Annotated in this window: 57 protein-coding genes and 1 tRNA gene (2 of these 58 cut by a window edge); 33 read left to right on the plus strand and 25 right to left on the minus strand. The window is 73.8% G+C overall.

The window, feature by feature from the left end:
* From FB380_RS17335 to FB380_RS17350, 4 genes are all read right to left on the minus strand, one after another.
* A protein-coding gene (locus FB380_RS17335; RefSeq protein WP_166756602.1) for an HdeD family acid-resistance protein crosses the window boundary here: on the minus strand, positions 1–52 show its 5' end (the start). 527 nt of this gene lie to the left of the window's left edge; 52 of the gene's 579 nt are visible here — the first part of the coding sequence; its start codon is at positions 50–52; its stop codon lies beyond the left edge, outside the window.
* Positions 53–337: 285 nt separating this feature from the next.
* Positions 338–733 carry a PLDc N-terminal domain-containing protein gene (locus FB380_RS17340; RefSeq protein WP_166756603.1) on the minus strand — a complete coding sequence of 132 codons (396 nt, stop codon included), beginning with the start codon at positions 731–733 and terminating at the stop codon, positions 338–340.
* A gap of 157 nt (positions 734–890) precedes the next feature.
* On the minus strand, positions 891–3,464 hold the full coding sequence (locus FB380_RS17345; RefSeq protein WP_166756604.1) for a winged helix-turn-helix domain-containing protein: 2,574 nt from the start codon (positions 3,462–3,464) through the stop codon (positions 891–893).
* 426 nt (positions 3,465–3,890) lie between these two features.
* Positions 3,891–4,064, minus strand: coding sequence for a hypothetical protein (locus FB380_RS17350; RefSeq protein WP_166756605.1), 174 nt, complete (start codon positions 4,062–4,064; stop codon positions 3,891–3,893).
* Positions 4,065–4,262: 198 nt separating this feature from the next.
* On the opposite strand from FB380_RS17350, the gene FB380_RS17355 reads away from it, so the two are divergent.
* A complete protein-coding gene (locus tag FB380_RS17355; protein ID WP_229682232.1) occupies positions 4,263–6,224 on the plus strand; it encodes an alkyl/aryl-sulfatase in 1,962 nt (653 codons plus the stop codon).
* Between the two features lie 40 nt (positions 6,225–6,264).
* Positions 6,265–6,924: a TM7S3/TM198-like domain-containing protein gene (locus tag FB380_RS17360; RefSeq protein WP_166756606.1), complete on the plus strand. Its 660-nt coding sequence runs from the start codon at positions 6,265–6,267 to the stop codon at positions 6,922–6,924.
* A 76-nt stretch (positions 6,925–7,000) separates the two neighbouring features.
* Here FB380_RS17360 and FB380_RS17365 read toward each other — a convergent pair whose 3' ends face one another.
* Entirely contained in the window at positions 7,001–7,240 is a 240-nt protein-coding gene (locus tag FB380_RS17365; protein WP_166756607.1) for a lipopolysaccharide assembly protein LapA domain-containing protein, read from the minus strand.
* Positions 7,241–7,457: 217 nt separating this feature from the next.
* Between FB380_RS17365 and FB380_RS17370 the strand changes: the two genes are divergently transcribed.
* On the plus strand, positions 7,458–7,895 hold the full coding sequence (locus tag FB380_RS17370; protein ID WP_166756608.1) for a hypothetical protein: 438 nt from the start codon (positions 7,458–7,460) through the stop codon (positions 7,893–7,895).
* Positions 7,896–7,977: 82 nt separating this feature from the next.
* On the opposite strand, the gene FB380_RS17375 is transcribed toward FB380_RS17370, so the two are convergent.
* The 5 genes from FB380_RS17375 to FB380_RS17395 all read right to left on the minus strand — a co-directional run bounded on the left by FB380_RS17375 (position 7,978) and on the right by FB380_RS17395 (position 12,021).
* Complete coding sequence (locus tag FB380_RS17375) at positions 7,978–8,400, minus strand: hypothetical protein (RefSeq protein WP_166756609.1); 423 nt, start codon at positions 8,398–8,400, stop codon at positions 7,978–7,980.
* Positions 8,401–9,098: 698 nt separating this feature from the next.
* Complete coding sequence (locus FB380_RS17380) at positions 9,099–10,454, minus strand: cytochrome P450 (protein WP_166756610.1); 1,356 nt, start codon at positions 10,452–10,454, stop codon at positions 9,099–9,101.
* A 252-nt stretch (positions 10,455–10,706) separates the two neighbouring features.
* Positions 10,707–10,892, minus strand: a complete 186-nt coding sequence (locus FB380_RS17385) for a hypothetical protein (protein ID WP_166756611.1) — start codon at positions 10,890–10,892, stop codon at positions 10,707–10,709.
* Complete coding sequence (locus FB380_RS17390) at positions 10,871–11,356, minus strand: hypothetical protein (RefSeq protein WP_166756612.1); 486 nt, start codon at positions 11,354–11,356, stop codon at positions 10,871–10,873. The genes FB380_RS17385 and FB380_RS17390 overlap by 22 nt, the downstream gene beginning before the upstream one ends.
* 164 nt (positions 11,357–11,520) lie before the next feature.
* A complete protein-coding gene (locus tag FB380_RS17395) occupies positions 11,521–12,021 on the minus strand; it encodes a hypothetical protein (protein ID WP_166756613.1) in 501 nt (166 codons plus the stop codon).
* A 232-nt stretch (positions 12,022–12,253) separates the two neighbouring features.
* On the opposite strand from FB380_RS17395, the gene FB380_RS17400 reads away from it, so the two are divergent.
* Both FB380_RS17400 and FB380_RS17405 read left to right on the plus strand, forming a co-directional pair.
* Positions 12,254–13,006, plus strand: coding sequence for a HEAT repeat domain-containing protein (locus FB380_RS17400; protein WP_166756614.1), 753 nt, complete (start codon positions 12,254–12,256; stop codon positions 13,004–13,006).
* Positions 13,000–14,016 (plus strand): MerR family transcriptional regulator, encoded by a 1,017-nt coding sequence (locus tag FB380_RS17405; RefSeq protein ID WP_166756615.1) that lies wholly within the window; start codon positions 13,000–13,002, stop codon positions 14,014–14,016. The genes FB380_RS17400 and FB380_RS17405 overlap by 7 nt, the downstream gene beginning before the upstream one ends.
* 232 nt (positions 14,017–14,248) lie before the next feature.
* On the opposite strand, the gene FB380_RS26050 is transcribed toward FB380_RS17405, so the two are convergent.
* Positions 14,249–15,202 carry a CapA family protein gene (locus FB380_RS26050; RefSeq protein WP_166756616.1) on the minus strand — a complete coding sequence of 318 codons (954 nt, stop codon included), beginning with the start codon at positions 15,200–15,202 and terminating at the stop codon, positions 14,249–14,251.
* Positions 15,203–15,761: 559 nt separating this feature from the next.
* Between FB380_RS26050 and FB380_RS17415 the strand changes: the two genes are divergently transcribed.
* The 5 genes from FB380_RS17415 (at position 15,762) to FB380_RS17435 (ending at position 21,624) form a co-directional block, all read left to right on the plus strand.
* Positions 15,762–16,268, plus strand: coding sequence for a hypothetical protein (locus tag FB380_RS17415; protein WP_166756617.1), 507 nt, complete (start codon positions 15,762–15,764; stop codon positions 16,266–16,268).
* Positions 16,265–16,519 (plus strand): hypothetical protein, encoded by a 255-nt coding sequence (locus FB380_RS17420; RefSeq protein ID WP_166756618.1) that lies wholly within the window; start codon positions 16,265–16,267, stop codon positions 16,517–16,519. Before FB380_RS17415 ends, FB380_RS17420 begins: the two co-directional genes overlap by 4 nt.
* A gap of 1,510 nt (positions 16,520–18,029) precedes the next feature.
* Positions 18,030–18,896, plus strand: coding sequence for a hypothetical protein (locus FB380_RS17425; protein ID WP_166756619.1), 867 nt, complete (start codon positions 18,030–18,032; stop codon positions 18,894–18,896).
* A gap of 487 nt (positions 18,897–19,383) precedes the next feature.
* Entirely contained in the window at positions 19,384–19,770 is a 387-nt protein-coding gene (locus FB380_RS17430) for a DUF6394 family protein (RefSeq protein ID WP_166756620.1), read from the plus strand.
* A gap of 12 nt (positions 19,771–19,782) precedes the next feature.
* Positions 19,783–21,624, plus strand: coding sequence for a potassium channel family protein (locus FB380_RS17435; protein ID WP_229682231.1), 1,842 nt, complete (start codon positions 19,783–19,785; stop codon positions 21,622–21,624).
* 289 nt (positions 21,625–21,913) lie between these two features.
* Here FB380_RS17435 and FB380_RS17440 read toward each other — a convergent pair whose 3' ends face one another.
* Positions 21,914–22,393 (minus strand): DUF6326 family protein, encoded by a 480-nt coding sequence (locus FB380_RS17440; RefSeq protein WP_166756621.1) that lies wholly within the window; start codon positions 22,391–22,393, stop codon positions 21,914–21,916.
* A 188-nt stretch (positions 22,394–22,581) separates the two neighbouring features.
* On the opposite strand from FB380_RS17440, the gene FB380_RS17445 reads away from it, so the two are divergent.
* From FB380_RS17445 to FB380_RS17465, 5 genes are all read left to right on the plus strand, one after another.
* Entirely contained in the window at positions 22,582–23,715 is a 1,134-nt protein-coding gene (locus FB380_RS17445) for a sensor histidine kinase (protein ID WP_166756622.1), read from the plus strand.
* Complete coding sequence (locus FB380_RS17450) at positions 23,712–24,368, plus strand: response regulator (RefSeq protein ID WP_166756623.1); 657 nt, start codon at positions 23,712–23,714, stop codon at positions 24,366–24,368. Before FB380_RS17445 ends, FB380_RS17450 begins: the two co-directional genes overlap by 4 nt.
* Positions 24,369–24,910: 542 nt before the next feature.
* The gene (locus FB380_RS17455; RefSeq protein ID WP_249522250.1) at positions 24,911–25,993 is read left to right on the plus strand and encodes a zinc-binding dehydrogenase; all 1,083 of its coding nucleotides are present in this window, start codon (positions 24,911–24,913) and stop codon (positions 25,991–25,993) included.
* 74 nt (positions 25,994–26,067) lie between these two features.
* Positions 26,068–26,277 (plus strand): hypothetical protein, encoded by a 210-nt coding sequence (locus tag FB380_RS17460; RefSeq protein WP_208383670.1) that lies wholly within the window; start codon positions 26,068–26,070, stop codon positions 26,275–26,277.
* Between the two features lie 341 nt (positions 26,278–26,618).
* Positions 26,619–27,686, plus strand: coding sequence for an NAD(P)-dependent alcohol dehydrogenase (locus FB380_RS17465; RefSeq protein ID WP_166756624.1), 1,068 nt, complete (start codon positions 26,619–26,621; stop codon positions 27,684–27,686).
* 872 nt (positions 27,687–28,558) lie between these two features.
* Here the strand turns inward: FB380_RS17465 and FB380_RS17470 are convergent.
* Together FB380_RS17470 and FB380_RS17475 are read right to left on the minus strand one after the other, a co-directional pair.
* The gene (locus FB380_RS17470) at positions 28,559–29,161 is read right to left on the minus strand and encodes a response regulator transcription factor (RefSeq protein WP_166756625.1); all 603 of its coding nucleotides are present in this window, start codon (positions 29,159–29,161) and stop codon (positions 28,559–28,561) included.
* On the minus strand, positions 29,158–30,351 hold the full coding sequence (locus tag FB380_RS17475; RefSeq protein WP_229682229.1) for a sensor histidine kinase: 1,194 nt from the start codon (positions 30,349–30,351) through the stop codon (positions 29,158–29,160). Before FB380_RS17475 ends, FB380_RS17470 begins: the two co-directional genes overlap by 4 nt.
* 160 nt (positions 30,352–30,511) lie before the next feature.
* On the opposite strand from FB380_RS17475, the gene FB380_RS17480 reads away from it, so the two are divergent.
* From FB380_RS17480 to FB380_RS17510, 7 genes are all read left to right on the plus strand, one after another.
* A complete protein-coding gene (locus FB380_RS17480; protein ID WP_166756626.1) occupies positions 30,512–31,408 on the plus strand; it encodes an ABC transporter ATP-binding protein in 897 nt (298 codons plus the stop codon).
* A gap of 20 nt (positions 31,409–31,428) precedes the next feature.
* Positions 31,429–32,148: an ABC transporter permease gene (locus tag FB380_RS17485; protein ID WP_166756627.1), complete on the plus strand. Its 720-nt coding sequence runs from the start codon at positions 31,429–31,431 to the stop codon at positions 32,146–32,148.
* A gap of 367 nt (positions 32,149–32,515) precedes the next feature.
* Positions 32,516–32,704: a hypothetical protein gene (locus tag FB380_RS17490; protein WP_166756628.1), complete on the plus strand. Its 189-nt coding sequence runs from the start codon at positions 32,516–32,518 to the stop codon at positions 32,702–32,704.
* 86 nt (positions 32,705–32,790) lie between these two features.
* Positions 32,791–33,636, plus strand: a complete 846-nt coding sequence (locus FB380_RS17495) for an alpha/beta fold hydrolase (protein WP_166756629.1) — start codon at positions 32,791–32,793, stop codon at positions 33,634–33,636.
* Between the two features lie 22 nt (positions 33,637–33,658).
* Positions 33,659–34,108: an SRPBCC domain-containing protein gene (locus FB380_RS17500; RefSeq protein WP_166756630.1), complete on the plus strand. Its 450-nt coding sequence runs from the start codon at positions 33,659–33,661 to the stop codon at positions 34,106–34,108.
* 61 nt (positions 34,109–34,169) lie between these two features.
* Complete coding sequence (locus FB380_RS17505; RefSeq protein WP_166756631.1) at positions 34,170–34,820, plus strand: NAD(P)H-binding protein; 651 nt, start codon at positions 34,170–34,172, stop codon at positions 34,818–34,820.
* A 50-nt stretch (positions 34,821–34,870) separates the two neighbouring features.
* Positions 34,871–35,875, plus strand: a complete 1,005-nt coding sequence (locus tag FB380_RS17510; RefSeq protein ID WP_166756632.1) for an extracellular catalytic domain type 1 short-chain-length polyhydroxyalkanoate depolymerase — start codon at positions 34,871–34,873, stop codon at positions 35,873–35,875.
* On the opposite strand, the gene FB380_RS17515 is transcribed toward FB380_RS17510, so the two are convergent.
* Positions 35,853–38,600: an ATP-binding protein gene (locus FB380_RS17515; protein ID WP_229682228.1), complete on the minus strand. Its 2,748-nt coding sequence runs from the start codon at positions 38,598–38,600 to the stop codon at positions 35,853–35,855. The two genes, FB380_RS17510 and FB380_RS17515, sit on opposite strands and share 23 nt — an antisense overlap.
* Before the next feature lie 274 nt (positions 38,601–38,874).
* Between FB380_RS17515 and FB380_RS17520 the strand changes: the two genes are divergently transcribed.
* Positions 38,875–39,423, plus strand: coding sequence for a hypothetical protein (locus tag FB380_RS17520; protein ID WP_166756634.1), 549 nt, complete (start codon positions 38,875–38,877; stop codon positions 39,421–39,423).
* 48 nt (positions 39,424–39,471) lie between these two features.
* Here FB380_RS17520 and FB380_RS17525 read toward each other — a convergent pair whose 3' ends face one another.
* From FB380_RS17525 to FB380_RS17535, 3 genes are read right to left on the minus strand one after another with little or no spacing between them, the layout of a single operon-like run.
* Entirely contained in the window at positions 39,472–40,419 is a 948-nt protein-coding gene (locus FB380_RS17525; protein ID WP_166756635.1) for a DUF5996 family protein, read from the minus strand.
* Positions 40,416–41,174, minus strand: a complete 759-nt coding sequence (locus FB380_RS17530; RefSeq protein WP_208383671.1) for a flavodoxin family protein — start codon at positions 41,172–41,174, stop codon at positions 40,416–40,418. Before FB380_RS17530 ends, FB380_RS17525 begins: the two co-directional genes overlap by 4 nt.
* Before the next feature lie 17 nt (positions 41,175–41,191).
* On the minus strand, positions 41,192–41,512 hold the full coding sequence (locus tag FB380_RS17535) for a GNAT family N-acetyltransferase (RefSeq protein WP_188959654.1): 321 nt from the start codon (positions 41,510–41,512) through the stop codon (positions 41,192–41,194).
* A gap of 416 nt (positions 41,513–41,928) precedes the next feature.
* Between FB380_RS17535 and FB380_RS17540 the strand changes: the two genes are divergently transcribed.
* Entirely contained in the window at positions 41,929–43,185 is a 1,257-nt protein-coding gene (locus tag FB380_RS17540; protein WP_166756636.1) for an MFS transporter, read from the plus strand.
* Positions 43,186–43,336: 151 nt separating this feature from the next.
* Here the strand turns inward: FB380_RS17540 and FB380_RS17545 are convergent.
* Positions 43,337–43,421 (minus strand) — tRNA-Leu (locus tag FB380_RS17545).
* 86 nt (positions 43,422–43,507) lie between these two features.
* Between FB380_RS17545 and FB380_RS17550 the strand changes: the two genes are divergently transcribed.
* Both FB380_RS17550 and FB380_RS17555 read left to right on the plus strand, forming a co-directional pair.
* Positions 43,508–44,830, plus strand: a complete 1,323-nt coding sequence (locus tag FB380_RS17550) for a M20/M25/M40 family metallo-hydrolase (protein ID WP_166756637.1) — start codon at positions 43,508–43,510, stop codon at positions 44,828–44,830.
* 4 nt (positions 44,831–44,834) lie between these two features.
* Positions 44,835–45,659, plus strand: coding sequence for an SDR family oxidoreductase (locus FB380_RS17555; RefSeq protein ID WP_166756638.1), 825 nt, complete (start codon positions 44,835–44,837; stop codon positions 45,657–45,659).
* Between the two features lie 8 nt (positions 45,660–45,667).
* On the opposite strand, the gene FB380_RS17560 is transcribed toward FB380_RS17555, so the two are convergent.
* Positions 45,668–46,405, minus strand: a complete 738-nt coding sequence (locus FB380_RS17560) for a GAF and ANTAR domain-containing protein (RefSeq protein ID WP_166756639.1) — start codon at positions 46,403–46,405, stop codon at positions 45,668–45,670.
* Positions 46,406–46,545: 140 nt separating this feature from the next.
* On the opposite strand from FB380_RS17560, the gene FB380_RS17565 reads away from it, so the two are divergent.
* Entirely contained in the window at positions 46,546–47,502 is a 957-nt protein-coding gene (locus tag FB380_RS17565; RefSeq protein ID WP_166756640.1) for an NADPH:quinone oxidoreductase family protein, read from the plus strand.
* A gap of 57 nt (positions 47,503–47,559) precedes the next feature.
* Here FB380_RS17565 and FB380_RS17570 read toward each other — a convergent pair whose 3' ends face one another.
* The gene (locus FB380_RS17570; RefSeq protein WP_036332716.1) at positions 47,560–47,763 is read right to left on the minus strand and encodes a DUF5703 family protein; all 204 of its coding nucleotides are present in this window, start codon (positions 47,761–47,763) and stop codon (positions 47,560–47,562) included.
* Positions 47,764–47,912: 149 nt separating this feature from the next.
* On the opposite strand from FB380_RS17570, the gene FB380_RS17575 reads away from it, so the two are divergent.
* Positions 47,913–48,167, plus strand: coding sequence for a hypothetical protein (locus FB380_RS17575; protein WP_166756642.1), 255 nt, complete (start codon positions 47,913–47,915; stop codon positions 48,165–48,167).
* A gap of 67 nt (positions 48,168–48,234) precedes the next feature.
* Here FB380_RS17575 and rpsD read toward each other — a convergent pair whose 3' ends face one another.
* The gene (gene rpsD, locus FB380_RS17580) at positions 48,235–48,840 is read right to left on the minus strand and encodes a 30S ribosomal protein S4 (RefSeq protein WP_166756643.1); all 606 of its coding nucleotides are present in this window, start codon (positions 48,838–48,840) and stop codon (positions 48,235–48,237) included.
* 67 nt (positions 48,841–48,907) lie between these two features.
* On the opposite strand from rpsD, the gene FB380_RS17585 reads away from it, so the two are divergent.
* Complete coding sequence (locus FB380_RS17585) at positions 48,908–49,702, plus strand: DUF2470 domain-containing protein (RefSeq protein ID WP_166756644.1); 795 nt, start codon at positions 48,908–48,910, stop codon at positions 49,700–49,702.
* Between the two features lie 50 nt (positions 49,703–49,752).
* Here the strand turns inward: FB380_RS17585 and FB380_RS17590 are convergent, their stop codons facing one another.
* The 3 genes from FB380_RS17590 to FB380_RS17600 are packed head-to-tail and all read right to left on the minus strand — an operon-like array spanning position 49,753 to position 53,006.
* Positions 49,753–50,019, minus strand: a complete 267-nt coding sequence (locus tag FB380_RS17590; RefSeq protein ID WP_208383672.1) for a GlsB/YeaQ/YmgE family stress response membrane protein — start codon at positions 50,017–50,019, stop codon at positions 49,753–49,755.
* 57 nt (positions 50,020–50,076) lie between these two features.
* On the minus strand, positions 50,077–52,023 hold the full coding sequence (locus tag FB380_RS17595) for an AAA family ATPase (RefSeq protein ID WP_166756645.1): 1,947 nt from the start codon (positions 52,021–52,023) through the stop codon (positions 50,077–50,079).
* A gap of 2 nt (positions 52,024–52,025) precedes the next feature.
* Positions 52,026–53,006: an aldo/keto reductase gene (locus tag FB380_RS17600; protein WP_166756646.1), complete on the minus strand. Its 981-nt coding sequence runs from the start codon at positions 53,004–53,006 to the stop codon at positions 52,026–52,028.
* A 158-nt stretch (positions 53,007–53,164) separates the two neighbouring features.
* Between FB380_RS17600 and FB380_RS17605 the strand changes: the two genes are divergently transcribed.
* The 4 genes from FB380_RS17605 to FB380_RS17620 all read left to right on the plus strand — a co-directional run.
* A complete protein-coding gene (locus FB380_RS17605) occupies positions 53,165–53,998 on the plus strand; it encodes an undecaprenyl-diphosphate phosphatase (RefSeq protein WP_166756647.1) in 834 nt (277 codons plus the stop codon).
* Positions 53,999–54,140: 142 nt separating this feature from the next.
* Positions 54,141–54,842: a histidine phosphatase family protein gene (locus FB380_RS17610; protein WP_166756648.1), complete on the plus strand. Its 702-nt coding sequence runs from the start codon at positions 54,141–54,143 to the stop codon at positions 54,840–54,842.
* Positions 54,843–54,852: 10 nt separating this feature from the next.
* Positions 54,853–55,404 (plus strand): DUF3090 family protein, encoded by a 552-nt coding sequence (locus tag FB380_RS17615; RefSeq protein ID WP_166756649.1) that lies wholly within the window; start codon positions 54,853–54,855, stop codon positions 55,402–55,404.
* Between the two features lie 12 nt (positions 55,405–55,416).
* Positions 55,417–56,189 carry the 5' portion of an SCO1664 family protein gene (locus FB380_RS17620; RefSeq protein WP_208383673.1) on the plus strand. 100 nt of this gene lie beyond the right edge of the window, so 773 of the gene's 873 nt are visible here — the first part of the coding sequence; it begins with the start codon at positions 55,417–55,419; its stop codon lies off the right edge, out of view.

Consider the following 56,189-nt stretch of genomic DNA (forward strand, 5'->3'; position numbering starts at 1 on the left):
CGCCCACGGCGATGTCGAGAGCCGTGCGCCGCCGTTCCATGGTCGTGGTCATGGTCCATCCCTCTCTGGTGTTGCGGACGTGCCGAGCCTGGCGGGCCAGGTGGCCGACCGGCTCACCCGAGGAGGGTGAGCCGTCGGCCGGGGCGTCCTCCCGGCCCGGCGCTCGGGCCCGCGGAGGGGAGCCGGTGGGCTGGCCGTCCCCGCTCTGCACCCGCTGGTCGCGGAGGGCCGCACGATGGAACGGGTGGCAGCTGCCGGACCGCCCGGCTCACCGTCGGCGGCGACGTGGACCGCCGGTGCCGCGTCCGCGGTGGAGCGACCCACGCGCCCGCAGCGGTCAGGCCGGGACGCTGGTGCGCGGCGAGGGGGCGGGGGAGCCGCCGGTGACGCGGGCCTTCTCGGTCGCGAACTCGGGGTCGGTCAGGTAGCCCCTCGTGTGCAGGTCGGCCAGGACCCGCAGCTGCTCGGCCCGGTTGTCCGGGGAGTAGCGGGCCACGAACTCGCGACCGGCCTCGTCCATGGCTGCCCGCTCCTGCTTCGTCGCGCCCACCGGCCGGACGATCAGGTAGACGAGCGTGCCGACGAGCGGCAGCAGGATGACCGCGACGACCCACAGCGCTCTGGCCCACCCGGAGATGTCGTCCCGCCGGAAGATGTCGGAGATCGCGAAGCCCCAGACCAGCAGCAGTGGGATGTAGATCAGGAACAGCCAGAACAGGTCGGAGAACTCCACGACGCCTCCCGCGCTCGTGGGACCACTGGACGCGGGCCCGTCCACGCAGGGTGCGCGGTGCCCGGCACCGGCGGCTCACCCGCGCCGGGTGAGGCCCGACCGCGGGAGGAGGCGCCCGGGCGGCAGGTCGAGCACCAGCCCCGGGACGGGCCGTCGTTCAGACGAGGCCCAGACTCCTGGCCTTCCGCACGGCGTCGTTGCGCCGGGAGACGGCGAGCTTCCGGTAGATGCCGCGCTGATGGGTCTTGACGGTGTTGATCGACAGGAACAGGTCGTGGGCGATGTCCTCGGCTGACATGGCCTGGGCCATGCGGACGAGCACGGTCGTCTCACGGTTGGTCAGGGGTTCGGCGGGCATCTCGACCGGGCCGGCGACCGCGGCTCCCCTCGGTCCGGGAGTGCCGGACCCCACCGGAGGGGTCAGCCCGAGCCAGCCGTTCGCGCCGACCAGGTCGGGGAACGCGGACAGCAGGCCCCTGCCCGGGCCACCGGGGCGCAGGAAGACCCGACGACGGCGTTCGGGCTCGGCGAGCGACAGTGCGCGGCGCAGGGCCTCTCGTGCCAGCGGCCGGGCCCGGTTCGCCAGGTGCACCCGGGCGGCGAGCAGCCAGGCCTCGACCTGGCTGCCGGTGTCGTCGATCAGCTCGCCGGCCAGGACAGGGGACAGCAGCTCGGCTGCCCGGCCTCGATCACCGCCGGCGAGGGCCAGCGTGGCCCGGGCGACGACCTGCTGGGCACTCGGCGGCGTCACCGCGTCGAGCGCGGCCTCCGCAGCCGCAGCGTCCCGTCGCTCGGTGTGGACCAGGGCCGAGGTCAGCGCGAGCCGGTCGGCGAGCCACGGTGGCAGGGACCGGCCACCTGCGGCGGCGGGGACAGCGGCCAAGGACGAGAGCGCCCGCCTGGCGTCACGGTGATCGGCGTGCACGAGGGCCCGGAGCATCGGTACCCAGGCGGCGACCAGGGGGTCCTGACGGGCTCCCACGCTCGCGGCCGCGGCGTCCAGGTGCCGGCGGGCCGCCGTCTGGTCGCCCTGGTCCACGGCGACCAGCGCGAGCGCCAGGTGCCCCGCCCCCGTGCGGCGGGCGACCGGCAGGCCGGACTCGTCGGCGAGGGCGACCTCCGCACGCCCCAGCTCCGCGGCGCGGCCCAGCTCGCCGCGTGCGTACTCCAGGACGGCGAGCCGGCCGAGGACGTTCAGCCGGGGGTACTGGCAGCCGGGGCCGGCGGACACGGCCAGTCCCCGTCGGAGGACCTGCTCGGCCTCGTCGAACCGTCCGGCCCACAGCTGGACCGTGCCGACGCTCGACAGCAGCAGGGCGTGCATCTCCGGGTGCGCCCCGGCCTCCGGTGTCCGGGACAACTGCGACTCGCCCGCGGCGAGGGCCGACTCGGCGGCCGGCAGGTCCCCGTCGATCCGCGCCACGATGGCCCGGATGACGGCGGTCGACGCGAGCAGGGGCGGCCGGTCCGCCTCCGCCTCGTCCTCCGCGCGCTCCTCGGCTGCGGCGACCTGCTCGCGGCAGGCCTCCAGGTCGAAGACCGTCAGGGCACGCGCGGCGCGGATCACGGCCGGCATCGACCCGCCCACGGTCGCCGGGAGGTCGAGCAGCGCAGCGTCCAGCTGGTTCGTCTCCCGGCCCACGAGGATGCGCCCGATGCCCAGGCGCCGGACCACGACGGCCGTCGCAGCCTGCCAGTCCGACGCCGCAGCCGCGTGCCGGACGGCTTCCAGGAGGAGGCCCTCGCGCTCGAACCAGGCCGACGCGCGCCGGTGGAGTTCGTCGACCGACCCCGGCCGCGCACGCCCGAGCTCAGCTCGCAGGACGTGGAGGAGCAACGGGTGGTAGCGGTACCAGCCGGGAGCCTGCTCCACCTCGGTGGTGAGGACGTTGGCCGTCTGGAGGCGCCGCAGCACGACCTCGCCGTCCGCCCGGCCGGTCAGCGCGTCGGCCAGCGCGGGGCACAGCCGGTCCACCACACACGTGCGTGCCAGGAAGTCGCGGACGTCGGGAGGCTGGCCCTCGAGCACCTCGTCGACCAGGTACCCGGTCACGGTCGGGTCGGTGCCGGGAAGGGGCGCCTCGAACGGGGCGGGCCCGCCGCGTCGCTGCATGCTGAGGGCGCAGAGGCGGAGACCCGCCGCCCAGCCCGACGTCTGCTCCGTGAGCGCCGACAGGGCCGCCGGCGGCAACTGCAGGCCGTGCTGCTGGAGCAGGCAGGCGGCCTCCTCCTCGGTGAACGCCAGATCCGCGTTCCGGATCCTGACCAGGTCCCCGCGCAGCTCGTAGCGGTGCAGCCAGCGCGACCCGTCGTCCCGGGTGAGGAGGACCAGCCGCAGCATCCCGGCGGTGTGGCGGAGGAGGACGTCCAGCTCCTGGTGCACCTGCCGGCTCGTCACCGCCTCGAACTGGTCGAGCACGAGCACGACGGGAGTGGCGCCGGTCGCGAGGCTGTCGGCCACCCGGGCCAGGAGGTGGTGCGCGACGCTGCTGTCCAGGAACGGCTCACCCACGTCGTCCGGGAGCCGGGCCCCGGCACGCCGCAGAGCGGCGATGACGTACGCCCAGAAGGCACCGGGCGCGTCGTCCTCCGGCTCGAGCGTGAGCCAGGCGACGGGGCCGGGCGACGTGGCCGTGGCGCACCAGGAGGCCACCAGGAGGGTCTTCCCGGAGCCGGCTGCACCACTGACCACCGTCAGCGGACCGTCCACGCCGCGGGAGACGAGCTCCACCAGGCGTGGCCGGTCGACGACCGGTGTGCGGATCCGGGGCGACACGAGCTTCGCGACGAGAAGGGGGTCGTCGGGCCGGCTCCGGGCTCGCTCCGCGCCAGCAGCGGTACTCATCATCAGGCCTCGCTCGCTTCGCACGAGATGGACGACCACGGCGATCACCGTCGTCCCCCCGTGATCCGATGATCGTCGGCCGGCGCCGCCCTGCCACGGGTCACCAGGCCCCGCCGCAGCGGGACCATGGGCCCGCATCCGTCGGGCCGGGCGCACCGGCCGTGGTCACCCGAGGGGGGTGGAGCCACACGCTGTCCCGTCGGCCGCGGTCCGGGTCGCCGGGCTGCCCGAGGGGTCCGGTGACGGCGGCGCGCCCCTGCGAGCGGCCCCGCGGCGCAGACGTCACCGGGTCCCGGGGTCCGCGCCCGGCCGTCAGCGAGCGGCTCCCCGCAGGCGCCGCCCAGCTGCCCTGACCGCGTCGGCCGCGGCCTCGACGGCGTAGGGGAGGCAGGCCGCTGCGACGTCGACGACGGCGATCCCGGCGCGGACCGTGAGCCGGAACCTGCCCTCCTCGCCGGCCACCCGAGAACTGCCGGTCCGCCGCATGCGGTCTCCTCCCTGCGCTGCGGACCAGGCTCGGGCCCGAGGGCCACCGGCACCTCATCCGGAGCGGGTGATGCGTCGCGTGGCCGGGCGGACGAGCCTCGCGTCCACGAGCGGGCCGGTCGTCCGGTCGACGGGGGTGCGACCGCCGCTGACCGACGGCCGCCCCGCACCGGAGCTCACGACCCAGGGCAGGCAGACGTGACCCAGACGCGCTCGACCGACGTCCGCACCGACGCCGTCCCGGCGTCCCCTCGGGCCGCCGGCGGGGAGCCGGCGGCAGCGGCGAAGCCGGCGACCGAGGCGGTGGCCGCGCAGCACCGGCAGCTGCTGGCCTCGTTGCCGTTCGCCGACGGGGAGGACTTCGAGGACGCACGGCGCGGCTTCGTCGCCGCGCTGGAACCCGGGATCGTGCACGCGGACGGCCGCGTCGTGTGGGACAACGACGCCTACGCGTTCCTGGTCGGCGACGCCCCCGAGACGGTGAACCCGAGCCTGTGGCGCCAGTCCTCGCTCAACGCCGTCCAGGGGCTGTTCGAGGTGACGCCGGGCATCTACCAGGTGCGTGGGCTGGACCTGTCGAACGTGACCTTCATCGAGGGTGACCGCGGCGTCCTGGTCCTCGACCCGCTCATCTCGGCCGAGACCGCCGCGGCGGCGCTGAGCCTCTACCGGCGGCACCGTGGGGAGCGGCCGGTGACCGGGGTGCTCTACACGCACAGCCACGCCGACCACTTCGGCGGCGTCCGCGGGGTGGTGGCGCAGGCGGACGTCGACGCCGGACGGGTGCCGGTCCTGGCCCCGGAGGGGTTCGCCGAGCACGCGATCAGCGAGAACGTGTACGCGGGGACGGCGATGGCCCGGCGGGCGGGCTACATGTACGGGGCGGCGCTGGACCGCGGGCCGCGGGGTCAGGTGGGGGCCGGGCTGGGGCAGACGACGTCGACCGGCAGCTTCGGCATGATCCCGCCGACCCTGGACGTCACGACCACCGGCCAGGAGGAGACGGTCGACGGCGTCCGCATGGTCTTCCAGATGGCACCGGGCAGCGAGGCCCCCGCCGAGATGCACGTGTACTTCCCGCAGCGTCGCGCCCTGTGCACGGCGGAGAACGCCACGCACGTCCTGCACAACGTCCTCACCATCCGCGGCGCGCAGGTACGCGACGCGCACGCGTGGGCCGGCTACCTCACCGAGGCGATCGACCTGTTCGGCGGTGAGCTGGAGCTGGTCTTCGCCTCCCACCACTGGCCCACCTGGGGCCGCGAGCGGTCGGTGGGCTACCTGGCCCTGCAACGGGACCTCTACGCCTACCTGCACGACCAGACCGTGCGCATGCTCAACCAGGGCCTGACCGGCGCGGAGATCGCCGAGACCCTGGCGCTGCCGCCGGCACTGGAGAACGCCTGGCACGCCCGCGGCTACTACGGCTCGGTCAGCCACAACGTCAAGGCCGTCTACCAGCGGTACATGGGCTGGTACGACGGCAACCCCTCCCACCTGTGGCCGCACCCGCCGGAGGCGGCCGCCCGCCGGTACGTGGCGTTCATGGGCGGTGCGGACGCCGTCGTCGACCGGGCCCGGGAGTCCTTCGACGCCGGGGACCTCCGGTGGGTCGCCGAGGTGCTCAACCACGTCGTGTTCGCCCAGCCCGACCACGACGCGGCCCGCCAGCTGCTCGCCGACACCTACGAACAGCTCGGCTACGGCGCGGAGAACGGCACCTGGCGCTGCGCCTACCTCTCCGGTGCCCACGAGCTCCGGCACGGCGGCTTCGGCACACCCGTCACCCCGGTGTCCCCGGACGTGCTCGCCCAGCTGACCCCCGAGCAGCTGTTCGACGCCCTCGCCGTCCGGGTGGACGGACCGCGCTGCTGGCACGAGCACGTGACGCTGGACGTCGACCTGACCGACGTCGGCGTGCGGTACCGGCTGACCCTGCGCAACGGCGTGCTCAGCCACACCACGGCCGCGCAGACCACGGACGCCGACGCCGTCGTCTCCCTGCCGGCCGCGGCGCTGCCGGCGGTGGCCACCGGCGCCGCGGACCCGGCGGGCTCCGCGGCAGCGGGCATCAGCATCGCCGGGGACCCGGCTGCCCTGGGGCGGCTCATGGCTGCCCTGGACGACCCGGACCCCGACTTCGCGATCGTCACCCCGTGACCCGCCACGGGTCCGGGCGCGGCTGAAGGGGGTGGGCGACGTGCGCGACGTGCTGCTGGGCCTGCTGGCGATCGCCGTCGGGGGTCTCTTCTGCTTCCGGGGCTACCTGACGATGCGGCTGGTGATCCCCGTCTGGGGCGCCTTCGCGGGCTTCCTGCTGGGCGCCGGCCTGGTCGGACGGTGGAGCGGGGACGGGTTCCTCAGCGGCGCCCTGGCCTGGTCGGTGGGCCTCGCCGTCGCCGCCGTGTTCGGGCTGCTGGCCTACGCCTACTACGAGGTGTCCGTGGTGCTGGCGATGGCGGCGGTCGGCTTCGTGCTCGGGGCGAGCCTGATGGTCGGCCTGGACGTCCGCTGGTCCTGGGCCGTCGTCCTGGGAGGGGTGCTGGCCGGGCTCGCCCTGGCCGTGCTGGCGGTGGTGGGCCGGCTGCCGATGCTGCTGCTCACCGTCCTGACCGCGCTCGCCGGCTCGGCCACGATCGTCGCCGGCGTCATGCTGCTCACCGGGGCGCTCACCGCGGACGACCTGGACTCCACGGCCGTGGTGTCGCGGATCGAGGACTCCGCCGGCTGGTGGGTGCTGTACGTGGTCGGCGTCGTGGTGCAGGTCCGGTTCCTGGACGACGTGCGGCGGAGCGTGCGCGCGCAGTGGGCGCGGGACGGCGGACGTCAGCTGTACGTCCGGCACCGCGCGGCACGCTGACCGCCGGTCGTGCCGGTCCACGACCGGCGGCCGGTCACCGGTCCCGGCCGGACGCCGGGACCGGCGGTCGGCCCGCTCAGCGCCGGGTGCGCACCAGCGCGCCCACGGCCGCGCCGACCAGCACGGTGATCGTCAGCAGCAGCCACAGCGGCGCCGAGACGGTCGCGGTGAACAGGTGGATGGACACCCGGTCGCGGTTCTGGGCGATGAACACCACCGTCAGGAGGGCGAGGACGGCTGCGAGGACCCACGCCGGCCGCACGGGTCCCCTGGACGTGCTGCCGTCCGCCGTCCGGCGGGTGGACGAACCGGTCATCGCGGGCCCCTTCCGGTGTTCGCGCGGTCCCGGTGTCCGCGCCCCCTGCTGGTCATGGTGCTGGCCGGCTGCCGCCGCCACCTCATCCCGGGCGGGGGAGGTGCGGCGGTGCCCGACGGCTGGACGATGCGCACGGCCCGCGCCGGACCCGCACTCCCGCGCCCACTGACCGGACGACCCGGACCGGCGTGCACGGGCAGGGGAGGAGGGGCGAGGCGTGCGATGGGATCGCCTGACGGGCGCCGTCGTGGACGTCTTCGTCTACGTCGTCGTCCTGAACCTGTTCGTCCAGTACCTGCCCAGCGTCCTCAGCGAGAGCTTCACGGTCTCGCTGCTCACCGCCGTCCTGCTGAAGGTGGTCCTCGAGGGCGTCGTCGCCGTGAAGAAGAGGGCCGTGGGCCTGTTCGTGCGGGCGCCGACGCCTGCCCGGAGGATCGGGGCGGCCGTGCTGCTGTGGTCGGTCCTCATCGGCAGCAAGATCGCCGTCCTCGAGGTCGTCGACGTGGTCTTCGGCTCCCGGGTCAGCCTGGGCGGCTTCCTACCCGTGACGGCGCTGGTGGTGACGCTGCTGGCCTCCCGTGCCGCCGTCCGCCGCGTGCTCCGGGACCCTCGCCCGGGCGTCCCGAGGCCGGCGGGTCGTGCGCCGGCACGGTGAGGAGGCCGTCGCCGTGACGGGCGAGCCGGGGGCATGCGCGCTCCCGGGAGCAGGGCCTCCCCGTCGGTGCCGCCGGGTCGGCTCAGAAGGCGACCAGTTGGGCGGTGCCCGAGAGCTGGTGGACCCGGTGGGTCTGGAGGACGCCGGCCGGACCTGGCGGAGGGAGGAACGCCCCCGACGCGTCGGTGGTCTCGACACCGAGAGCGGAGAACTCGACCGCGTCGCCCATCTGCAGCCGGACGACGGGGACCACCAGGGTGAAGGTCCGGGTGAACGCGTCGACGACGTCCTGCAGGACGACCGTCACCAGTTCGCCGATGGGGGTCTGCACGCGGCTGATCTCCTCGCCGGAGAAGTGCAGATCGAGCTCGGTGTCGCGGTAGGACAGCAGCGGCAACCCGGTGATGCTCGAGCGGGAGTAGTGCACCCCGATCGAAGCGGAGACGTCGAACAGGTTGGCCTCGGCCAGCTGGGCGACCGCGGTGGTCGTGTGCTCTGCGGACATGCCGTCCTCCTCGTCGACCTGCTCCCCGGGTGGAATCAGGGCGGAACGGCCATCCCGCCCTGCGGGCGTCGCGGACCCGGGTGAGTCCGTTCCACCAGGGTGTCGGCTGCGGTGTCACGACGTCGTCACCCCGTCGTCACCGCGGATCCTGTGCCCGGGCTGCCGACCGCGATCGGCCCGCGACCGCCCTGTCCGGCCACGACCCTGCCTCCCCGACCCGCGCAGGCGCGCGGGGGAGTATCAGCGGCCTCAGGCCGCCCTCGTCAGTACATGGACCCAGGACGAGAACAGCAGGTGCCCGTACCAACGGTGCAGGACCACCACCCGGGGCCGGCGGCAGCCGAGTGGACGAGAGGGCCGCAGCCGTCGGCCTGCCGGCGTGCTCTGGAGGCGGCGTGCGCGCTCGGCCGTGCGGACGGGCAGTTCGCGGTCGCTGTGGACCCGGCCGACGAGCCGGCCGCGACGGGCTCGTGGTGCCATGGCCTCGACCCCGAGGGCCTCGCGCGGTACGTCTGGGACGCAGCCGGATCTCCGCCCGCCGCGGTGCTGCTCAACGCCCCGCTGTGGTACCTCCACGGCTACCGCGACGTGCTGGCGAGCGCCCGTGCCGGGTGAGGGACCGGGGCGCCGACGCCCCGCCGGCCGTGACCGTGCGGAGCCGACCGGCCGGACCCCCGGCAGCTGCTGGCCGGAGCCCGTCAGCCGGCGCCTTGGTCCCCGTGCCGCGGGGCCGTGGACCCCACGAACGCGGGAAGTGACTCGTAGCCACGCAGGACGATCGTGCGGCGGCGGCGCCCGGGGCCGGCAGGGGTCAGGCCGGGGAAGCGCTCGAACAGTGCTCGCAGCGCGACCTCGCCCTCCATCCGGGCGAGTGCGGCGCCGAGGCAGAAGTGGATGCCGCTGGCGAAGGCCAGGTGCTCGCGGGCGTTGGCGCGCGTGACGTCGAAGACGTGCGGATCGGGGAAGACGCGCGGATCCCGGTTGGCGGCGGCCAGCAGGAGGACCAGCCACTCGCCCTCGGCGACGGGGACCCCGTGGACGGCGGTGGGCGTCCTGGCGCGACGGCCGGTCCGCTGCACCGGGGGATCGACGCGGAGCACCTCGTCGACCGCGTTCGGCCACAGCGACGGGTCCTCGACGAGCCGCCGGCGCTGCTCGGGATGGGCGAAGAGGAGGGCGGCCCCGTTGCCGATGAGGTTGACGGTGGTTTCGAAGCCGGCGCCGACGACGAGAGCGGCGGTGGCCCGCAGCTCCGTCTCGGTGAGGCCGCCACCGTCGTCGTCGACCATGGTGACCAGGCTGGACAGCATGTCGGTGCCCGGGTTCCTGCGCAGCGACTGCAGGTGCTCCCGCCACCACGCGTCGAGCTCGACGATGCTGCGCTCGACCTCGCGGTGGGTCGACCAGTCCACGCCCATGTCCAGGACCGGTGCGGCGCGGTCGCCCCAGGCGAGGAACTGCTCGCGCATCGGCACCGGGACGCCGAGCATCTCGGAGATGACGGTGACCGGGAGGAGGCTGGCGTAGCGGGTGATGAGGTCCACCTGCCCGCCGTGCGCTGCGGCCTCGTCCTCGAGCCCGTCGAGCAGCTCCTCGGCGATCTCGTGGGTGCGCTCGCGCAACCCCGCGACGGCCCGGGCGCTGAACGCCCGGCTGACGAGGCGCCGGTAGCGGCTGTGCTCGGGTGGGTCGACGGCGACCATCGACGGCGGGTCGATCGGGCTCACCCCCGGCCGGGCGCCGGCCAGGCGGAGGAGCAGCCGCAACACCGCCGGCAGCCTCTCGGTCCGGAACCCGCCGATCTGGCCGAAGTCCTCGCTGCGCAGCACGTCGGTGCACACGTCGTGGTGGACGCTGACGCGGGCCAGGGCGCCGTCGGCGAAGGGGGCCGCCGTCCGCAGCCGTTCGTAGTGCGGGTACGGGTCCGCGCGGAGGGCGGGGGCGACCAGCACCTGGGCGTCCGCGTTGCCCCCGCGGGCCCGTGCGCGGATCGCCATCCGCATCGCCCCGTGGGTGGCGGTCCAGCGCACCCCGCTGCGTACCCGTTCCTCCATGGTCGCCCGCCCCTTCCGCCACCGGTTCCCGTCCGTGGCCGGCGTGCCCTCATCCTCGCGGAGAGAACCCACCCCTTCCAGGGTCGCCGGCGCCGATCGGGCGGCGAGTGCCGACCACGGTGGTCCGCGCCCGCGCGGCCGTGGGGGACGACGGCGTTCCAGCAGCCGGTCGGGGAGCAGTTGCCTGAGCACGGGCCGCGCTCGCCCGGGTGCGCGAGGGCCTGTCCGCCGGGGGGTGCTGCCCGGTCCGGGTCAGGCCGGCACGCGGCGGACCCGCACGAACAGGTGGTGCAGGCCGGCGATGCCGCCGAACAGGGCGCCGGTGTCGACCACGTCGACCCGGTCCATCGCGTCCGGGAACGGCGGCTCGAACGGCGGCAGGTTGGCCACCGCGTCGGCGAACGCCTCGTCGAAGCTCATCCCGGCCGAGGAGCCCACGGCCTCGACCTCGGCCGAGGCGGGGTGGCCGCCGGACGCGCCGTCGGCACCACGGCCGCGAAGCCGGCGAGGTCCTCCTCGGCCTCCTCGACGTCCACGGAGTCCGACCCGTCGGCGTGGTGGACGACGACGACCGGTGCCTCGACGGGGAACAGGACCACCTCGGCATGCCGGTAAGGGACGAGGACGGCCGGGAAGAACCCCGGTCGCCGTCGCTGGACCAGGTCGTACTGCTGGGGGAAGACCCGCAGCGGGCTGCGCTGCACGTCGACCTCGAAGCCAGGGTCCGGCACTCGTCCCTCGGCGAGGAGGAGCACGTGGCGGCCGGCGCGGAACGCCCGGATCCACGTCCGCTGCGCGAACTGCCAGCCGGTCGTGGCGTCCACCCGCCCGAGGCTGCCGGCGTCGCTGTCCTCAGCGGGCGTCGCTCCGCTGCCGAGGTCGGTGGCGCGCTCCGTGGTCATGCCGTCCCTCCCGGGGTCACGTACCGGCAGCCTCCCGGCCGGCCGTCATCGGCCCGTCATCGCGGCGTCACCCGCTCCGCGGACCGGCCGGCGGGGAGGGGCGGCTCGCCGTCGACCGGTTCCCCGCGTCGACCGTGGCGGATGCTCAGGACGGCGCAGCGGGGTCAGCTGTACCAGGCGACGACGAGGTCCCCGAAGAAGCCGAAGGCGACGCCCCAGACGACGATCGCGATGCCCATCCAGGCGTAGACGGCACCTCTGCGCGCGCCGAGGGCGATCAGGGTCGGCGCGGTGATCTGGGTGGGCAGGATCGTCGCACCGAGCAGGGAGACGCCCGGGACCCCCAGGCGCTCGAAGTACGTGGCGACCTTCCGCCTGCCCTTGGACGGCGCCGCCCGGCCCTCCCGACCGCGGGTGGCGGCACCCCGGACGCCGCTGGCGAGGGCGATCGTCAGGAAGGTGGCCAGGACGTTGCCGAGGACGGCGGCGGGCACCGCCAGGAACGGGTCGACGCCGACGATCGTGCCGATGAAGCTGCCGAGGTAGGACTCGACGAACGGGATCATGCCGAAGAGGAGCAGTGCGCCGACCTGCTGCCACTGCTCCAGCCCGGCGGCGAACTCGGTGAGGTGGGTGAGGAGGTCCTCGACGGGATCGAAGGTCATGCCCCCATGACAGCGGCGCGCGGGCGGCCGGGGCAGTGCGTCATCTCAGGACTTCCCCGTGACGATGTCACCGGCGCCCCGTGGGCGCTGCGACCTCGTCCGCTCGCTGCCCGCCGACCTGGCCGCCCGTGCGGTGCTGCAGCGCGGTGGGGGTCGCGAGGCGCACCGGCACGGAGGGCGAGCACCGGGCTTGACCATGACACGGTGAGAAGGTGTCCGCTGGGCGCAGGAGGTGGTCCCGATCGACACCGCAGACGGAACCCCGCGGAACGTCCTTGCCGACGCCCTGGCCGCCGACGACGCGTCGGTCCGGCTCCGGGCCGCGCTCGCGGCCGGCACGAGACCCGACCCCGGCCTCCTGGAGAGGCTCGTCGAGCGGTGCGCACGCGAACCGGACCCCTTCGTCCGGGACATGCTGTCCTGGGCCCTCACGCGACTCCCGTCGGAGATCACGTTGCCGCGGCTCCGCCGGGAACTCGACTCCGAGCTCCCGCGGGCCCGCAGTCAGGCGTTGCACTCGCTGTCCAAGATCGGCGACGGGCGAGCGTGGGCGTGGCTCACGCGGGACCTGCTGCGCGACCCCGACGACGAGGTCGCGCGAACCGCGTGGCGCGTCGCCGTCGGACTCGTGCCCGACGGTGCGGAGCAGGGGCTGGTCGAGGAGCTCGTCGCGCAGCTCGGGCGCGGGGACCGCGACGTGCAGCTCAGCCTGAGCCGGGCCTTCGTCGAGCTGGGCGAGGTGATCGAGCCCGCCCTGGAGGGGTGCGCCGCAGATGCCGACCCCGCGGTGGCCGCGCACGCCCGGGCGACTGCGCTGCTCCTCCGGGATCCGGGGATCGCCTTCGACACGGCCGTCGAGGAGGCCAGGCGGGTCGCCGCACTCGGCCCCGAACGAGCCGCTGTGATCGCCTCCGGAGTCACCGGGACCTCGGAGCCCGTCCCGACCACGGAGGCGGTCCAGTCGACGGGGGCTGCGTCGTGCTGATCGGCGAGGTGGCCCGCCGCTCCGGGGTGAGCACCCGGATGCTCCGGCACTACGACGCCCTCGGGCTGGTGCGGCCGAGCGGTCGCACCGTCGGCGGCTACCGCGAGTACAGCGACGAGGACATCCGCCGGATCTTCCACGTGGAGAGCCTGCGGTCCCTCGGGCTCTCCCTCAAGCAGGTCGGGGACGCGCTGGAGGACCCGGCGGTGACGCCGTCCGGCCTGGTCGGTGACCTGATCCGGTGGACCGAGGACCGCGTGAAGCGGGACCAGGAGCTGCTCGACCGGCTCCGTGCGATCGATGCGTCGGCGCCGGGCGACTGGCAGGGCGTCCTCCGCATCATCGGGCTCCTCCAGGAACTCACCTCGACGAGCGCCTCGCGCAGGCAGCAGACCGTCCTGGCCCGGCCGGAGGGCGTGCCGATCCCCGCGGAGCTGCTGGCCGGGGCGGTCCTGGCCGAGGCCGACCCCGTCGTCGCGGGCGCCCTCCGCTGGGCGCTCGCCCGATCAGATGGCGAGGGGATGGGGACGCTGGCGGCCGGCCTGCGCGCGGAGGACGTCGGCATCCGGCGGCGCGCGGTGCTGGCGCTCGCCGAGACGTCCGAGGCGCAGGGCGGTACCGGGCTGCTCGAGGGAGCACTGGCGGATCCGGACGGGACGGTGCGCCGACAGGCAGCTCTTGCGCTGGGCAGGCGTGGCCGGACCGCGGTCGTGCCGACGCTCGTCGGCATGGTGGTCGAGGGCTGCAACGACGTCGAGGCGGCGGAGGTGCTGGGCGCACTGTGCGAGGACGCCGGATGTGCGCACCAGGTCGTGACGGCGGTGGTCGACGAGCTCGCCGCGGCCGCCGCGGACCCGGCGGTGCGGATCCGCCTGACCCAGGCGCTGGTCGAACTGCCGGGGACCACGGGCCAGGAGGTCCTGCGCCACCTGGCCCACGACGACGACCGCGTCGTCGCCCTCGTCGCCTCGGCCTTCCTCGGGATCCTCGACGAGCGGTCCTCCGGATGACCGGCACTCGCCTCGTCAGCGCGGCGATCGCTCGCCGGTGCGAGCCCCGCGCGAGCGGTGCACAGGCGCGGGCACCCGGTCGGCAGGCCGTCGGGGTCCAGCAGCGTCGCGATCCCGTCCCAGCGCGCCGTCGCGGGGGCGGTCCCGGCGTCCGCGGCGCTCCGCCGGCTCCGGGCACCCGCACCTCGCTCGCTGGCTGGCCGAGGAGCCGGGCCGGCCTGGCCGTGGGTCGTCAGCAGGTCGGGGGTGTCAGCGCCCCGTCGTCGGACACGTCGACGCCGCAGCCGCCGAAGTCCTCGTGCGACAAGGTGGCCACCTGTTCGACGGCCTCCCGTTCGGGGTCGAGTTCGGGGAGTCCGGGGTCGGCCATCCGGATGGGGACGAGTTCGCCGCCGAGCCAGCTGCCGTCCGCGGTCAGCTCCACGGTGACGAGGGCGCCGACGCCCTTGGGGCCGTCGTTGGAGAGCGCCCGGTAGCCCGTGAAGTTGCCCAGGCTGTAGGCGATCAGCCGTCCCTGGTACCACTCCATGCCGCGCAGGACGTGCGGGCCGGCACCGAGCACGAGGTCGGCCCCGGCGTCGATCACGGCGTGCGAGAAGGCGATGGGGTCGCCGCGGTTCTCGCCGAGGAAGGTCTCCACGCCTGGGCGGGTGTGCTGGAAGTCCGAGCCCTCACCCCCGGCGTGGATGGTGACGAGGACGACGTCGGCGTGCGCCGCGGCCTCGCGCACGAGGTCCTCGGCAGCCGGGATGTCCAGGAGGCTCTGCGTCCACCCGTACGGCGAGAAGCCGATGGTCGCCACCCGCAGGTCGTCGACCCGTTGGTACGTGATCTGCCCGGGCATCCCGGTGTGGTCCACGCCGGCGGCGGTGAGCGCCTCCCGCGTGTCCTGCAGCCCGGCGACCCCGAAGTCGCGGGTGTGGTTGTTGGCCAGGTTGACGACGGTGAACCCGGCCTCGGCCAGGCGCTCGGCGTAGGACGGCGGTGCGCGGAAGGCGTAGCAGCCGCTGCTGTCCGGTCCGCACTTCGTGGACGTCGTCACGTCGGTGAGCGCCTGGTCGAGGTTGGCCAGCACCACGTCTCCGGAGAGGCGGTCGCCCACCCCGGTGAACAGGTCGCGACCCCCGTCCGGGGGCAGCTGCGGTGCCGCACCCATGACCACGTCGCCGACACCGGTGATGCGCACCCGCCCACCCCTGTGCCGGGACGTCCGCGCTGCCTCGGAGGCGGAGGGGGTCGGGGAGGTCTTCGCCTGCGGCGTCGTCGGGCCCGAGCCGGTCGTGGGCCCGGCTGTCGGACCGGCGGCGGACGGCCCCTGAGCGGCGCTGACCGTCCCGCAGGCGGTGGCCGCCAGCGTCAGGAGCACGGCCGCGGACGTCCGGAACAGCCGGGTGGCACCTCTCCGCCACCGACCGCGGTGCAGCCGCACATCGTCCCCCTCGCGCCGACGACACCGTCGTCCTCGCAGCACCGTAGGCGGGAGCGACGGGAAATGGTGCAGATCCGGTACCGGAACTTCCGACGACCCGACGCCGGTCACGGCCGCCCGCCCCCGCACCGGGAGGCGCTCGTGATGGCCGTGGCGAGGCCAGACGTGCACGCGGCGCCGGCGGACTCCCTGAGCAGGGGGTGTATCAGCGGGTGCGCCGGCGGCCTCCGTGAGTCGCAGCCGGACGGGAGACCGGCCGGGCGCGGACGAGGGCGAGCCGCCCGACGACGGGTGGTGCCGGGACAGGAGGACCGTCATGCAGTTCGACCCGCAGACCATGAGTGCGACTGCGCCGCCGCCCCAGGACGCGGCCCCGCGCGGAGGGGCACTCGGCTTCCTCGGCACCGTCCCGGGGATCCTCACCGCGCTGGCCGGGGTGATCACCGCGATGGCGACGTTCTACACGGTCCACGTGACGTCGGGCTCCTCCGGGTCCACCCTCGACCAGCCGGCGGATCCGCCTCCCGAGGTCACCGCTCCGGTCGACCCCGGCGTCCTCGTCGACCGGCTGGACAGTGCGCCGGTCCCGGACACGACCCTGGATGCGCAGGTGACCGGGCTGGTGACGGACTGCACCAACGGGGCGATCGACGCGTGCACCGGCCTGCTCGACCTGCTGGCGTGGACCTGCAGCGACGGCGACCCGTCCGGCTGCGACCTCCTCTACTGGGTCAGCCCCGTGGGATCGGACTACGAGGCCTACGGCGCGACGTGCGGTGTCCGGGCCGGGTGGGAGTACGCGGGGAGGTGCAGCGAGCTGTGACCGGGGACAGGGGACCCGCCGGGGGTCGGGGTGGGACGACGGCCGGTCCCCGCCGGCCCCGGGGTCGGGCCGTCGACGGGCCCGCCTTCTGGTGGGGCGCCGCCGTGGTGTTCCTGGTCAACGCGGCGCTGACCGCCGGTGACGGCCGGTGGCCGATCGCGGTGCTCCAGCTCCTGACCGCCCTGTGGGCCTTCGTGGCGGGCGTGACCGCCGGTGAGCGACGACGGTCCGGCGGGGACCGCCGGGAGTGAGCCGGCCCGGGCGGGCCCGCAGCCGCCGCCTGTCCCGGAGGAGGGACGGGCTGCGCACCCGGCCGGGCACCTGCGCGTCTCCGCCCAGGGGCGGCCGCCTCTGGTCGACGTGCGGCCGACGGCGCCCCGCTCGGAACGCACAGCCACCTGATCGGCGCGTGACGCAACGCCGCGCCGCACGCCGGCCGGCGGGGAGAGCCGAGTGACCCGTCTGGTGTCCGCGCCGGCCCCGGCGAAGCCTCTGACGAGCGGGGACCAGCTGAGTCGTGGCCCAGTCGTACCGGCGGCGGGCACGACTGGGGCGGGGCCGGTGAGGGGGAGACCGTGACGAGAGACCTGCTCGGGCGACGGAGGAACCGGCTGCGCTGCGTGGCACTCGTCGGGACGGCCACCCTGCTCATCACCGGCTGCGGCGGCGACCAGGGCTGGCTCGGGGCGGACGAGGCGGTGCAGCAGTCCGACGCGGAGCTCGAGACCGGGGACCCCGCGTCCTCGGCGGGCCCGGGCGACGAGTCGGGCGGCAGTCCCGCGGACGAGGACTCCGGCGGCGGCTCGGGCGGAGGGTCTGGCGGCGGCTCCGGCGGGAGTCCCGGCGGAGGGTCTGGTGGAGGTCCCGGCGGCGGTTCTGGTGGGGGCTCTGGCGGCGGTTCCGGCGGGGGAGGCGGTGGTGCCGACGAGTACGAGTGGTCTCTGTCCTCGGGCGACAACTCCGTGGGGACCGAGGGCGAGATCCAGGGTTTCGACGCGCTGCTGGTCTGCGACGGCGCCGAGGCGGTCATCAACGACACGTGGCGAGGCTTCACCAGCCCTCGCAACGTCCTGGTCTATCTGGCCGGCGCAGCCGCCTGCCGCGGCGACCTGGCCGGTGCCCGGCGCTGGCACGACCTGATGCAGTCGGAGTACGGGACCGGCGGCATGGGGAACTGGGGGAACGTGTGTGCCGTGCACCGGGCGGTCTCCAGCGTGCTGTTCCAGCAGCCACCGGCCTCCTTCGGCTGCCCCGAGGGCACGTATCCGCTCTGGAAGGCAGACCAGGGGACGTCCCTCGTCGACGATCCGCGGACCCCTGACTGCGACGAGTCGGTGGCGCCCCCCGTCGGCAGCGGCGGTGACTGCGACGGTGGCGCCGAGGGCGGTGGCGCCGAGGGCGGTGGCGCCGAGGGCGGTGGGTCCGAGGGCGGTGGCGCCGAGGGCGGTGGGTCCGAGGGCGGTGGGTCCGAGGGCGGTGGCGCCGAGGGCGGTGGGTCCGAGGCGGTGGGTCCGAGGGCGGTGGGTCCGAGGGCGGTGGGTCCGAGGGCGGTGGGTCCGAGGGCGGTGGGTCCGAGGGCGGTGGGTCCGAGGGCGGTGGGTCCGAGGGCGGTGGGTCCGAGGGGGACGGCTCCGAGGGCGGTGGGTCCGAGGGGGACGGGTCCGAGGGCGGTGCCACGGGAGGTGTCGATGACACCGAGGGTGAGGTCGGCGAGGACACCGGGACGGACCTGCCGCCCGATGCCGAGAGCTCACCCTGACCGTGGCCGAGGTCACCGACCGCAACGCACTGCTGCGCGCGCTGGCGGGTGCCCTGGCGAACGTCGCCGTCCTCACCGCGCTCCTGGTCTACTTCGGGTGGGTGCGCATCGCCGAGCAGTCCCGGCACCTCGGTGTGGACGAGAGCCTCTTCCGGGTCTCGACCCGGGAGTACCTCCTCCGCAGCGTCCGCCCGGTGCTCATCCTCCTCATCTCGATCGCGGTCGCCGCACTCGTGTGGGTGGCACTGGACCAGTGGCTCGCCCGGCGCATCGCGGCCCGGGGGAGTGGTGACCCGGTCGTGCGCTGGTCCGTGCGGGGCTTGGGTGCGTTCGCCGTCCTGCTGCCGCTGCTCACCTGGCTGCTCCGGCGAGTCTGGCCCGCGACGACCTACGTCGCCTTCCCGCTGACCGTCGCGGCCGGCCTGCTGCTGGTGCTGTACCTCCTGCGGCTGCGACAGTCCATGGCCGGGGACGCCGCCCTGCCTGCGACCCGGGACGTGGTCGTGCGCGCGTGCGCCGCGCTGCTCACGGCCATCTGCCTGTTCAGCGCGGCCGCGAACTACGCGACCGTGGAGGGACGGCGGCTGGCTCAGGGGTTCGTGGCGGACCTGGCCTCCCAGCCGCAGGTGGTGGTCTACAGCGCGGCGCACCTGCACATCGACGCCCCCGGGGCGACGGAGGAGGAGCTGCCGCCCGAACAGAGCGCCTACCTGTACCGGTACGTCGGGCTGCGGCTGCTGGAGTACACCAACGACACGTTCTTCCTGGTGTCCGAGGAGTGGACCCCGCAGTACGGCGTCGTGGTGGTCCTCCCCGACGACGAGACGAGGCGGGTGGAGCTCGTCCGGGACCGGCGGGAGACCCGGTGATCCGCCAGCCCCCGCGGCCGCGGGCATCGATGCGTGGGGGAGCCGTGCCCCAGCCGGGTCGCGCGCCCTCGGCTGTGTCGCGGAGGAACACCACCAGCACGGCGCCTGCGTGAGGGCGCCGACGCCACCGATCCCCGTGAACTGCCGGGCCGCGGGTCCTCTCGGCTCGATCGGGTGCGGGGGCAGCTGCCCCTGGTGCTGTCGGTCACCACCCGGACGGGAGCCCCAGTTCGCGGGCGGCTGCTGGCGTCGGGATGCACCGGCGGCCGCCCGGGGGAGGTGGACTGCGTGGGCTCCCAGGCCGATCGTCCGAGCTCCCACGAAGGCCGGCGGGGGACGGTCCGCCGGGCGCGGATGGGGCGGGGATGGGGCGCGCGCGGCCACCGGCAGGGCGATTGCTGCTGCGCCGGACCCGCCGGGGGTGCACGATGCCGCCGGGACCCGCTGTGCGGCGCGCGACGGGCCCGGTCGGCGATGGGGGGGCGGGGTGAACCTCGAGAAGGTCGTGTTCGGGTTCTTCGTCGTGCTCGCCGCCACCCTGAACTTCGGGTTCTTCCTCGGCGACATCGACGACCCGACGGTGCACAACCGGTACGAGTTGTTCGCCGCGGTCGTCGTCAACCTCATCGCCACCGTGCTCAAGTTCGGCGACCGCACGCAACTCGGCGCGGTCCACCTGGCCACGAGCCTGGTCGCCGACCTCCAGCTCATCGCCGCCGCCCTCCTGCTCGGCTACGCCGCCTACATCTCCACCGCCGGGCTCACCGCCTCCACGACGGCGAGCATCGTGTCGCTGTCCGGTGGCGCACTGCTGGCGAACCTGGTCTCGGTCGTGCTGCTGGTCGTGGAGACGGCGTCGTTCCACCGCGGGTGATCGGAGGACGTCGTGGGCAACCCCCTGCTCCTGGTGTGGTGGCGTCTGCTCGCGTGGGACGACGACGGCCGGCGGACCAGCAGACCCCCGCCGCCCGAGGTCGCCGTACCGCACGCCGAGGCGTCGGCTCCGGTGTTCCTCGTGCTGCGGCGGATGCGCGCCCCCCTGATCGTGCTCATCGTCGTGTTCGCGGTGAGCGTGCTGGGGCTGACACTGGTCCCCGGCGAGGACGCGGCCGGCCGGCCGTGGCGGATGGGGTTCTTCGACGCCTTCTACTTCATGAGCTACACCGCGACGACGATCGGCTTCGGCGAGATCCCGTACCCGTTCACCCCCGCCCAGCGGATGTGGGCGATGGCGTCGATCTACCTGAGCGTCATCGGCTGGGCCTACGCCATCGGGTCGCTGCTGGCCCTGCTGCAGGACCGCGCCTTCCGTGCCGCCCTGGCCCTCCAGCACGTCACCCGCAAGGTCAGCCGGTTGGGGGAACCGTTCCTGCTGGTGGCGGGCTACGGGCGCGCCGGGGAGCTGCTCGGGCACGCGCTCGACCGGCTCGGCCGCCGATTCGTGGTGCTCGACCACGCGAACGAGCGGATCGACGACCTGGAACTGGACTCCTTCCACGCAGACATCCCCGCCCTGGCCGGTGACGCGCGGGACCCCGGGCACCTCGCCGTCATGGGTCTGGGCTCGCCGTCGTGCGAGGCGGTCGTGGCCCTCACCGACGATGACGAGGCCAACCTCGCCGTGGTCATGGCCGCGGCCCTGCTCCGCCCGGAGCTGCCGGTCATCGCCCGTGCCACGTCCGCGGCGATGGCCGAGCGGATGCGGGCCTTCGGCTCGCCCACCGTGGTCGATCCCTTCGACAGCTACGGCGACCACCTGTGCCTGGCCTCCCGCGCACCGGCCACCTACCGGTTGCTGACCTGGCTCGAGGGCGGGCCGGGCGCGGAGCTGCCCGCCCTCGGCCACCCACCGCGTGAGGGTCGATGGGTGGTCTGCGGGTACGGCAGGCTCGGTCGGTCGCTGGCTGCGGACCTCCGCGCGGAGGGCCTCGCGGTGACCGTCGTCGACCCGGGACCGGGCAGGGCCGATGAGGACGCCGACGACGACCTCGTGGTGGGGGACGGCGTCGACCCGGACGTGCTGGCCCGCGCCGGCGTGAGGACCGCGGTGGGGTTCGTCGCGGGTACGGACAACGACACCACCAACCTGTCCCTCGTGGCCGCCGCCCGCCGGGCCAACCCCGGCCTGTTCGTCAGCGCCCGGCAGAACCGGCCGGCCAGCGCCCCGCTGTTCGCGGCGATGGCGGTCGACACCCTGCTCGTCCCCACCGAAGTGGTCGCCCGGGAGGTCTACGCCCAGCTGGCGACGCCGCTGCTGTGGCGCTTCCTCCGGGAGATGCCGCGGCAGGGCGACGCCTGGGCGGCGGAGCTGGTGGAGCGCCTCACCGCGCTGTGCGGCCGGCACCTGGAGGGGCTGTGGACGCTCCCGCTGACCCCGCGGGCGGCGCCGGCGCTCGGGAGCTGGCTCGCCGGTGGCGACGCGCGCCTGGGCGACCTGCTGCGCAACCCCGACGACCGCGACCGGCAGCTGCACGCACTGGTGCTGTTGGTCGTGCGCGACGGGCAGGCGACCCTGACCCCCGGTGCGGACTTCCTGCTGGCCCCGGGGGACGAGCTGCTGCTGACCGGGTGGGCCGCCGCCCGCCGCGCGCTCACCACCACGCTCACGGTGGATTCCGTCCGGGAGTACGTGGTCTCCGGGAACCGGGTGCCGGCCGGCTGGTTGTGGCGCCGGCTGAGCCGGGACACCCGCGCGCCGGAGCCGGCCGCCGGGCGCCGGCGGGGCTGAACCGGTCGTTGGCCCCCAGGACTGGCGGATGACGACGCTGCGGCGGGCGCTGCCCGCTACTGGAGTCGAGGAGCACCGCTGTCGCCCGACGACGTCCGTGCTCTGGTCGCATTCGAGCCGTCGTGGACGCCGGTCGGGTGCGCGGCGCGCTGCTGCTCCCGGCAGTTCGCTGCCGCTGCCGAGGTGCGCAGCGCGTCGGCCGATCCGGGGGCGAGGGCATGGTGTCGCTGTCCCCGCCGGCTGCCGTGCAGCTGAACCGGCGCGGCTGCACAGCGGACTCGGCTCGGGTTCACGCGTGGGCTCCGACGCGGGGGTGCTCCACGATCGCTCGGGCGGTCCGGGGCCAGGTCCAGGACCAGCGCAGGACGAGGACCAGGAGCAGCACCTCGAGTCCGATGGAGAGGCCGTAGAACCAGGAGTAGCTCCAGGACTCCTCGCCAGCCACGTTGTACACCGAGACGGGGATGTAGAGCGTTGCCACGACGAGGTTGGTGGCGCGGCCGACACGCGCGGGCAGTGTCGCGGAGAGCAGGATCATGAGGATCGGGACGGCCATGAGCGTGAGTGCGAGGGAGACGAAGGCCGGGCCGGTGTCGAACTCATGGACGACGCCGCCCCGGATCTCGTCGATGAAGCCGGGCTTGTACAGGGCGAGGTAGTCGACGTAGATGTAGAGGAACATGAAGCTGCTCCAGGCCGCTGCGAGCTTCGCTCGAACCGGGAGCTGCGCTTCCTGGAATGCGTCGGCGGTCGTGCTGCTGCTGGTCATCACTTCTCCTGTGCGCTGGTGAGCTGGCCAGGTCGGCTCAGTCGATGTCCTCACCATGACGAGCGTCGACGGGCCACACATCCGCCTGCGGGCTCCAGTCGTCCTGGCCGCGGGGACGGGACATCCGCCGTACTTCCGGCTGATCCGCCCGGGCGCCGGCCCCCCTAGGTTGGCCGGGAGGGGGACGCATGCTTGCTGGGATCTGGGCCGAGCCTCGCCCGCCGGGCGCACCGCTGCGGGTGTGGCGGGACTGGGCGCTCTTCTGGGGTCTCGTCGCGATCTCGCTCGTCGAGGTGCTGCTGCGCGAGGACAGGGCATGGGCGCCGCTGGTGGTCGGTGTCAGCGTCGTCGTCGCGGCGAGCCTGCTGTGGCGGCGCACCCGGCCACTGGCCGCAGTCGCCGTTGCCTTCGGGACCCTCCTCGCCTTCGACATCGCGAGGATCGTGGCCGTCGATGTCACCGGCCTGGACAGCATCGCCGGGGTGCTCGTCCTGCCCTACGCCCTGCTGCGCTGGGGAGCAGGGCGTGAGGCTGCGCTCGGACTCGGCATCGTCCTCATCTGGCTGCCCGTCACCCTCGCCGCGGTCCCGGCCTCACCCGCGGAGGTGGTCGCCGGCTACGGCTTCTTCCTGTTCTCGGCCGCGCTCGGTGCCGCAGTGCGCTACCGCACCGGGAGCCGTGACCGCGAGATCGAGCAGGTGCGGTTGCGCCAGCGCAACGCACTGGCCCGCGAGCTGCACGACACGGTCGGCCACCGCGTCTCGGCCATCGCCGTCCAGGCACAGGCAGGTCGCGCGCTGTCGGCCGCAGATCCGGAGCGTGCGCTGGCCACCCTGGTCACCATCGAGGAGGAGGCGTCCCAGACGCTCAAGGAGATGCGCGCCCTGGTGGGGGTGCTCCGTGATGGCACGGACGCCGATCTCGCCCCCCGCCGGGGCGTGGCGGACATCGAGCGGCTGGCTCGTCCCGGCGGCGAGGTGCTGGGCGTCCGCGTGCAGGTCTCCGGTGACGTCGAGGCCGTCGACCCCGCAGTCGGCACCGCCCTCTACCTGATCGCCGCCGAGGCGGTCACCAATGCGACCCGGCACGCCTCCGGCGCCACCCACGTCAGCGTGGACGTCACCACCGGCCGCAGCCAGGTCGACCTGCGGGTGCACGACGACGGCGAGGCGAGCACGACCAGCCCTCCGCACGGTGGGTACGGGCTGCGCGGCATGGCCGAGCGGGCGAGCCTGCTCGGGGGCACCCTGCGCGCCGGACCCGACCCAGGTGGCGGCTGGAGTGTCCACGCCTCGCTCCCTCGGACGGTGCGTGCGTCATGACGATCCGGGTGCTCGTAGCCGACGACCAGGACATCGTCAGGGCAGGGCTCTGCATGATCCTCGACGCCCAACCGGGCATCGCCGTCGTCGGCGAGGCCGCCGACGGCCGGCAGGCGATCGCCCTGGCCCGTTCACTGCGCCCCGACGTGTGCCTGCTGGACATCCGCATGCCCGAGGTCGACGGGATCGAGGCGACCCGGCAACTCGCCGGAGCCGACGTCGCCGATCCGCTGGCCGTCGTCGTCATCACCACCTTCGACCTCGACGACCACGTCTACGGCGCGCTGGAGGCCGGCGCCCGCGGCTTCCTGCTCAAGGACGCCGGTACGGAGATGCTCACCCAGGCCGTCCATGCCGCTGCCCGTGGCGACGCCCTGATCGCACCGAGCGTCACGGCTCGGCTGCTGTCCTCCTTCGCCGACCGGCGCGCGCGGTCGAGGCCACCCGAGCCCGTCGAGGCGCTCACCGCACGAGAGGAACAGGTCCTGCTCGCTGCCGCTCGCGGGCGGACCAACGGCGAGATCGGCGACGAGCTGTCCATCAGCCTCAGCACCGTCAAGACGCACATCGCCGCTCTCATGCGCAAGCTCGGTGCCCGCAACCGTGTGGAGATCGTCATGTGGGCCTACGAGACGGGCCGCGTCGACACCTGACTCCACCGGACGCGGGGCACCCCAGTGCCTCCTGGAGACCCAGGTCGGGACATGCCTGGCTCACTGAACCCCGTGGGCGGCCGCTCTGCAGGCCATCCGGCCGCCCGTGGTGGCGGGGGAGTGCCTACGGCCCGCCGTGCGGTCCTCGAACGAGGGCTGTGTCACCCGTCTGCACGGGTGCGGGCTGACACCGGGGGAGAACGCACCCGTGGAGCTGCTCCTCCGCCCACGGATCATCGGCCGGCGCGCCGAGCGGGACCACCTGGTCCGTGCCGTCGACGAGGCCGCCCGCGGCGCCGGGCGGGCACGGTGCTGCTCGGTGAGGCCGGCGTCGGCACGTCGCGGCTGATCCGGTGGACGAGGCATCGGCGAGTACGTCGAGGCAACCCGTGCGGATGTGCGCATCGAGCGGTAGGAATGGCGCAGCTGATGACCGCCGTGCTGGCCAGCTCGCGACCGGACGACGCCCGTGCACCACGACGCCGGCGTCGAGATCCGAGTGGGGACTCGGGCATCGGCTCTCGGAGAGGAGCGCTGGGCAGGTGCGCGAACAGCCCACCATGACGGCCGCCGTCCTCACCGGATTCGGCGGCCCGGAGGTCCTCGTCGTCCGGCGCGACATCCCGATCCCGCTCCCGGGACGAGGGCAGGTCCGGGTGCGGGTGAGCGCCGCGGGGCTGAACAACACCGACGTGTGGACCCGCGAGGGGGCCTACGGGACCGCCGAGGACCCGGATGCGCGGGCGGGGTGGCTCGGTCCGATCGCATTCCCCCGGATCCAGGGTGGGGACGTCGTCGGGGTGATCGATGCCGTCGGCCCGGAGGTGGCACCACAGTTCGTCGGACGCCGCGTGCTGGTCGACCCCGCCCGCTACGCCCACGAGGGGCCTGACGCACCGATCGTGGCCGTGCTCGGCAGCGAGTTCGACGGGGGATTCGCCGACTACACCGTCGTGGACGCGGTCCGCGTCCACGACGTCACCGAGTCGCCCCTCACCGACGAGCAGCTCGCCTGCCTCCCCATCGCGGCCGGGACCGCCATGGGGATGCTGGAGCGAGCCCGGATCATGCCCGGGGAGACCGTCGTGGTGACGGGGGCGTCCGGTGGGGTGGGGCTGGCCGCGGTGGGCCTCGCCGCTGCCCGCGGGGCTCTGGTCACGGCGGTCACCGGGCGGACGAAGGCGGCCCTGGTCGAGCAGGCGGGTGCGACCCGGACCATCGACCGTTCGGGGTCGGTCCAGGACGTCGTCGCCGTGGTGCGCGCGGTCCATCCCGGCGGCGTCGACGCCGTGGTGGACGTCGTCGGCGGCGATCAGCTCGGGCAGCTGATCGACGTCCTCGTGCCCGGTGGGCGGGCCGTGGTGGCCGGAGCGGTGGCCGGGCCGGTCGCCGCGATCGACCTCCGCCGGCTCTACCTGCACAACCGGCGGCTCATCGGGTCGACGATGCACACTGCGGAGCACTTCACGAAGCTGGTGGAGCACGCCCGGGCCGGCGAGATCATCCCTCGGGTGGCCGCGCGTCATGAGCTCTCCGCCATCCACGACGCCCAGGCGCAGTTCCTGCGCCGCGATCACGTGGGCAAGATCGTGGTGCTCCCGGACGGTGCCAGCCAGGTGTGTTGACCAGGACAGCTGGAACTCCGCCTCAGGGGAGTTGCCGACGTGCCGACAGGAGAACCGAGGAACTCCCGCCGGCCGTGCTGGACACGGTCCGTTGCCCGGCGACGGACTTCGCCGCGATCGCGCGCGGCCACGGGTTCGAAGCCGTCACGGTCCGGGACGTCGAGGACCTCGCCCCGGTGGCGTCCTGGGTCGCCGGCCGGCGGAGCGCGCCCCTGCTCGTCGACGCCGAGGTGGCGCGCGGCCGCCCGTCGTGGTGGCTCGAGGAGGCCTTCCGGGGTCACTGAGCCTGCCGGGCGCGGCGAGGCTGCTTCGGGCGGTGCCCGGTCACTCCGGCCATGGTGCAGATTCTGCGTGGGGCGTGCAGAGGACGACGTAGCTCAGACGATCCAGGTGTGCGTCACGCCCGGGCCCTGGAGGACGTGCCGGAGGACCGCATGTTCGGCGCGACCGCATGGGCTGCCGACGCCAGGCGACCCTGGTCCCGGATTCCCACGTGCCGCACGCGGATGGCTTGTGCGTGCCGACGCGGTTGCGCGACCCTGCACGTCATCGACCCCGTCGGGGAGTCGTGGGCCGGCTCGACCTCCGTGGGCTCAGGTCCGACGCTGGAGGCAAGGGGTGCCCCGTGGCCGACACGATGCGTGCTTTCGTCATGACCGAGGTCGGGAAGACGGCAGTGGTGGACAAGTCCATCCCGACTCCAGGACCGGAGGAAGCCGTCGTCCGGACCACGGCGTCCCTGATCTGCACATCCGACGTGCACACCGTCAGGGGTGCCCTCCCTGTCGAGAACGGCCGGACGCTCGGTCACGAATCCGTCGGGGTGGTCCATGCCCTGGGCTCGGCGGTGTCGGGGTTCACCGAGGGACAACGGGTTGCGGTCAACGCCGTCACCCCCTGCTTCCGCTGCGACTACTGCCAGCGCGGGTTCACCAGCCAGTGCGGGGGTGCGCTGGGGGGTTACCGGTACACCGCCCAGATGGACGGCAACATGGCGGAGTACTTCATCGTGCCCGCGGCCACCGCCAATCTGACGCCGATACCGGACGACGTGACCGACGAGCAGGCCGTCTACACCTGCGACATGCTGTCCACCGGGTTCATGGGTGCCGAGCATGCCCGCATCCAGTTCGGTGAGACCGTCGCGGTCTTCGCGCAGGGGCCGGTGGGGCTCTGCGCCACGATCGGAGCCAACCTGCTGGGGGCCGGGCGGGTGATCGCCGTGGAGTCCCGGCCCGAACGACAGGCGCTCGCCAGGAAGTTCGGTGCCGACGACGTCGTCGACTTCACCGCGGGCGACCCCGTCGAGCAGATCATGGAACTGACTGGTGGCGAGGGTGTGGACGCTGCCATCGAGGCGTTCGGTTTCCCGGCGACCTTCGAGGGCTGTGTGCGGGCGACCAAGGCCGGAGGTCGCATCTCCAACATCGGCTACCACGGGGAGAACCCCGCACCGCTGCAGCTGCCGCTGGATGCGATCGGCCTCGGCATGAACGACAAGGCGATCCACACCGGGCTGTGCCCCGGGGGCAGCGAGCGAATGGGACGCCTGATCCGGCTGCTCCAGACGGGTCGGATCGACCCCACCCCGATGACGACCCACCGCTTCGCGTTCGATGACGTCGAGCGGGCGTTCCAGATGATGGCGGACAAGGAAGACGGGATCATCAAGCCCCTCATCAGCTTCACCTGACGGGTCCTGCTGCGGACCGCTCGGGCTCCGTCCGACCGACTTCCGGTGCTGCCCATGGTGGCTTCGCCGTGCCAGGAATGAGCTCCGCCTCTCAGGAGTCCCGGACCCCGGCGGGAGTCCGCCTGTGTGCGAGGGGCGACACGGTACATGCGCACGCGGCTGACGTGTTGCGGTGAATGGCGCCGGGACGACGGGCCCCGGACGGACGGGACGGTGCGGTCGAGAGAAGCGGCGTGGCAACGCTGCCGGGTGCACTTCATGCGCAACGTGCTCGCCCTGCTCAACCGGCCGGCTCCCGCGACCGAGGTGGCGCAGCCGGCACTGATCGTCATGGCCACTCCACGGCTGACCGACACGGTGAGGGCTACATCCTCCACTCAGCGGGACGTCACGGTCATTCGCCGGCCTCGGCGAGCAGGATCTGATCGCTGTGACGGCGCGAGTCTCCGACGGGCAGGCCCCGCCATGCTCGACGGGGGAGGCCGGCGTTCGGGTACTGCTACCGATGGCCGGACCCGCTCAGCGTGTCCGGGGCGATGTGGCTCATCGCCCAACGGGTCGGTCAGCGACCCAGGCGACGCCGGGCCGGCCCGAGGTGTCCGTCGGGCATCGCGTCGAAGTGCCGACGCCGGGAAGAGCAGACCCACCGCCGGCCGGAGGACCGTGGGATTCGTCTTGGTGTCCGAGGGGCGACACGCCACATGCGCACACGCCTGCAGTCGTAGTCGACGTGAGGTCCGAGGCCCGCGGTGACGGGCACCGCCTGGTGGAGGAGGGGCGCCCGCCGACCTCCTGGTGCTTCACCGGTGCTGACCGACCCGCAGTCCGTCGGCTCATCCCGCCGCCAGGACCTGCCGGCCCGCCGGGCATGGTCACAGCCAGTCGTGCTCATGCGCGTAACGCGCCGCTTGGTGCCGGGTACGGGTCTGGGTCTTCTGCATGGCGCTGGACAGGTAGTTGCGCACCGTGCCGGGCGCGAGGTGCAGCCGGCCGGCGATCTCGGCGACGGAGTACCCGTCGCGGGTCACCCTGAGCACCTCGAGCTCCCGGTCGGTCAGCGGGCAGTCGTCGACGATGGCCGCCGCCGAGACGTCCTGGTCGATCCACCTCCGGCCGCCGTGCAGTGCGGCGATGACGGTGGCGATGTGCGCGGGTTCGGCGGCCTTGCTCGCGAAGCCCTGGACGCCGAGCTTCAGGGCACTGCGCAGCACGCCGGGCCGCGCGTGCCGGGTGAGCATGAGGACCACCTGATCGGGCAGTACGCGGCGGATGTCGGCGACGGCCTCCAGCCCATCGAGGCCGGGCATCTCGAGGTCGACGACCAGCACGTCGGGCCGATGGGCGAGCGTGGCCGTCACGGCCGATGCGCCGTCGGCTGCCTCGGCCAGCACCGTGATGTCCCCTTCCAGGGGGAGGAGGGACGCGAGGGCGCTCCGGAGCAGCACCTCGTCATCGGCCAGCACGACCGTGGTCATCGGCCCGCCTCGCCGGCCGTGGCCGCCCGCTCGCCAGGGCTGGGCGTCGCGGGGAAGACCACCGTCGTCCGGAACCACCCGTCCGCTCGCTCGACGGTGAGTTCACCGCCGTCGTCCGACACCCGGCGGGCCAGGTCGGCGAGTCCGCGCAGCTCGGGTGAGCCCTCCTCCCGGACGCCGTCGTTCACGACGCTGAGGCCGTTCTCGGACAATGCGACGCGGACGAGCGTCGCCCGCGAGTGGCGCAGGATGTTGGTCGTCGTCTCCCGGAGCACCTGCGCCAGGAGATCGTCGGCACGGGCCTCGGTGCGGCAGTCGACGTGGACGTGGATGCCGGCTGCCTCCAGGAGGTTCTTCGCGTTCTCGAGCTCCGCGGCGATGTTGAGCCTGCGCCGGCCGTAGGCCAGCTCCCTGGTCTGCCCGATCGTGTCGCCGACCAGGTCGTACACCTCGCGCAGCTCCTGCTCCACGCGTGCCGGATCGGTGTGCAGCAGCTTGCGGGCCAGCGCGATCTTCAGCTTCACCACGTGCAGGGTGTGGCCCTGGATGTCGTGCAGGTCGCTGGCGAAGCGCATCCGCTCGCGGACGACGGCGAGTTCCGCCTCCCGTTCCCGCGACTCCTCCAGCTCCGCGACGACGTCGTAGAAGCGCTTGTTGGGGAACATCAGCCCGAGCAGGATCGCGGTGAAGCCGGTCGGCAGGATCACGTCGGCGAGCAGCCCGTCGACGCCGGGCGCTGCCGAGGTCACCACGCCCAGCGCCCCCACTGCGGCCACGTAGGCGGTCACCCCGGCAGCTGCGGCGGCCCGGGCACGGGGCAGCGCGGGGATCGTCAGGCCGCTCACGATGGCGAGCGGGTAGTAGGCGGCCTGGATGTCTCCGTCCGTCGCCAGCACGCCGTACGGCCAGACCGTCGCCGCGATCGCCAGGCACGGGACGGCGACCCGGGAGGTGTCGCCGGCGGTCCACCGCTCGAAGGCGACCAGCGCTGCTGTCACGCCCAGCCCCAGGACGACCACCTGCGACCACGTCTGCGCCTGCCGGATGACGAGCAGCACGCCGACGACCGCGAGCAGGGGCAGGAACAGGGTGAGGTTCAGCGACCGGAACCGTCGCCGCGAGGTCATCGCCGCCGCTGGACCGGCGAGCGGCGGGAGCGCCTGCTGCCGGGGGGTGGTCCGGGTCTCCATGGGCTGCTTCCTGGACGAGGGGCAGAGAACGTCCCATCGTCGGACGAGGTCGCACCCCGGCACCAGTGACGCCGTGTCATGAGCACGACAGGCGGGCGTCACACCGGGAACTGACGCTACGGCACTGGGCACCCCCAGCGGGAGCCGGTCGGATGGACGCATGGCAACGACCCCCGTCATCGACGTCGACGAGCTGACCGTCACCTACGGCGACTTCACCGCGGTCACCGACCTGTCCTTCCAGGTCGAACCGGGGGAGCTCTACGCGCTGCTCGGCACCAACGGAGCGGGCAAGACCTCGGCCCTGGAGGTGGTCGAGGGCCACCGGCGGGCGTCATCGGGTGCCGTACGCGTCTTCGGGGCGAGCCCGACCGACCGCCGGGCAGTGCGCCCGCGGACCGGGATCATGCTGCAGGAGAGCGGGTTCTCACCCGACCTCACCGTCGCGGAGACCGTGCGTCTGATCGGTCGGCTCACCGGGCGCACCGACAACGTGGACCGGGTGCTCGGCCTCGCCGACCTCGTCTCGAAGGCCGGCACCCAGGTCGGCCAGCTGTCCGGCGGCGAGAAGCGCCGGGTCGACTTCGCGACCGCCGTGTACGGGCGTCCCGAGCTGGTCTTCCTCGACGAACCCACCACGGGGCTGGACATCGCGTCCCGCGACGCGCTGTGGGCCGCCGTCCAGGAGCTGCGCGAGCACGGCTCCACGATCGTGCTCACCACCCACTACCTCGAGGAGGCCCAGCAGCGGGCCGACCGGATCGGGCTCATGCACCAGGGCCGGTTCGTCGCCCAGGGCACGGTCGCCGAGCTGACCAAGGCCTTCCCGGCGTCCATCCGCTTCTCGCTGCCGGTCGGTGCGCCGGCCCCGCCGATGCACTCCGCCCCCGTGAACGGGAGCGGCTACGTCATCGAGACCTTCGACCTGCAGTCCGACCTCAAGCAGCTGCTCGACTGGGCCGACGACCGGGCGGTCGAACTGCCCGGGCTGGCCGCGGCGCCCACCGGCCTGGACGACGTGTTCCGGGCCATCGGCACCGCCGCAGGGCGTTCCTGACCGACCCCGAGAGGACCTCCATGTTCACCATCGCGCAGAGCGAGCTCGTCCAGATCTTCCGCAACCGGGCCGTGCTGATCACCAACCTGTTCATGCCCGCGGCGGCCGCGGCCTTCTTCATCTGGTCCCGCGACACCTTCGAACGGATCGGCAGCCTCGGCTACGTCGCCGCTGTGCTCGTCTTCACCGTCGCCGCGTTCGGCCTGTACGCCACGACGGTGACCACGCTGGCCGCTCGCCGGCAGACGTTGTTCCTCAAGCGGCTGCGCTCGACGGCGGCCAGCGACCCGGCCATCCTGTCCGGCCTCGTGCTCCCGGTCGCCGTGACCGCGGTGCTCCAGGTGGCGGTCATCCTCGTGGTGTTCGCCGGGGTCAGCGTGGCGCCGGCACAGGTGGCACTGCTCGTCGCGGCGATCGCCGCGGCGCTGGTCATGATGCTCGCGCTGGGCATCGCCACGGCCGGGGTCACCCGGTCGCCCGAACACGCCCAGATCACCACCCTGCCGCTCAGCCTCGGCGTCATCGCCGTGGCCAGCTGGGTCGGCATCAGCGGCACCGAGGAGCTCGGCTGGCTGAAGCGGCTGCTGCCCGGCGGTTCCGCGACCGAGTTGGTCGTGGATGCCTGGAACGGCGGTGTCCCGCTCGCCGACTCACTGCCGCTGCTGGCGCCCACCTTCGCCTGGGTGGTCGTCGCCATCGCGGTCGCCCGGCGGATGTTCCGCTGGGAGCCGCGCCGGTGACCGCGCCCGCCGGCGGGGACCCCGTGTCCCTCGACGCTCCGTCACGGCCGCCCTCCGACGCCGAACCTGCTTCGGTCACGGCCTCCCGGCAGCTCGCCGAGGAGTCCCGGGCCGGCCGCCGCTCGGTCCGGCGACGCACGCCGGAGATCCCACCGGGGGAGGGGCGCACACGGCGGCCCTCGGCGACTGCAGCGCCGCCGTCGGCCATCCGTCCGCTCGGGCGTCCTCTGCCGGACCACCTCGATCCCTTCGGCTCGGCCGACGACCCAGCAGGAGCCGGCTGGCGGCTCGGCGGAGGCGCAGGTCGGCAGGATCTACGGGGTTCCTACCGACGCGAAGGTGCCGCCCGGCGGGCGAGTCTTCCGACATGGCGACGACCAGCCGGGCCGAGGGACCGCTGAGGTGGAGCGCCGCTCCGCTCTCGATCCGGCCGGCTGCCCGCCGGGTCGCCGTGATCCGGACGTCGCTGGCGTCGGCCTGGCTGGTGCTGGCCTGCTACGGCAGCTTCGCGCTCGTCCCGCTCGGGATCGTCGTCGCCACCTGGTTCACCGAGTGACCACCCCGGGTCCCGGCCGGGTCCGCGGCAGCCGTTCCGCCACCCCGACCAGCAACAGGTTCGACCGACAGAGGGAGAGACAGATCATGGGACACATCAGCGTCGGCCAGGAGAACAGCACCCCGGTCGAGCTCTACTACGAGGACCAGGGCGCGGGCCGGCCCGTCGTCCTCATCCACGGCTACCCGTTGAACGGGCACAGCTGGGAGCGCCAGACGCGCGAGCTGCTCGCCGCCGGGTACCGGGTCATCACCTACGACCGGCGCGGCTTCGGCCGGTCGTCGAAGGTCGGCTCCGGCTACGACTACGACACGTTCGCCGACGACCTGGCCACGCTGCTGGAGACCCTGGACCTCCATGAGGTGACGCTCGTGGGCTTCTCGATGGGCACCGGTGAGCTGGCCCGCTACGTCTCGCGGCACGGGTCCGACCGGATCGCCGAGCTCGCCTTCCTGGCTTCGCTGGAGCCGTACCTCGTCGCCCGCGACGACAACCCCGACGGTGTGCCGCAGAAGGTCTTCGACGGCATCGAGGCCGCCGCACGGGGCGACCGCTACGCCTGGTACAGCCAGTTCTTCGCCGACTTCTACGACCTCGACGAGAACCTCGGCAGCCGGATCAGCCAGGAGGCGGTCACCGCCAGTTGGGGTGTCGCCGTCTCCAGTGCGCCGGTGGCGGCCTACGCCGTCGTCCCCGCCTGGATCGAGGACTTCCGCGCCGACGTCGAATCGGTGCGCACCAGCGGCAAGCCGGCGCTGATCCTGCACGGCACCGCCGACAACATCCTGCCGATCGACGCGACTGCCCGCCGCTTCCGCCAGCTCCTCCCCGAGGCGCAGTACGTCGAGGTCGAGGGCGCCCCGCACGGGCTGCTCTGGACCCACGCCGACGAGGTCAACGCGGCGTTGCTGGCCTTCCTCGGCTCGTCCTGAGCGCGGGACCGGGACGAGAGCCATGAGGACCATCGAGCACGCCATCGACATCCCGGCGTCACCCGCGACGGTCTGGCACGTCCTCGCCGACACCGACCGGTACGCCGAGTGGAATCCGTTCATGACCCAGCTGTCCGGGCGGCCGGCGGTCGGCGAACCCCTGTCCGTGACGATCCGACCCGGACGGCGGTCGATGACCTTCCGGCCGACCGTGCTCGCCGTCGAGGACGGCGCGCTCCTGCGCTGGCGAGGCCGGCTCCTCCTGCCGGGGATCTTCGACGGCGAGCACGAGCTGCGCCTGGAGCCCCTGCCGGGGGGCGGGACCCGCTTCGCCCAGCGCGAGGTGTTCAGCGGCCTGCTCGTCCCGTTCGTGCGGCGCGTCCTCGATGACACCGAGGCCGGCTTCGCCGCGATGAACGCCGCGCTGCGGGACCGGGCGGCGGCCCGGTCGGGCGGCCCGGTCCGGCCGTGACCGGCGGCACGGGTCGTCGGCCCCCGGCGCCGGGACGGACGCTCGAGGGAGGGCACACGTCGTGAACGTCTTCGTCGTCGGGATCAGCGGAGCCGTCGGCGGACTGCTCGAGAGGGAACTGACCAGCCGAGGCGACGTCGTCTCGGGGTTGGTGCGGCTGGACGACCAGCGGGCGCACTTCGCCGCGCGGGGCGTGGCCGTGCGCGTCGGCGACATCGGGGTCCTGTCCGCCGATGCCCTGGCGGCCATGCTCCGCGGCGTCGACGTGCTGGTGTACACCGCGGGATCCAACGGCGGGAGCAGGCGGGTCACGAATGCGGTCGACGGCGACGGTGTGGTGACCGCCCTCGAGGCCGCCCGCCTGGCCGGTGGGTCGCGCTTCGCGCTGGTCTCGGTGCTGCCCGAGGCCTGGCGCCAGCGCGCCCTCGACGACGACGCGGAGCACTACTTCGCGGTGAAGAAGCTGACCGATGTCGCGGTCACCCTGAGCGATCTCGACTGGCTGATCCTCCGGCCCTCGATGCTCGTCGACCGCCCCGGAACCGGAAGGATCGCCCTCGGCCCAGCCCAGCCCCACGACGAGATACCGCGGGAGGACGTCGCGGCCACCTTGGCCGAGCTCCTGCACGAACCGCGGATCCGGCGCCAGATCCTCGAGCTCACCCAGGGCGAGACCCCGATCGCGACCGCCGTGCGGGCGGTCATCCGGTGAGAGCGCACCGGTCCCGTGGCGGGTGGCGCCTGGTCGCTCCGGTGGTCTCCGTGCTGCTCGTCCCTGCGGTCGTCGCTGTCCTCAGCGTGCTCCACTTCGGGTGGCCGTGGGCGGGCGGGCCGGGGGACCGCGACCACGTCCATCACGCCACGGACGGCACCCGGCAGAACTACCGGGTCCACCTGCCCCCGCAGTACGCCGGGGGCACCGAGCTGCCGGTGATGATGGCGATCCACGGGTGCGGGATGTCCGGCTTCGGCTGGAACTCGATGCAGCGCACCACGCAGTTCGACGTGCTCGCCGACCGCCAGGGCTTCATCGTGGTCTACCCGACGCAGCAGCCCTTCGAGAGCCTGCTCAACTGCTGGAACTCGGCGGATCCGCGGAACCAGCAACGCGGCGCCGGCGAACCGGCACTGCTGGCCGGGGTCGCGCGCGAGGTGGTCGACACCTACGGCGCCGATCCGGCCCGGGTGCACGTCGCCGGGGCGTCGTCGGGAGCGGGGGCGGCCGTCGTCCTCGCCGCCACGTACCCCGACGTGTTCGCGACGGCGACCTCCGTCGCCGGTGGTGAGTTCGGCCTGGACCAGGTCGATGCCGATGATCCGGACGGCACGCCGGTGAGCGCGACGGCACGGCAGGCACGGGCGCAGATGGCCGACCGGGAGCGGCACGTCCCCCTGCTGGTCGTCCAGGGCGGTCAGGACGACGTGGTCCCGACGATCGTCGGCGAGCGGCTCGTGGAGCAGTGGACCCACGTCAACGACCTCGTCGACGACGGCCTGCTCAACGACAGCCTCGCGCTCACCGCCACCACGACGTCCGTCCCCGCCACCCGGGGCCGCCACGCGTACGAGCACACCGTCCACGTCACCGCTGAGGGGCGCACGCTCGTCGAGTACCTCCTCGTGCCCGAGATGGAGCACGCGTGGCCGGGGCCTGACGGCGAAGGCCTCTTCACCGACCGGGCCGGACCGGACGTCGCCGAGTTCGCCTGGCGTTTCGCGCAACGCCACGACCTCGGCCCTCCGGTCAGGGGAGCCGCAGGTCCCTGAGCTGCCGGCGGGAGGTGATGCCCAGCTTGCGGAAGATGTTGCGCAGATGGGCCTCGATCGTGCGCGGGCTGAGGAACAGCTGCTCGCCCACCTCCCGGGAGGTCGCCCCGGTAGCCACCAGCCGGGCGATGTGCAGCTCCTGGGCGGTGAGCGCATCGGTGGACTGCTCGGTCCGGCTACGCGGGTGCTCGCCGGTGGCGCGCAACTCGCGGGCGGCCCGGGCGGCGAACGCCTCCGCGCCCATGCCCGTGAGCATCTCGTGGGCGGTGCGCAGTTGGTCCCGCGCGTCCTGGCGGCGCCCCCCCCGGCGCAGCCACTCCCCGTAGACGAGATGGGTGCGGGCGAGGTGAGTGGCCATCTGGCAGTTCCGGAGAGACTCGATGGCCTCGCGATAGTCCTGCTCGGCTGCCGCCCCGGTGCTGGTCAGCGCGCGCGACCGAGCCGCCATCCCGACCGCCCACGGGGTGCCGCTGGCGCGGGCACGCGCACTCAGCTGCTCCAGGGCGGGGGCCGCACGATCCGGCCGGCCGGAGCGGGCGGCGGCTTCGACGAGTTCCGGGAGGGCCAGGTTGCTGTGGGTCAGCTCGTGGGCCTCGCACGCCCGTGCGGCGGCGTCCAGTGCGACCGGGTGATCGCCCAGCCCGTTGGAGAGCACCGACATCGCGTAGTGGGCGAGGGCCACTTCCGTGCCGTGCTCACGCCCGGCCGCCTCCTCGATGCTGGCCGCACACAGCTCCTCGGTCCGGGCTCGATCGCCGCGCCAGGCGAGGAGGACCAGCTGTGCGTACCGGAGCGGAACTGCCCCGGTGGCGCGGGTCAGCTCTTCGCCCTCGGCGGTGAGCTCGACGGCCTGCGACGTCTCGCCGGTGAGCACCAGCGAAGCGGCGAGGAAGACGAGCGCTCCCGGGAGTGCCGCCAAGGCCCCCGCTTCGCGTGCGTGCGCGACGTTGCGGCGGGCCAGCAGGAGGGCCATCTCGTCGTCGAAGAGCCCCGCGGCGGTGCGGCTGGCCAGCCAGAGCCAGCGGTGGCTGTCGTCGTGAGCCCTCGCCTCGGCGGTCGATTCCTGCGCACGGAACGCCTGCACCGCCCGGCGCAGGCCGGGCACGCCCGCTCCGTAGCCGTTCGTGAACGCCGTCACGAGGCCGTCCAGCAGCAGATCGGCCGGCTTCGGTGGCCCGGGCGGTGGGGGAGCGCCCCGGGCGGCTTCGGCCACCTCCAGCAGGCCGCGCCTCGGTCCACCGAGGATGGTCGCCGCATCGAGCGCGTGCAGGTAGGTCTCGCGGGACAGTGCGGGGTCCAGCGGCGCGAGCGTCGCGGCGGCATCCAGGAGCTTCCCGGGCACAACGCTGCCGTGGGTCAGGTGGAAGGCCACCTGGGCCTCCAGCAGCTGGAGGCGGGCGTGTTGCAGGGCGTCCAGCGGTCCGGCTGCGGCGACCGACAGCAGCTCCAGCGCGACGGCGGACGCGCCCGCCTCGTGCTTGGCGTAGGCGGCTTCGAGCGCCCGTCTCGCACGGGTGGGCGGCTCGGGGGTCAGCTCGGCCGCGTGCTGCAGGTACGCGCCCGCGGCCGCCACCCCGCCACGGGCCTGTGCTCGGCCGGCCGAGCGCTCCAGCGCCGCGGCGGCTTCTTCGTCGACTCCGGACACGGCCTGCGCGCGGTGCCAGGCACGGCGATCGGGGTCGACCTGCCGATCGGTCGCCTCGGCCAGGGCACCGTGGGCGCGGCGACGGTCCGGTGCGTTGGCCGCCTGGTAGACCGCCGAGCGCACCAACGGATGGCGGAACCGCACCCGGGTGCCGATCTCCACCAACCCGGCCGCTTCCGCGGGCACGGCGGCGTCGCGGTGGAGCCCGAGCTGCCCGGCGGCACGCCACAACAGCGCCGCATCGCCGGTCGGCTCGGACGCGGCGACCAGCAGCAGCAGCTGCGTCTGGGCCGGCAAGTTGCCCGAACGGTGCTGGAAGCTGTGCTCGACGCGGCGAGGGACGTCCGGCCCATCGGGCAGCTCGAACCCCCCAGCCAGGTGCGCCGGTTGCGCGTTGCGGGGCAGCTCCAGCAGCGCCAGGGGGTTGCCACGTGCCTCGGCCACGATGCGGGCGCGTACGACCTCGTCCAGCGGGACGCGGGAGGTGGCGGTCAGCAGTGCCTCCGCGTCGGCCTCACCGAGCCGGGCCAGACGTAGCTCGGGTAGCCCGGAGAACGGGAGAGTCTCGCCCTCGTCCGGGTCGCGCACCGCGAACACGAGCACCAAGCGTTCGGCCCCCACCCGCCGAGCCACGAACTCCAACACCTGCGCGGACGCCTGGTCCAGCCACTGCGCATCGTCGACCAGGCACAGCAGCGGGTCCTCCTCGGCGGCCTCGGCCAGCAGGTTGAGCACGGCCAGCCCGACCAGGAACCGGTCGGCCGCCGTCCCGGCGCGCAGCCCGAACGCAACGCCGAGAGCAGCCCGCTGCGGGTCGGGCAGCGCACCGGCGCGGTCCAGCAGCGGTGCACACAGCTGGTGCAACCCCGAGAATGCGAACTGCGTCTCCGACTCGGCCCCCATCGCGTGCTCCACCCGGAAACCGGACGAGACCGCCGCGTCGCGGACGCGCTCCAGCAGCGCGGTCTTCCCGATCCCGGCTTCCCCGCGCACGACGAGGGCGGCGCTGCGCCCGGCACGCGCCCCGGCGAGCAGCTGCCCGACCGCCTCGTGCTCGGCGTGCCGGCCCACGAGCCCCACCAGCGCTCCTCGTCCGTAGCCGGCTGTTCTCGTCGGCAGCCTAGGTGTCTTCCACCGACGCGAGGGAGCCGCGAGTGCTGCGAGATTTGCGCCACGGCAACGGAGGACGACGAGCGGCCCCGGGACGACCGGTTCGCACCCGAGCAGCTCGAGGCCACCGGAGGGCGGGCTCACCTGCAAGGTCGGCCGCTGCCCGGCGCCGATGACCGGACCGGGTTCCCGGCGGTCGTGACCATGCGCCCGCCCGCGGAAGGGGGTCGAGCACGTGCGAGATGTGTCGGACCCATTCCTGCTCGGCATGGCCGGGATCTCCGCGACCCTGCTCGGCACGTTCACCCTCGGGGTGTTCTTCTACCTCAACTCCTCGCTGCACTCCGAGCGCGGGCCGGGCGCGGCCGCGGACCGGTACATGCGGTCCGGCGCCCGGTGGGTGTTCGTGGCCTACAGCCTCCCGCTGCTCGTGCCGGTCGTCCTCGTGGGGATGGGACCCGGGTGGGCGGCGGCGTCCTTCGCGCTGCTGGGCGCAGCGCTCGTCGCGGCGACCGTCGACACCTCCCGCCGGATCATGGCGAGGGGGTCGACGCGCTTGTCGGCGTCCGTCGCCGTGAACGAGATCGCCACGACCGTCCTGGTCCTGCTGCTGGTGGTCCTACCGTGGGCCGCCGGCGGGTGGCTGCCTCCTCCGTCGGCATTCGTCCCGTCGCTGCTGCTCGCGCTCGTCGCCGCCTTCACCAGTACGGCGACCGTGGTCATGTACACCTTCGACCGCGCCGAGGACGAGGCCGAGCACATGGAGGAGCGGCGGACCTCCGAGGCCGGGTGAGGGGAGCCGGCCCCTGGACCTCCGGTCGACGGGAGTGCGCGGACCGCCTCAGCGGTCGGCGGGCGCTGGGGCCCGGTGCCACCGGCGAGGATCGTCCTCCAGCGCTGCGCGGTCCCAGCGAGCGAGGTCCGCGGGCGCCTCGTACGTGGTGCGGAGGAACTCGGCGACCGCGCGGTCCGGGTCGGGCGCGGCCCGGGCGACCTCGTAGGGCAACAGGAACTGCTGGAACTCGGTGCTGAAGTAGGCCCCGTCGGGACCGATCGGCTGCTCGGCCAAGCCATCGGGTGCCGGGTAGGCGTAGGAGTAGAAGGCGCCCTCCTCGCCGCCACCGGGCCAGAACCCGCAGCTCGACAGCTCCCGGGAGTAGCCCTCGACCATGACCCAGTCGCCGCAGTTGGGCGCTCCTCCGGGGTGCGGCGGGGCAGTGCGCCCGGAGAAGCGGGTGCAGGCGAGGTCCATCGCGCCCCAGAAGAAGTGCACCGGGCTGACCTTGCCGACGAAATGGGACCGGAACTCGCCGATCACGCGGTTCGCCTGCAGCAGCTGCCGCCAGAAGAGGGTGGCCGCCTCGCCGTCGTAGGAGGCGTGCTCGTGGTCCTCGGCGAAGGGGATCGCCGGGTCGACCTCGTTGGGGTGGGGCCGGATCGGCGCCTCGATGCCGAGCCGGGCGAGCACGTCCAGGGTCCGGGCGTAGAACTCGGCAACCGGCATCGGCCGGAGTGGGAAGCCCCCGACGCCGCCGGTGCTGCTGCGGACCTCGAGCCGGTGGCCGAGGAGGTCGAACTCGATCTCGAAGACCCCTGTGAGGTGCGGGATGGCCGACGTCGTCAGTCCGCGCGGGCTGACGTAGAGGGTCACCTGCCACCAGTGGTTGATCAGCGGAGCGTGGGCCATGCGGATCTTCCCCACGATCTGGGTCCACATGTGCAGCGTCTCGCGCGTGGGGGTCCAGTCCGAGACGCGGAGGCTCGGCCAGTTCGTCGTCGGCGTGGTCATCGGTACTCCGGGTTGGCGAGGTGGGGGTGCGAACCGGCGTCCCAGGCCGTGCGCTGGTTGCCGTAGGCGGGGAGCCCGCCGGCGCTCCGGATCATCGACGCGAGGTGCAGCAGGTTGTAGGCCATGAAGGCGATGTTGCGGTTGGTGAAGTCGTTCTCCGGGCCGCCGGAGCCCTCGTCGAGGTAGGAGGGGCCGGGGCCGACCTCGCCCAGCCAGCCCGCGTCCGCCTGGGGCGGCACGGTGAAACCGATGTGCTGCAGGCTGAAGAGGATGCTCATCGCGCAGTGCTTGAGACCGTCCTCGTTGCCGGAGAGCAGGCAGCCAGCGACCCGCCCGTAGTAGGCGTACTGGCCGCGCTCGTTGAGCACGCCGGAGTAGCCGTAGAGCCGCTCGATCACCCGCCGGGTCACCGAGCTGTTGTCGCCGAGCCAGATCGGTCCGGCGATGACCAGGATGTCAGCGGCCAGGATCCGGGTCTGCAGGGCCGGCCAGTCGTCTCTGTCCCACCCGTGCTCGGTCATGTCGGGGCGGACGCCGGTGGCGATCGCGTGGTCGACGGCGCGGATCTGGTCCACGGAGACCCCGTTGGCCTCCATGATCGCGACGCTGCGGTCGATCAGGCCCTGGGTGTGGCTGCGTCCGGGGGAGGGGGTGAGGGTGCAGTTGACGTAGACCGCGCGCAGCCCGGAGAAGTCGGGTCTCTCGATCCCGGGTGCAGGCCGGAGGGATCCGTGCAGGTCGTCTCCGGACGGCACAGCGGTGTCCCGCCCCACTAGTCGGTGACCTTGGCCGGGGGAGCGTTGAAGAGCACGTCGCGGTACTCGCGGTGTCTGCGCAGCCAGCCGAGGATGAAGGGGCAGACCACCAGCGCCTTCAGCCCGCGGTCGCGGACGTCGTCCAGCGCGGCACGGGCGAGCGCGCTGCCGACGCCTCGGCCCTCGAAGGAGGCGTCGACGTCGGTGTGGCTCAGCACCACCAGCTCGCTGGTCTCCTGGTAGTCGATGAAGCCCGCCACCGTCGTCCCGTTGACGGCGGCCTCGTAGCGCCGCCGGTCCGGACTCCTGGTCACTGTCATGTCGGTCGACAGGGTCATTCGGTTCTCCTGGTGTCGGCGGTGCTGGTCTGCTCCGGGGCCCAGGCTGGCACCGGCGTGGACGGTCTCGCGTCGGTGAAGACCACGTAGTCGACGTCGTGCGGCTCGCATGCCGGAGGAGAACCGCCGCGGCTCCGTCCCCTGGTCGGCCGCCCCTCCATGGCCTCGGCCGGGTCGGCACGAGCCCGGGAGCGGAGCTGCTCCAACGCCTCGATCGCGTTCCCCGGCTGACGTACGGGCGGCACGGCCACGACTTACGTGGGTTCCACCGACGCGAGCTGGTGGCGCCGGTGCGAGCGTGACGGCACGACGGAGCCCGCCACGGCTGCGCCGACCCAGCCCCGACCGTGGGCACGCCGGCGCACGGCGTCTCCGGCCCTCGACCGCGCCGCTACGGCACAGTTCGGAATGAGAATGTGAAGCGCGTACCGATCGCCTACCTGTCCTCGTACGTCCTGTCCGTCCTGGGCAACTCGATCGCGGCGATCGCGCTGCCGTTGATCGTCCTGCAGACCACCGGCAGCGTCCTGGGCGCCGGCGCGGTCGCTGCGGCAACGGCCGTCCCGGCCGTTCTCGCCGGGCTCCTGATGGGCGTGGTCATCGACCGGATCAACCGCCGCACGTCCTCGGTGCTGACCGATCTGGTGTCGGCAGCGGCGATCGCGGCTCTGCCGCTGATCGACCTGTTCTCGGAGCTGAACCTGGGGTGGTTCATCCTCTTCGGGGTGATCGGCTCGCTCGGCGACGTCCCCGGGCTGACCGCTCGGGACGCGTTGCTGCCGGCGATCGTGCGCGACGGTGGGATCACCGCGGAGCGGCTCCTGGGCCTCCGGGAGACCCTCGGTGCGGTCGCGCTCCTCCTCGGACCGGCGGCGGCCGGAACCCTGATCGTGCTCTTCGACGGGTCGACGGTGCTGTGGATCACCGCGGCGTCCTCGCTCGCCGGAGCACTCACCACGCTGCTCATCCCGCACCGCGTCGGCGTGATCAACCCCGGAGAGCGCGACGCCGCGCCCTTCACGGGGGGCAGCTGGACGCAGCTGCGGGAGGGCTGGCGCGTCCTCTTCCGCAGCCGTTTCCTGCTCGCCGTCACGACCCTCACCGTGGCCTCGGCGGTCGTGCTGGCCGCACTGCAGGGTCTCGTCCTCCCCGTGTACTTCACGCTCGTCGAGCAGCCGGGCATGCTCGGCTTCGTCCTGACCGCGCTGGCCGCCGGCCTGCTCGTCGGCGGCCTGGTCTACACGATCGCCGGGGCTCGCGGGCGTCGCCGGGCGTGGTTCGTCACGGGACTGGTCGGGACGACGCTCGGCTTCGCTCTCATCGCACCCCTGGCCTCGGTGTGGATCGTCTTCGGCGGGGCGTTCGTCGTCGGGCTCTCCAGCGGGCTGTTCAGCAGCCTGATCGGGGTGCTCATGATCGAACGGGTCCCCGAGCAGATGCGGGGCCGGGTACTGGGCACCCAGAACGCGGTCATGACCGCAGCCCCGCCGGTCGGGATCATGGCCGCCGCGGTGCTGACCGCGACCGTGACCGTGTACGTCGCGGCTGTCGTGCTGACGGCGGTGTGGCTGGTCGCTCTGGCCGTGGGGGTGTTCGCACGATCGCTGCGTCACCTCGATCCGGTGGTGGAGCAGCCGACAGGTGACGAGGAGACGGTGCTCAGCGGTGCGTAGCGGCGAGTTCGCCGGCCTTCTCGGCGAGTGCACGCGCGACCGGTCGACGAGCGACGACACCAGGCGCTCGCATCGTGCGGTCAGGGATGAAGGGGAACGCCAGGAGATGCACGAAGCGCCCGCGGTCGATGACCGCGGGCGCTGTCTGCTGTGTCCGAGGGGGGACTTGAACCCCCACGCCCGATAAAGGGCACTAGCACCTCAAGCTAGCGCGTCTGCCATTCCGCCACCCGGACAAGGTGGGCACTCCGCGGAGCGCCTCGATCAGCATAACCGAGGCCGCTCCGGGTCCGGGACAGGGGCCGGTGGCACCATCGACCGCATGTCGCAGCCCACCCCGCTCGCCGGTGCCCAGTCCGAGGTCGCGGACCTGCTCTCCGACCTCATCCGCATCGACACCACCAACACCGGCGACTCCGCCACCAGCGCGGGGGAGCGGAAGGCCGCCGAGTGGGTCGCCGCCAAGCTCGACGAGGTCGGGATCAGCTCGGTCATCCACGAGTCCGAGCCGGGGCGGGCCAGCCTGGTCGCCCGGATCGAGGGGACCAACCGCGACCGCCCGGCGCTGCTGGTGCACGGCCACCTCGACGTCGTCCCCGCCGACCCGGCCGAGTGGAGCGTCCACCCGTTCAGCGGCGAGCAGCGTGACGGCTACGTGTGGGGCCGCGGCGCGGTCGACATGAAGGACATGGACGCGATGACCCTGGCGCTGGTCCGCGACTGGGCCCGCACCGGCGTGAAGCCCGACCGGGACATCGTGCTGGCCTTCGTCGCCGACGAGGAGGCCGGTGGTCGCAAGGGCGCCCACTACATGGTCGACTCCCACGCCGACCTGTTCGAGGACTGCACCGAGGCGATCAGCGAGGTCGGCGGGTTCAGCATCACCGTCCGCGACGACCTGCGCCTCTACCTGGTCCAGACCGCCGAGAAGGGGCTGGCCTGGATGAAGCTGACCGCCCAGGGCCGCCCCGGCCACGGTTCCTTCGTGCACGAGGACAACGCCGTCACCCGCCTCGCCGAGGCGATCGCCCGGATCGGCTCCACCCGGCTGCCCACCGTGCTCACCCCGCCGATGCGCGAGTTCCTCGACGCGGTCAGCGACGCCTACGGCGTCGAGATCGACCCCAACGACCCGGACGAGGCACTGGCCAGGCTGGGCAGCATCAGCCGCATGATCGGCGCCGCGCTGCGCAACACCGCCAACCCGACGATGCTCGACGCCGGCTACAAGACCAACGTCATCCCCGGCACCGCGAGCGCCACCGTCGACGGCCGCTTCCTCTACGGCCAGGAGGCCGAGTTCGAGAAGCAGCTCGACGAGCTCCTCGGCGCAGGCATCACCCGGGAGTGGATCACCTACGACCAGGCCGTGGAGACGACGTTCGACGGCCCGTCGGTCGACCTGATGGTCCAGGCGCTGCAGGCCGAGGACCCGGGCGCCCGCGCCGTCCCGTTCACCATGAGCGGCGGCACCGACGCCAAGAGCTTCGAGACCCTGGGCATGCGCTGCTTCGGCTTCTCCCCGCTCAAGCTCCCCGCCGAGCTGGACTTCGCCTCGCTGTTCCACGGCATCGACGAGCGCATCTCCATCGACTCGATGCAGTTCGGCATCCGGGTGCTCGACCGGTTCCTGCGCCAGGCGTGATGTGATGCCGGGCGTGACCGACACCACTCCCACGCCCGGTTCGCCCGCCCCCGGCGACGTCGCCCTCGTCACCGGGGGGACCGGTGGCTTCGGCCGCGCCCTCGCCTCGCTGCTCCGCGAGCGTGGGGTGACCGTCGTCCTCGCCGACCTCGACAGCGCGGCCAACCGCGAGGTCGCCGAGGGCCTGGGGGCGCACTTCGTGGCCCTGGACGTCACCGACCGGGCCGCCAACGCCGCCGTCGTCGCCGGGGTGGAGGCCGAGCACGGCCGGCTGGACGCCGTCTTCCTCAACGCCGGCATCGCGGGTGCGTCCCGGCACGCCCTGGACGTCGACGAGTTCCTCCGGGTGGTCGACGTCGACCTGTTCGGCGTGGTCTACGGCACCGAGGCCGCGCTGCCCGCGCTGCGCCGCGCCGGGGGCGGCTCGATCGTGGTGACCGCCTCGCTGGCCGGCCTCTCGCCGATGGCCACCGACCCCGGCTACAGCGTCGCCAAGGGCGGGGCGGTGGCGTTCGTCCGCTCGATGTCCACCCGCCTGGTGGACGACGGCATCACCATCTCCGCGATCTGCCCCGGCTTCGCCGACACCGCCATCATCGACCCGCTGCGCGAGGAGTTCGCCGCCGCCGACTTCCCGGTGCTGACGGCCGGCGAGGTCGCCGAGGCCATGGTCGCCGCCTGGGCCGGCGCAGAGCCGGGCGCGGCCTACGTCGTCCAGCCGGGGGTGGGGGCCGTGCCGTACAAGTTCAAGGGCGTGCCCGCCGCCCGGACGGCGAGCGGGGAGACCGCGGTCGTCCCCACCGCGCTGCGGCCGCCGTCCATGCGCTGAGACCGCGGTCAGGTCGGCAGCTGCCCGGTCTGCACGATCCGCTCGGCGAGCACCCGCACCTTCCGGTTGGTGCGCTGACTGGCCTCGACGAGCCACCGGTGGGCCCGCTCCTCGGTCACGCCGAGGCGGGTCATCACGATCCCGATCGCCATGGCGATCGTGCGGTTGGTGACCAGCGCCGTCTCCAGGTGCGCGATGCGCTCCTGGGCCTCGCCGTGCGCCGCCAGGGCCGAGGCCACCGCCTCGCGGTCGCGCTCCCGGGCGGCCGCTGCGGTCACCAGGTCGGCGGCCAGCGCGAGGAGCGCCAGCTCCGCGGCGCCGAACTCGGCACGGGTGCGGGACCCCAGCGACAGGGTGCCCAGCAGGGCCGGTCCCGCGACCAGCGGGAAGCTGGCGTACGCGGTGGCGTCCAGTTCGCGGGCCAGGGACAGCCGTTCGTCGGGGTCGGCGTCCACCCGGGCGTGCGCCTCGGGACGGCGCTGCTCGGCGACCAGCCCGCAGACGGCGTCACCGAGCGGCACGACCTCCAGCGCGGGCCGGTGCTGCTCCGCCACACCGATGGTGGTGTGCAGGCGCAGCTCACCGGCCGCCGGGGGCAGCTCGTAGCGGATCGAGAAGTCCAGCCCCAGGGGCCGGCCCAGGTCGTCGACGAGTCGTTCGACCAGGTGGTGGGAGGGGCTGCCGGCGGCCAGGTCGGCGCTCAGCCGGCCGAGGGTGCGCAGGGCGGGCTCGACGTGGGAGATCACGGGGGTGGGTTCCTCCGGCGTACAGGGGACGCCTTCCTCTCGACGTCAGCCGTTCCAGGGTAGGAGCATCTGCGTTGCCTGCAACGGACCTCCGTCACCCGGGTGACCGCGGTCACCAACGCTCTGGCAAGGTGCCGGGCATGCGTGCATGGCGAGTCCACTCCCTGGGGAACCCGGCCGAGGTCATGTCCCTCGACGAGGTCGCGGAGCCGGTCCCGGCCGAGGGCCAGGTGCTGGTGAAGGTGCGGGCGGCCGGGCTCAACTTCCCCGACGTGCTGATGGCGATGGGCCAGTACCAGGAGCGGCCGCCGCTGCCGTACACCCCCGGCGTCGAGCTGTGCGGTGAGATCGTCGAGACCGGTCAGCGGGTGCTCGGCTCACCGTCCGGCGGGCCCGGCGCGTTCGCCGAGTACGCGCTCATGGACGCCGCCGCGGCCTGGCCGGTGCCCGACGGGATGTCCGACGAGCAGGCCGCCTCGCTGTACCTGACCTACCAGACCGGCTACGTCGGCCTGCACCGGCGCGCAGCGCTGCAGGCGGGGGAGTGGCTGCTGGTGCACGCCGGGGCCGGCGGCGTCGGGACGGCGGCGATCCAGCTCGGCAAGGCCGTCGGCGCCAAGGTGATCGCCACCGCCGGTGGGGAGCGCAAGACCGAGGTCTGCCGCTCGCTCGGCGCCGACCACGTCATCGACTACACCACCGAGGACTTCGTCCCGCTGGTCAAGGAGATCACCGGCGGGCACGGTGCCGACGTCGTCTACGACCCGGTCGGCGGTGAGGTGTTCGACAAGTCCCGCAAGTGCATCGCCTTCGAGGGGCGGCTGGTCGTCGTCGGCTTCACCAGCGGCACGATCCCGCAGGCGCCGGTCAACCACGCGCTGGTGAAGAACTACAGCATCGTCGGCCTGCACTGGGGTCTGTACCGCAAGTACGACCCGGCCCGGATCGGGCTGGTGCACGAGGCGCTGTGCGACCTGTTCGCCGACGGGGCGATCGACCCGCTGGTGGGTCAGTCCCTGCCGCTGACCGAGCTGCCGCAGGCGATGGCCGCCATCGCCGACCGCAGCACCGTCGGCAAGGTCGTCCTCCGGCCCTGACGGCCCCGTCGCAGGGCCCCGCCGCGAGCCTGCGGGTGGTGGGGGGCGACGGGGTCCTCAGACCATGGGGCGCGGCAGGTAGGACAGCCGCATCCGGCGCCGCATGATCACCTTGCGGGTGCCGTCGGCGTGCAGCTGGAGCCGGGCGAGCTCCCAGCCACCGGTGTCGGACTGCATGCTCATCAGCTGCGCGGCCGCGGAACGGGAGATGCCCGCCGGGATGCGCAGCGGGGCGTACTCGTACTCGCCGGGTGCTGACACCTCGACGATTGTGCCTGCCGGACGCCTGCGGGTCATGTGGTGGTCACCACGGCGCCACCCGGTCCGGGTGTCGCACCGGCGGAGTGCGGGCAGGGGAGGACGGCGCGGCCCGGCACCTGGCCGGGCCCCCGACCAGCGAGGGAGTCCCCATGACCGACCCCGAGGCCACCGACGCCGACCGCCTGGAGCAGCAGCGCAGCACCGACGCGACCGGTCCGGAGCTCGCCGACGAGGTGACGCCCCCGGGCCCGGAGGTCCCCGAGGCCGACGCCGTCGAGCAGCAGCTCAGCGCGACCCCGGGCACCTCGACGGGCCTGCGGGACGCCGATCCGGAGGCCGACGAGTACGACGTCCTGGAGCAGCAGGCGGCCGTGCCCGAGGACGAGGACGAGCAGCGCAGCTGACGGCTCCCGGGCGGGCCCGCCGGCGTCCGGACCGCCCACCGGCGGGCAGGGCCCGGCTCGGACGGCGTCAGCGGGAGTAGTGCTCCACGACCAGCTGCTCCTCGCAGACCACGGGGACCTCGGAGCGCTGCGGCCGGCGGAGCACCACGCACCGCAGCTCGGCGAGCTGGACCTCCAGGTACGCCGGCGCGGCCGCGTGCGCCCCGGAGGCGGCGACCTGGAAGGGCAGCTTGGCCTTGCTGCGCTCGGCGATCTCCACGACGTCGTAGGGCTGCACCTGGTAGCTGGGCCGGTCGACCCGCCGGCCGTTCACCGTGACGTGCTGGTGGCTGACGGTCTGCCGGGCCTGGTAGATGGTCCGGGCGAACCCGGCGCGCAGCACGGTGGCGTCCAGCCGTGCCTCCAGCTGGTGGGTGATCAGCTCCTCGCCGGTCTTGCCGCCGCTGCGCCGTGCCCGGTCGAACGCCGAGCGGAGCTGTGTCTCGCTGATGTCGTACTGGGCGCGCAGTCGCTGCTTCTCCAGCAGCCGGGTCTTGTAGTCGCTGGTGTTCTTGCGCTTGCGACCGTGCTCACCGGGCGGGTACGGGCGCCGCTCGAAGTAGCGGACGTCCTTGGGGGTGAGCGGGATGCCCAGCGCGCGGGAGCGCCGGACCTTGGGGCGGGAGCTGTTCACACGGTCCTCCGGTTCGGTTAGGCTCACCTTACCGCGATGTCGAGTCGTCCTGAACCCGGAGTGCCGCATGACACGATCGACCCGCCCCGCCGCCCCCGGGCCCTCGTCCGACGCGCTCCGGCCCACCGGAGCCGAGCGGGCCCGCACGGTGGCGGCCCGGCCGGCGGCCGCGGTCTGCGCCGCCGGCATCGACGGCAGCCGCGTGCTCGGCCACGCCCTCACCGCCCAGGGGCAGGTGCTCGTCGTGGTGCCGACCGACGGTGAGGTCAACCGCGCGGTCCAGGCGTCCGCCGACGGCGACCTCGCCGCGCTGCTGATGGTCACCGACCACGCGCCGGTGCCGCTGCGGGAGCCGGTGCGCGCCCAGGTGTGGCTGTCCGGCTGGCTCACCCCGCTGCTGCCGGCCGATCAGCGGGAGGCCGCGCTGGCCTTCGCCGAGGTCGCGCCGGTGGGCGCGCTGCTGGACGTCGGGCGCAGCGCCGCGCTGCTGCGGCTGGACCTGGCCGAGGTCGTGCTGGGGGAGTGCGGCACGGTCACCGAGATCGACCCGGACGAGTTCCTCGGTGCCGCGCCCGATCCCCTGGCCGCGGTGGAGGGGCAGGCCCTGCAGCACCTCGACGTCGCCCATCCCGAGGAGCTGGCCCTGCTGTGCTCCCGGGTGCCGGCCGCCTGGGTGGGGCGCGGCGACGTCGTCCGCCCGCTCGGCCTGGACCGGTACGGCTTCCGCCTGCGGATCGAGCAGCGCGCCGGCCACCGGGACGTGCGGGTGCCGTTCGCGACGCCGGTCACCTGCGCCGAGGACCTCGGCCCGGCGGTGCACCGGTTGCTCTGCGCCGTGAGACGCGCCTGCCCGGGGCGCTGACCACCAGGTCGGCGCCCCGGGCAGGGGGGTGGTGCGTCGAGCAGGCGAGGTCAGTTGACCTTGCGCCGGCCGCCGCTCATGCCCTCGGCGACGCCGATCAGCAGCACGGCGGCGACGATCGCGACGATGCCCCCGATGATGTTGAGCTCGCCGAAGTCGCCGGTGCCCAGGAGGGTGGCCACGACGCCACCGATCAGGGAGCCGACGACGCCGAGGGCCAGGGTGGCCAGGATGCTGAGGTTCTGCTTGCCCGGCTTGATCAGCCGCGCCAGCGCACCGACGATGAGACCGAACACGAGGAAGCCGATGATGCCCATGGGCTCGTGCTTTCCCGCAAGATCAACGCAGCAAACGCCCGCCGGCTGACGGGTGGGTCACTCCGCCAGCTCGGCGAGCAGGGTCGCCAGCCGGGTGCGCCGCGGCCGGACGTCGACCTCCCGCACCGCGCGGGCCAGCGCGGCCCCGCTGGCGTGGACGATCGACAAGTGCCGCTGGGCCCGGGTGAGGGCGGTGTAGACCAGCGGCCGGGACAGCATCCCGCCGGCCTCCGGGGGCAGCACCACGACGACGCCGGGCCACTCCGAGCCCTGCGCCCGGTGCACGGTGATCGCCCAGCCGTGCCGCAGGTCCGACAGCGCCTTGCCGTTCACCGTGACCGGGCCCGAGCTGAAGTCGACGGTGAGCGAGCCCTCGCCGGTGCCGGTGACCACACCGACCTCGCCGTTGGCGAACCCGATCGGCTCCAGCTCCAGGTGGTTGGCGGTGGCCACCACCCGGTCGCCGACGTCGAAGCCGAACACCGTGCCCTCGCCCGGGTTGAGCTGGGCCTTCAGCGCCTTGTTCAGCTCGATGGTACCGGCCGGGCCGCGGTGCACCGGGGTGACCACCTGCACCGTCGCCGGGTCGATCCCCAGGGCCCGCGGGATCGAGTCGGTGACCAGCTGCACCACCCGCTTGGCCGCCTCGGCGCTGCCGGTGGCCGGCACGATGACCACCTCGCGGTCCGGGGACTCCACCTGCACCAGCTCCCCGCCGCGGACCCCGGTGGCCAGCCGGGCGATCGCCCCACCCGCGGCCTGCCGGTGCAGCGTGGTCAGCTCGGTCACCGGGACCGCGCCGGAGTCGATCAGGTCACCGAGGACGTGGCCCGGGCCGATCGAGGGCAGCTGCGCCGGGTCGCCCACCAGCAGCAGGTGGGTGCCGTCCGGGCAGGCCTCCAGCAGGGCCGCGGTGAGCTCCACGTCCAGCATGGAGGCCTCGTCGACCACCACGACGTCGGCGTCCAGTGGCCACTCCTCGTTGCGGGCGAAGCTGCCGGTCATGCCCTGCGCGCCGAGCAGCCGGTGCACGGTCACCGCCGGGTGGTCGGTCAGCTCCTCCAGCCGCTTCGCCGCCCGGCCGGTCGGCGCCGCCAGCGCGACCTCGGTGCCCTTGGCCTGCAGCAGCTCCACCAGCGAGGCCACGGTCCGGCTCTTCCCGGTGCCCGGCCCGCCGGTGAGCAGGGAGATGCCGGCGCCGAGCACCTGGGCCACCGCGGCCTGCTGCGCCGGGTCCAGGCCCTTGGCCACCGACCGCACCGACGCCGGGTCGGCGATCCGCCCGCTGGTGGCGGCCAGCCGGTGCACGTTCTCCGCCACCGCCTCCTCGGCCATCCCGTACCGGGCCAGCGACAGGGTCCGCAGCGCCGGGTCCGGTTCGGGCAGCTCGTCGGCGTCGTCGTCCGGCTCGACGAACGGCGGCTCGTGCTCGAGGACCTCGCCGGACTCGACGGCGGCCACCACCGCGGCGGCCGGGTCGGCGATGCCCTCGGCCCGCAGGGCCGCCACCACCAGGTCGGCGGGGAGCACGGTGTGCCCGTCCCGGGTCGCGGTCCGCAGCGTCAGCCCCACGATCGCCCGGCCGCGGCGGCTGTCCTGCCGGTCGGCACCGGACAGGACGGCGATCGCCAGCCGGTCGGCCTCGGCCAGCGTCACCCCGGTGAGGCCGAGCAGCGCCCAGGGGTCGTCCCGGAGCCGGCGGGCGGCGTCCGGGCCGAGCGCGTCGGCGGAGTTGACGGCCAGCCGGGCGTTCAGCCCGGCGCCGACCAGCAGCTCGACGACCTCGTAGGTCGACCGGGCGGCCAGGAAGGAGCTGAACAGCCGCTCGGCGCGCTGCCGGCCCACCCGGGGGAGCTTGAGCAGCCGGTCGGCGCTGACGTCGTCCGGGCCGGTGATGCCGGCGGCCGGCAGGTCCGCCGCCGTCCGCTTGCCCAGCCCCGGCCACAGGCCGGCGGCGCAGAAGGCGGTGAAGACGGGGTCGCCGGGGGAGGCGGGGGTGCTCACGGTCAGTGCTCCCGACGCTGCTCGGGGTAGGAGAAGTGCGGCGCGGACACGTCGTCCAGCGCGGTGGTGATCGCCGGCGGCAACCGCACGCCCTCGGCGTCGAGGGCGGCCTGCAGCTGCTGGGCGGTGCGGGCCCCCACGATCGGGGCGACCACGCAGGGCCGGTCGCGGAGCCAGGCCAGCGCCACCCCCTGCGGCGTGGTGCCCAGGCCCTGGGCCGCGGTGATGACCGCCTCCACCACCCGGTCGGCGGTCGCCGAGCGCAGGCCGTCGATGAAGCCCAGCCACTGCGCGGACGCGCCCCGGGAGTCGGCCGGCGTGCCGTCCCGGTACTTGCCGGTCAGCAGCCCCCGGCCCAGCGGCGACCACGGCAGGATGCCCAGCCCGAGCGCCTCGGCGGCCGGCTGGACCTCCCGCTCGACACCGCGCTGCAGCAGCGAGTACTCGACCTGGGTGCTCACGATCGGGGTGCGCCCGGGCCAGACCCGCTGCCAGGTGGCCGCCTGGGCGGTCTGCCAGCCGGAGAAGTTGCTCACCCCGACGTAGCGGGCCCGGCCGGAGGAGACGGCCAGGTCGCAGGCGGCCAGCGTCTCCTCCAGGGGCGTGGCGTCGTCCCAGGCGTGCAGCTGCCACAGGTCGACGTGATCGACCCCCAGCCGCTCCAGGGACGCGTCCAGCGCGGAGAGCAGGTGCCCGCGCGAGGCCCCCCGGCCCATCGGCCCGGGCCCGGTGCGACCGGCCGCCTTGGTGGCGACCAGCACGTCGTCCCGCGGGACGACGTCGGCCAGCAGCCGCCCGAGGGTCCGCTCGCTCTCCCCGTCGGCGTACACGTCGGCGGTGTCGACCAGCGTGCCGCCGGCGTCGACGAACGCCGTCAGCTGCATCGCGGCCTCGTCCTCGTCGGTGTCCCGGCCCCACGTGAGGGTGCCCAGCCCGAGCCGGGAGACCACGAGCCCACTGCGTCCGAGCGCCCGCTGTTCCACGACGGGTCAACCTACCGTCGCGCACGTCTCACCCCCGGAAGGGCGGAGCCCCGGGAGGTCGCGGGCCCGCAGCAGGGTCGGGCACCTAGGGTGCCTGCCGTGCAGTCGTCCTCCGCGTGCCCTGACCACCCCCCGGCCGAGCAGCGGAGGCGCTGACCGTGGGCTGGGTCGAAGCCGTCGTCCTCGGGCTGGTCCAGGGCCTCACCGAGTTCCTGCCGATCTCCTCCAGCGCCCACCTGCGGGTGGTCGGCGAGGCGTTCGGCTGGGGTGACCCCGGGGCGGCGTTCACCGCGATCACCCAGATCGGTACCGAGCTCGCCGTGCTCATCTACTTCCGGCACGACATCTGGCGGATCATCACCGCCTGGGTCCGCGCGCTCGTCGACCGCTCGGCCCGCAGCGACCCCGACGCCCGGATGGGCTGGCTGATCATCATCGGCAGCCTGCCGATCGTCGTCCTCGGGCTGCTGTTCCAGGACTCGATCGAGACGACGTTCCGGGACCTGCGGATCATCGCCGTCGCTCTCATCGTCTTCTCGCTGGTCCTGTGGTGGGCCGACCGCCGGGGCAGCACCGAGCGGGACCTGCCCGACCTGACCGTCCGGCACGGCCTGACCTTCGGGTTCGCCCAGGCGATGGCGCTCATCCCGGGCGTCTCCCGCTCCGGCGGCACCATCACCGCCGGCCGGTTCCTCGGCTACAACCGGGCCGCGGCCGCGCGCTACTCGTTCCTGCTCGCGGTCCCCGCCGTGCTCGGCGCCGGGTTCTTCCAGGCCTACGAGGCCTTCACCGGCGGCACCGAGGGCCCGGCGCTGGCCTGGGGCCCGACGGTCCTGGCCACGGTGATCGCCTTCGGCATCGGGTACGCGGTCATCGCCTGGCTGCTGCGCTACCTCGCCCACGGCAGCTTCGCCCCGTTCGTGGTCTACCGGATCGCGCTCGGCGTGCTCGTGCTGGTGCTCGTCGGCACCGGCGTCCTGCAGCCCACCTGACGGAGGGCCCCGTCCGCCGCACCCCCGTGAGCACGGGGTGGGCCGCTGGACGGGGCCTTACAGTCGGTCGGGTGCGCGGGTCCCACCGCGCGCGGGCTCATGTCGGGCGCCTGCCCGCGGGCCGATCCAGGAGGCAAGCCCCATGACGACGGTCATCCTGCTCAGACACGGCCGGACGACGGCCAACACCGCCGGCGTGCTGGCCGGCTGGACCCCCGGGGTGCAGCTGGACGACACCGGTCAGGCCCAGGTGCAGGCGGTCGCGCAGCGGCTGACCGACGTGCCGCTGGCCGCGGTGGTGAGCAGCCCGCTGGAGCGCTGCCAGCAGACCGCCGGCACGGTCGCCGAGGGGCGCGCCCTGGAGGTGCAGACCGACGACCGGTTCGGCGAGGCCCGCTACGGCGACTGGACCGGCCGCCCGATCAAGGAGCTGGCCAAGGAGCCGCTCTGGAAGGTCGTGCAGCAGCACCCCTCCGCCGCGGTCTTCCCCGGCCCCGAGGGGGAGGGGCTCGCCCAGACCCAGGCCCGCGCGGTGGCCGCCGTCCGGGAGTGGAACGCGAAGCTCGGGCCGGACGCCGTCTGGCTGGTCTGCAGCCACGGCGACGTGATCAAGGCGGTCCTGGCCGACGCGCTGGGGATGCACCTGGACTCCTTCCAGCGCATCGTCGTCGACCCGGCGTCCCTGTCGGTGGTCACCTACACCGACACCCGGCCGTTCCTGGTCCGGGTCAACGACACCGGCGGCGACGTGTCCGCCCTCATCCCGCCCAAGAAGAAGCGCGGCCGGCGCAAGCCCTCCTCCGACGCGGTCGTCGGGGGCGGCGCGGGCTCCGGCGCCGCGTAACCTGATCGCCGTGCCTCGTCAGGTCTTCCTCTTCGATCGCCCCACCCGGTTCGTCGCCGGCACGGTGGGCCAGCCCGGCGACCGCACCTTCTACCTGCAGGCCTCCGACGTGGCCGGCCGCACGATCAGCGTGGCGCTGGAGAAGACGCAGGTCCAGGTGCTGGCCGACCGGATGAGCGAGCTGCTCGACGAGGTGGCCAACCGTGCCGCCGTCGTCGTCCCGCCCGACGCCGACGTCGACGACCTCGAACCGCTCACCGCCCCCGTCGACGAGGAGTTCCGCGTCGCCGCGATGGGCCTGGCCTGGGACGGCGAGGAGGACGCGGTCGTCGTCGAGGCCGTCGCCGCCGGCGAGGAGCCCATCGAGGAGGACGCGATCCTCTCCGACAGCGACGAGGGCCCCGACGCCCTGCGGGTGACGATCACCCCGGTCGCGGCCCGGGCGTTCGTCGCCCGCGCCCGCCGGGTCATCGCCGCCGGCCGGCCCTCCTGCCCGCTGTGCTCCCTGCCGCTGGACCCGGCCGGCCACGTCTGCCCCCGGCAGAACGGGTACCGCCGCTGAGCCGGCGCTGCGATGACCGCGCCTGATCCCCGCGACGACCCGCTGGAGCACCCGCTGACCGACGAGCCCCTCGAGCTGGACGACGAGCTGGACGACGACGAGTTCGAGCCGGACGACGGCGACGTCGTCGAGCTGGACGTCGCCGCGTTCGACCACGGTGACCGACGGCCGCCCCAGGGCGCCGACGAGGTCGCCACCCTGCTCCGCGAGGGCGTGCTGGACATGGAGGGCCGGCTGCTCGACGCCAGCAACGTCACCCTGATCGGGGCGATCCGCACCGACCAGCTGGCCGCCACCTGCGTGTACAAGCCGGTGGCGGGGGAGCGGCCGCTGTGGGACTTCCCCGACGGCACCCTCGCCGGGCGGGAGATCAGCGCCCACCTGGTGTCGGAGGCGACCGGCTGGTCGATCGTGCCGCCCACCGTGCTGCGTGAGGGCCCGTTCGGTCCCGGCATGGTGCAGCTGTGGATGGACGCCGACCCCGCCGTCGAGCTCACCGAGTTCGTCCGGCTCGACGTCCCGGAGCTGCGCCGGATGGCCGTGTTCGACGCGGTGGTGAACAACGCCGACCGCAAGGGCGGCCACATCATCCCGATGCGCGGCGGACACGTGTATGGCGTCGACCACGGGATCTGCTTCTCCGTCGACCCCAAGCTGCGCACCCTGCTGTGGCGCTGGGCCGGCAAGCCGCTGCTCCTGGAGCACCTGGCCGTGCTGGAGCGGCTGGACGAGCAGCTGCGCGGGGAGCTGGGAGAGCAGCTGCACGAGCACCTCACCCGGCGCGA

The sequence above is a fragment of the Modestobacter marinus genome, assembly GCF_011758655.1.
Lineage (GTDB): Bacteria > Actinomycetota > Actinomycetes > Mycobacteriales > Geodermatophilaceae > Modestobacter > Modestobacter marinus.

What these genes read in the sequence shown, in the direction of transcription:
- FB380_RS17350 (WP_166756605.1), bottom strand. Translation starts at nt 4,064, where the DNA reads ATGCGGCGGACCGGCAGTTCTCGGGTGGCCGGCGAGGAGGGCAGGTTC.
- FB380_RS17365 (WP_166756607.1), bottom strand. Translation starts at nt 7,240, where the DNA reads ATGACCGGTTCGTCCACCCGCCGGACGGCGGACGGCAGCACGTCCAGG.
- FB380_RS17375 (WP_166756609.1), bottom strand. Translation starts at nt 8,400, where the DNA reads ATGTCCGCAGAGCACACGACCACCGCGGTCGCCCAGCTGGCCGAGGCC.
- FB380_RS17380 (WP_166756610.1), bottom strand. Translation starts at nt 10,454, where the DNA reads ATGGAGGAACGGGTACGCAGCGGGGTGCGCTGGACCGCCACCCACGGG.
- FB380_RS17390 (WP_166756612.1), bottom strand. Translation starts at nt 11,356, where the DNA reads ATGACCACGGAGCGCGCCACCGACCTCGGCAGCGGAGCGACGCCCGCT.
- FB380_RS17395 (WP_166756613.1), bottom strand. Translation starts at nt 12,021, where the DNA reads ATGACCTTCGATCCCGTCGAGGACCTCCTCACCCACCTCACCGAGTTC.
- FB380_RS17415 (WP_166756617.1), top strand. Translation starts at nt 15,762, where the DNA reads ATGCAGTTCGACCCGCAGACCATGAGTGCGACTGCGCCGCCGCCCCAG.
- FB380_RS17440 (WP_166756621.1), bottom strand. Translation starts at nt 22,393, where the DNA reads ATGACCAGCAGCAGCACGACCGCCGACGCATTCCAGGAAGCGCAGCTC.
- FB380_RS17445 (WP_166756622.1), top strand. Translation starts at nt 22,582, where the DNA reads ATGCTTGCTGGGATCTGGGCCGAGCCTCGCCCGCCGGGCGCACCGCTG.
- FB380_RS17450 (WP_166756623.1), top strand. Translation starts at nt 23,712, where the DNA reads ATGACGATCCGGGTGCTCGTAGCCGACGACCAGGACATCGTCAGGGCA.
- FB380_RS17470 (WP_166756625.1), bottom strand. Translation starts at nt 29,161, where the DNA reads ATGACCACGGTCGTGCTGGCCGATGACGAGGTGCTGCTCCGGAGCGCC.
- FB380_RS17475 (WP_229682229.1), bottom strand. Translation starts at nt 30,351, where the DNA reads ATGGAGACCCGGACCACCCCCCGGCAGCAGGCGCTCCCGCCGCTCGCC.
- FB380_RS17480 (WP_166756626.1), top strand. Translation starts at nt 30,512, where the DNA reads ATGGCAACGACCCCCGTCATCGACGTCGACGAGCTGACCGTCACCTAC.
- FB380_RS17485 (WP_166756627.1), top strand. Translation starts at nt 31,429, where the DNA reads ATGTTCACCATCGCGCAGAGCGAGCTCGTCCAGATCTTCCGCAACCGG.
- FB380_RS17490 (WP_166756628.1), top strand. Translation starts at nt 32,516, where the DNA reads ATGGCGACGACCAGCCGGGCCGAGGGACCGCTGAGGTGGAGCGCCGCT.
- FB380_RS17495 (WP_166756629.1), top strand. Translation starts at nt 32,791, where the DNA reads ATGGGACACATCAGCGTCGGCCAGGAGAACAGCACCCCGGTCGAGCTC.
- FB380_RS17500 (WP_166756630.1), top strand. Translation starts at nt 33,659, where the DNA reads ATGAGGACCATCGAGCACGCCATCGACATCCCGGCGTCACCCGCGACG.
- FB380_RS17525 (WP_166756635.1), bottom strand. Translation starts at nt 40,419, where the DNA reads ATGACCACGCCGACGACGAACTGGCCGAGCCTCCGCGTCTCGGACTGG.
- FB380_RS17535 (WP_188959654.1), bottom strand. Translation starts at nt 41,512, where the DNA reads ATGACCCTGTCGACCGACATGACAGTGACCAGGAGTCCGGACCGGCGG.
- FB380_RS17550 (WP_166756637.1), top strand. Translation starts at nt 43,508, where the DNA reads ATGTCGCAGCCCACCCCGCTCGCCGGTGCCCAGTCCGAGGTCGCGGAC.
- FB380_RS17555 (WP_166756638.1), top strand. Translation starts at nt 44,835, where the DNA reads ATGCCGGGCGTGACCGACACCACTCCCACGCCCGGTTCGCCCGCCCCC.
- FB380_RS17565 (WP_166756640.1), top strand. Translation starts at nt 46,546, where the DNA reads ATGCGTGCATGGCGAGTCCACTCCCTGGGGAACCCGGCCGAGGTCATG.
- FB380_RS17575 (WP_166756642.1), top strand. Translation starts at nt 47,913, where the DNA reads ATGACCGACCCCGAGGCCACCGACGCCGACCGCCTGGAGCAGCAGCGC.
- FB380_RS17585 (WP_166756644.1), top strand. Translation starts at nt 48,908, where the DNA reads ATGACACGATCGACCCGCCCCGCCGCCCCCGGGCCCTCGTCCGACGCG.
- FB380_RS17590 (WP_208383672.1), bottom strand. Translation starts at nt 50,019, where the DNA reads ATGGGCATCATCGGCTTCCTCGTGTTCGGTCTCATCGTCGGTGCGCTG.
- FB380_RS17610 (WP_166756648.1), top strand. Translation starts at nt 54,141, where the DNA reads ATGACGACGGTCATCCTGCTCAGACACGGCCGGACGACGGCCAACACC.